This window comes from Parabacteroides sp. AF18-52 (assembly GCF_003479145.1).
Classification (GTDB): domain Bacteria; phylum Bacteroidota; class Bacteroidia; order Bacteroidales; family Tannerellaceae; genus Parabacteroides; species Parabacteroides faecis.
In genome coordinates this window covers 1-57,671 of the sequence record NZ_QUGR01000006.1, presented here as the reverse complement: position 1 = coordinate 57,671, position 57,671 = coordinate 1, and the positions used below count along the sequence as shown (strand labels likewise).

The 57,671-nt window shown below is 44.0% G+C and carries 43 protein-coding genes; 19 read left to right on the top strand and 24 right to left on the bottom strand.

Translation table 11 applies throughout. The features are described from left to right. Window positions 1–516 precede the first annotated feature (516 nt). Together DWX23_RS11900 and polA are read right to left on the bottom strand one after the other, a co-directional pair. On the bottom strand, window positions 517–1,680 hold the full coding sequence (locus DWX23_RS11900) for a 6-bladed beta-propeller (RefSeq protein WP_122374654.1): 1,164 nt from the start codon (window positions 1,678–1,680) through the stop codon (window positions 517–519). 35 nt (window positions 1,681–1,715) lie between these two features. Then, window positions 1,716–4,496: a DNA polymerase I gene (gene polA / locus DWX23_RS11895; protein WP_122374653.1), complete on the bottom strand. Its 2,781-nt coding sequence runs from the start codon at window positions 4,494–4,496 to the stop codon at window positions 1,716–1,718. Between the two features lie 99 nt (window positions 4,497–4,595). On the opposite strand from polA, the gene DWX23_RS11890 reads away from it, so the two are divergent. Beyond that, the gene (locus DWX23_RS11890) at window positions 4,596–5,570 is read left to right on the top strand and encodes a polyprenyl synthetase family protein (RefSeq protein ID WP_122374652.1); all 975 of its coding nucleotides are present in this window, start codon (window positions 4,596–4,598) and stop codon (window positions 5,568–5,570) included. 140 nt (window positions 5,571–5,710) lie between these two features. On the opposite strand, the gene deoC is transcribed toward DWX23_RS11890, so the two are convergent. From deoC to mnmG, 5 genes are all read right to left on the bottom strand, one after another. After that, a complete protein-coding gene (gene deoC, locus DWX23_RS11885) occupies window positions 5,711–6,649 on the bottom strand; it encodes a deoxyribose-phosphate aldolase (protein WP_122355314.1) in 939 nt (312 codons plus the stop codon). Next, window positions 6,646–6,984: a nucleotide pyrophosphohydrolase gene (locus DWX23_RS11880; RefSeq protein ID WP_122355317.1), complete on the bottom strand. Its 339-nt coding sequence runs from the start codon at window positions 6,982–6,984 to the stop codon at window positions 6,646–6,648. Before DWX23_RS11880 ends, deoC begins: the two co-directional genes overlap by 4 nt. Before the next feature lies 1 nt (window position 6,985). After that, window positions 6,986–7,438 carry a D-aminoacyl-tRNA deacylase gene (dtd, locus tag DWX23_RS11875; protein ID WP_122355319.1) on the bottom strand — a complete coding sequence of 151 codons (453 nt, stop codon included), beginning with the start codon at window positions 7,436–7,438 and terminating at the stop codon, window positions 6,986–6,988. 9 nt (window positions 7,439–7,447) lie between these two features. Then, window positions 7,448–9,256, bottom strand: coding sequence for an excinuclease ABC subunit UvrC (gene uvrC / locus DWX23_RS11870; protein WP_122374651.1), 1,809 nt, complete (start codon window positions 9,254–9,256; stop codon window positions 7,448–7,450). Between the two features lie 83 nt (window positions 9,257–9,339). Then, window positions 9,340–11,217: a tRNA uridine-5-carboxymethylaminomethyl(34) synthesis enzyme MnmG gene (mnmG, locus tag DWX23_RS11865; protein WP_122374770.1), complete on the bottom strand. Its 1,878-nt coding sequence runs from the start codon at window positions 11,215–11,217 to the stop codon at window positions 9,340–9,342. 264 nt (window positions 11,218–11,481) lie between these two features. Here mnmG and DWX23_RS11860 point away from each other — a divergent pair, with 264 nt between their 5' ends. Both DWX23_RS11860 and DWX23_RS11855 read left to right on the top strand, forming a co-directional pair. Continuing rightward, on the top strand, window positions 11,482–12,141 hold the full coding sequence (locus DWX23_RS11860; RefSeq protein WP_122374650.1) for a hypothetical protein: 660 nt from the start codon (window positions 11,482–11,484) through the stop codon (window positions 12,139–12,141). Window positions 12,142–12,153: 12 nt separating this feature from the next. Then, complete coding sequence (locus DWX23_RS11855; RefSeq protein WP_122374649.1) at window positions 12,154–12,576, top strand: hypothetical protein; 423 nt, start codon at window positions 12,154–12,156, stop codon at window positions 12,574–12,576. Window positions 12,577–12,595: 19 nt separating this feature from the next. Here DWX23_RS11855 and DWX23_RS11850 read toward each other — a convergent pair whose 3' ends face one another. Together DWX23_RS11850 and DWX23_RS11845 are read right to left on the bottom strand one after the other, a co-directional pair. Next, entirely contained in the window at window positions 12,596–13,351 is a 756-nt protein-coding gene (locus DWX23_RS11850; RefSeq protein WP_122374648.1) for a LytTR family DNA-binding domain-containing protein, read from the bottom strand. Between the two features lie 8 nt (window positions 13,352–13,359). Continuing rightward, window positions 13,360–15,969 (bottom strand): sensor histidine kinase, encoded by a 2,610-nt coding sequence (locus DWX23_RS11845; RefSeq protein ID WP_122374647.1) that lies wholly within the window; start codon window positions 15,967–15,969, stop codon window positions 13,360–13,362. Between the two features lie 193 nt (window positions 15,970–16,162). Here DWX23_RS11845 and DWX23_RS11840 point away from each other — a divergent pair, with 193 nt between their 5' ends. Continuing rightward, complete coding sequence (locus DWX23_RS11840) at window positions 16,163–17,221, top strand: YhcG family protein (RefSeq protein WP_122374646.1); 1,059 nt, start codon at window positions 16,163–16,165, stop codon at window positions 17,219–17,221. Window positions 17,222–17,394: 173 nt separating this feature from the next. Beyond that, window positions 17,395–18,021, top strand: coding sequence for a porin family protein (locus DWX23_RS11835; RefSeq protein WP_122374769.1), 627 nt, complete (start codon window positions 17,395–17,397; stop codon window positions 18,019–18,021). 1 nt (window position 18,022) lies between these two features. Here DWX23_RS11835 and DWX23_RS11830 read toward each other — a convergent pair whose 3' ends face one another. Continuing rightward, entirely contained in the window at window positions 18,023–18,787 is a 765-nt protein-coding gene (locus tag DWX23_RS11830) for a phosphatase PAP2 family protein (protein WP_122374645.1), read from the bottom strand. 193 nt (window positions 18,788–18,980) lie between these two features. Next, window positions 18,981–19,202 (bottom strand): hypothetical protein, encoded by a 222-nt coding sequence (locus DWX23_RS11825; RefSeq protein WP_122374644.1) that lies wholly within the window; start codon window positions 19,200–19,202, stop codon window positions 18,981–18,983. Window positions 19,203–19,722: 520 nt separating this feature from the next. Here DWX23_RS11825 and DWX23_RS11820 point away from each other — a divergent pair. Continuing rightward, window positions 19,723–20,016 carry a nucleotidyltransferase family protein gene (locus tag DWX23_RS11820; protein ID WP_122374643.1) on the top strand — a complete coding sequence of 98 codons (294 nt, stop codon included), beginning with the start codon at window positions 19,723–19,725 and terminating at the stop codon, window positions 20,014–20,016. After that, the gene (locus DWX23_RS11815) at window positions 20,009–20,383 is read left to right on the top strand and encodes a DUF86 domain-containing protein (RefSeq protein ID WP_122374768.1); all 375 of its coding nucleotides are present in this window, start codon (window positions 20,009–20,011) and stop codon (window positions 20,381–20,383) included. Before DWX23_RS11820 ends, DWX23_RS11815 begins: the two co-directional genes overlap by 8 nt. A gap of 24 nt (window positions 20,384–20,407) precedes the next feature. Here DWX23_RS11815 and ybeY read toward each other — a convergent pair whose 3' ends face one another. Beyond that, the gene (gene ybeY / locus DWX23_RS11810; protein WP_122355355.1) at window positions 20,408–20,842 is read right to left on the bottom strand and encodes an rRNA maturation RNase YbeY; all 435 of its coding nucleotides are present in this window, start codon (window positions 20,840–20,842) and stop codon (window positions 20,408–20,410) included. A gap of 138 nt (window positions 20,843–20,980) precedes the next feature. Continuing rightward, window positions 20,981–22,213 carry a nucleoside recognition domain-containing protein gene (locus tag DWX23_RS11805; RefSeq protein ID WP_122374642.1) on the bottom strand — a complete coding sequence of 411 codons (1,233 nt, stop codon included), beginning with the start codon at window positions 22,211–22,213 and terminating at the stop codon, window positions 20,981–20,983. An 84-nt stretch (window positions 22,214–22,297) separates the two neighbouring features. On the opposite strand from DWX23_RS11805, the gene DWX23_RS11800 reads away from it, so the two are divergent. From DWX23_RS11800 to DWX23_RS11790, 3 genes are read left to right on the top strand one after another with little or no spacing between them, the layout of a single operon-like run. Next, complete coding sequence (locus DWX23_RS11800; RefSeq protein ID WP_122374641.1) at window positions 22,298–23,260, top strand: 2-hydroxyacid dehydrogenase family protein; 963 nt, start codon at window positions 22,298–22,300, stop codon at window positions 23,258–23,260. Continuing rightward, on the top strand, window positions 23,257–23,958 hold the full coding sequence (locus DWX23_RS11795; protein ID WP_122374640.1) for a DNA alkylation repair protein: 702 nt from the start codon (window positions 23,257–23,259) through the stop codon (window positions 23,956–23,958). Before DWX23_RS11800 ends, DWX23_RS11795 begins: the two co-directional genes overlap by 4 nt. A gap of 3 nt (window positions 23,959–23,961) precedes the next feature. Next, window positions 23,962–24,714 (top strand): TIGR02757 family protein, encoded by a 753-nt coding sequence (locus DWX23_RS11790; protein WP_122374639.1) that lies wholly within the window; start codon window positions 23,962–23,964, stop codon window positions 24,712–24,714. An 80-nt stretch (window positions 24,715–24,794) separates the two neighbouring features. On the opposite strand, the gene DWX23_RS11785 is transcribed toward DWX23_RS11790, so the two are convergent. The 9 genes from DWX23_RS11785 to DWX23_RS11745 form a co-directional block, all read right to left on the bottom strand. Beyond that, window positions 24,795–26,003 (bottom strand): cyclically-permuted mutarotase family protein, encoded by a 1,209-nt coding sequence (locus DWX23_RS11785; RefSeq protein ID WP_122374638.1) that lies wholly within the window; start codon window positions 26,001–26,003, stop codon window positions 24,795–24,797. A 54-nt stretch (window positions 26,004–26,057) separates the two neighbouring features. Then, on the bottom strand, window positions 26,058–28,166 hold the full coding sequence (locus DWX23_RS11780; RefSeq protein WP_122374637.1) for a GDSL-type esterase/lipase family protein: 2,109 nt from the start codon (window positions 28,164–28,166) through the stop codon (window positions 26,058–26,060). A 15-nt stretch (window positions 28,167–28,181) separates the two neighbouring features. Continuing rightward, the gene (locus DWX23_RS11775) at window positions 28,182–30,191 is read right to left on the bottom strand and encodes a family 20 glycosylhydrolase (RefSeq protein WP_122374636.1); all 2,010 of its coding nucleotides are present in this window, start codon (window positions 30,189–30,191) and stop codon (window positions 28,182–28,184) included. Window positions 30,192–30,196: 5 nt separating this feature from the next. Further along, on the bottom strand, window positions 30,197–31,819 hold the full coding sequence (locus DWX23_RS11770) for a sialidase family protein (protein WP_122374635.1): 1,623 nt from the start codon (window positions 31,817–31,819) through the stop codon (window positions 30,197–30,199). Between the two features lie 99 nt (window positions 31,820–31,918). Continuing rightward, on the bottom strand, window positions 31,919–33,163 hold the full coding sequence (locus tag DWX23_RS11765) for an MFS transporter (protein ID WP_122374767.1): 1,245 nt from the start codon (window positions 33,161–33,163) through the stop codon (window positions 31,919–31,921). Between the two features lie 242 nt (window positions 33,164–33,405). Then, window positions 33,406–34,608, bottom strand: a complete 1,203-nt coding sequence (locus DWX23_RS11760) for an AGE family epimerase/isomerase (RefSeq protein ID WP_122374634.1) — start codon at window positions 34,606–34,608, stop codon at window positions 33,406–33,408. Window positions 34,609–34,613: 5 nt separating this feature from the next. Next, on the bottom strand, window positions 34,614–35,531 hold the full coding sequence (locus tag DWX23_RS11755; protein WP_122374633.1) for a dihydrodipicolinate synthase family protein: 918 nt from the start codon (window positions 35,529–35,531) through the stop codon (window positions 34,614–34,616). A 262-nt stretch (window positions 35,532–35,793) separates the two neighbouring features. Further along, window positions 35,794–37,362 (bottom strand): RagB/SusD family nutrient uptake outer membrane protein, encoded by a 1,569-nt coding sequence (locus tag DWX23_RS11750; RefSeq protein WP_122374632.1) that lies wholly within the window; start codon window positions 37,360–37,362, stop codon window positions 35,794–35,796. Window positions 37,363–37,391: 29 nt separating this feature from the next. Next, window positions 37,392–40,730 (bottom strand): TonB-dependent receptor, encoded by a 3,339-nt coding sequence (locus DWX23_RS11745; RefSeq protein ID WP_122374631.1) that lies wholly within the window; start codon window positions 40,728–40,730, stop codon window positions 37,392–37,394. Between the two features lie 498 nt (window positions 40,731–41,228). Here DWX23_RS11745 and DWX23_RS11740 point away from each other — a divergent pair, with 498 nt between their 5' ends. From DWX23_RS11740 to DWX23_RS11700, 9 genes are all read left to right on the top strand, one after another. Beyond that, window positions 41,229–42,440 (top strand): ROK family transcriptional regulator, encoded by a 1,212-nt coding sequence (locus DWX23_RS11740; protein WP_122355382.1) that lies wholly within the window; start codon window positions 41,229–41,231, stop codon window positions 42,438–42,440. Between the two features lie 700 nt (window positions 42,441–43,140). Beyond that, a complete protein-coding gene (locus DWX23_RS11735) occupies window positions 43,141–43,704 on the top strand; it encodes an RNA polymerase sigma-70 factor (RefSeq protein WP_122374630.1) in 564 nt (187 codons plus the stop codon). Window positions 43,705–43,760: 56 nt separating this feature from the next. Next, window positions 43,761–44,774 (top strand): FecR family protein, encoded by a 1,014-nt coding sequence (locus tag DWX23_RS11730; RefSeq protein ID WP_122374629.1) that lies wholly within the window; start codon window positions 43,761–43,763, stop codon window positions 44,772–44,774. Window positions 44,775–44,904: 130 nt separating this feature from the next. After that, complete coding sequence (locus tag DWX23_RS11725; RefSeq protein WP_122374628.1) at window positions 44,905–48,255, top strand: TonB-dependent receptor; 3,351 nt, start codon at window positions 44,905–44,907, stop codon at window positions 48,253–48,255. A 15-nt stretch (window positions 48,256–48,270) separates the two neighbouring features. Beyond that, window positions 48,271–49,893, top strand: coding sequence for a RagB/SusD family nutrient uptake outer membrane protein (locus tag DWX23_RS11720; protein WP_122353575.1), 1,623 nt, complete (start codon window positions 48,271–48,273; stop codon window positions 49,891–49,893). Window positions 49,894–49,925: 32 nt separating this feature from the next. Continuing rightward, window positions 49,926–51,053, top strand: coding sequence for a SusE domain-containing protein (locus tag DWX23_RS11715; RefSeq protein ID WP_122353574.1), 1,128 nt, complete (start codon window positions 49,926–49,928; stop codon window positions 51,051–51,053). 12 nt (window positions 51,054–51,065) lie between these two features. Beyond that, a complete protein-coding gene (locus DWX23_RS11710) occupies window positions 51,066–52,205 on the top strand; it encodes a SusE domain-containing protein (RefSeq protein WP_122374627.1) in 1,140 nt (379 codons plus the stop codon). A gap of 99 nt (window positions 52,206–52,304) precedes the next feature. Next, on the top strand, window positions 52,305–53,429 hold the full coding sequence (locus DWX23_RS11705) for a glycoside hydrolase family 76 protein (RefSeq protein ID WP_122374626.1): 1,125 nt from the start codon (window positions 52,305–52,307) through the stop codon (window positions 53,427–53,429). Between the two features lie 71 nt (window positions 53,430–53,500). After that, entirely contained in the window at window positions 53,501–55,651 is a 2,151-nt protein-coding gene (locus DWX23_RS11700) for a GH92 family glycosyl hydrolase (RefSeq protein WP_122374625.1), read from the top strand. 82 nt (window positions 55,652–55,733) lie between these two features. Here DWX23_RS11700 and DWX23_RS11695 read toward each other — a convergent pair whose 3' ends face one another. Both DWX23_RS11695 and DWX23_RS11690 read right to left on the bottom strand, forming a co-directional pair. Continuing rightward, the gene (locus DWX23_RS11695) at window positions 55,734–56,423 is read right to left on the bottom strand and encodes an ATP-binding cassette domain-containing protein (protein ID WP_122374624.1); all 690 of its coding nucleotides are present in this window, start codon (window positions 56,421–56,423) and stop codon (window positions 55,734–55,736) included. Further along, window positions 56,389–57,357 (bottom strand): hypothetical protein, encoded by a 969-nt coding sequence (locus tag DWX23_RS11690; protein WP_122374766.1) that lies wholly within the window; start codon window positions 57,355–57,357, stop codon window positions 56,389–56,391. The genes DWX23_RS11695 and DWX23_RS11690 overlap by 35 nt, the downstream gene beginning before the upstream one ends. Window positions 57,358–57,671: the final 314 nt, after the last annotated feature.

Here is a 57,671-nt window from a genome sequence, read left to right as displayed (position 1 = left end):
TCTATTTGCAATATTTCTTTGTAGAAGCTACCGCCCGGCAGCTTTTTCAGCTTGCAAAGATAACCAATCTTTCTTGTATATTATTCATGAACAGGGAATATACTGTCTTTTCTCGTAGGTACTGGTTTCAATAAATGTTTTGTAAAGTAACTATCATACTATCATATTCGTGTTTAACTGTTTGTAAAATAGATCTTTACTCTATGATAGTCGCTTGTAATAACTATCATATCAACTATCATACCTATCATCCGGGAGGTGTGGACTTATATCTTTTTTTTGAAAGTATATAGTTTAATATCAGAAAGATAACTTGTAATGTCCGCTGAGACCCGGGTGTCAGTACCCTTGACACCCGGGTGTGAGGATCGTTGAGATGGGGGTGTAAAAGGGGGTGAGACAGGCATCTCACCGGCTATTTACTATTGTTTTCAACAAATCAGATTGCTTGTTTCGGGTAAATATCTGTAAGGCTGCGTATAAACAGATACTATCGGGAGCTGTGGAACTCTAGTCTTACATCTTGAACTTCAGCAGCATCAGTACAGGATTATCTTCTTCGTTCAACTGGGATGCGATTGCTTTCAGCTTCTCGTCTGTGATCTGGTTCTTGCTGTAGGCTTCCACCAGGTCCATGGCATTCAGTTGAATTAAACCGTAACCGTAGGGGACAGAAGTTATATCAATATATTTAGGGTCCGTTTCACGATTGTTTATGGCCCGGTTACGATAGATTGGTTCGAACCATTCGTCGGCATGACGGTCATACATGTACAGCTTTTCCCTTTTCTCGCGGTTGGCGGCCATATCGCTCATTTTAACTGTTACCTGCCGGGGTATCCTGCTTACCCAGGCATACCGGTCGTTCATTCCCCGGAAAAACAGGAGGGGAGCTTCCTGGTCTGCGGTGGGAGCGTGGAGAGGTACCATGACCGGTTCGAGATGCTGGTCCGGATGCATTACGAAGATGGTGTCTAATGCGACGTCTGTTAACCAGATCTTGTCTGTGCAATTATATAATTGAGGTAAGATTCCGTAGGCACTGCTGGTGTGTCCGTCATCCCATAGGATTTTGCGGTTGCTGGCTATACAACGGGGAATTTCTATCGATAACGTATCTATTTTTCCGTCTTCTTTAGAGAGGAGAAAATAAGGGGCATACGGGTTTTCTTCCCCTTCTTTATAAATGCTGCATAAGAGGTAATCTGTGTTCAGGTCGATGATATTCAGGTCCATTATGCTTTGACGGCTCAGCGTGCGGAGATATTTTCCGGAGAAGTCATACACTTTCAGGCTGGTGAAGTCGGCAATAAATACCTCTTTCCGCTGCCAGTCGACAATGTTGAAAATAACTGCGGTGTATTCTTCCGGTCCTTCTCCTCTGCGGCATATACGGCCTTGCAGCTTTTGTCCTTGTTTGTCGAACAGTAGGATTTCTCCGATTTTTCCGCCTCTTATTGCTATTCCCTTATCTGATACGACGGAAGGTGTGGAGTTGACGAGCATTGAATCGGATGTTGCCAAAGGAATGTATTCTATATCCGCGATATCTTGCAGCCAGACTTCTTTGGGTTGATAGTCTTTTGCAACATCGACTGTGACCAGTTGTATATTTTTATCGTTCGCCTGCTTACATGAGCAAACGAACGATAAGGTTAGAGCAAGAATGAGGTATTTCATATCCTAGTGTGTTATAAAGGAACTTGTTTTTCTTGTCAATGTGCTTCCAGCCAGTTTACACCCTCGCCGCAATCGGCGATCAGCGGAACCTGTAGCTTGATGGCACCTTCCATTTCTTCCAGGACGATCTGTTTTACTTTTTCCAGCTCGTCATTGCAGACATTGAAGTTCAATTCATCGTGTACCTGGAGGATCATTTTGCTCTTCAAACCTTCTGCTTCGAAACGGTTGAAGATACGTACCATAGCTACCTTGATAATGTCGGCTGCACTTCCCTGGATAGGGGCGTTGATCGCATTTCGTTCGGCATAACCGCGGACGATGGCATTATGTGAATTGATATCCGGCAGGTAACGTTTGCGTTTGAAGATTGTTTCGACATATCCTTTTTCTTTGGCAATACGGATACTTTCGTCCATATAATCGCGGATACCCGGATAGCTTTTGAAATAACCTTCTATCAGTTCTTTGGATTCCGCCCGGGGAATGTTCAACCGTTCGGCAAGGCCGAATATAGAGATGCCGTAGATGATCCCGAAATTGGCTGTTTTTGCCTTACGCCGCATATCGCTGCTTACTTCCTCTACCGGAATGCCGTATATTTTTGCGGCTGTGGCAGCATGGATATCGGCTCCGCTGCGGAATGCTTCGATCATATGCTCATCGTTGCTGAGATGAGCCATGATACGTAATTCGATCTGCGAATAGTCGGCAGAGAAGAAGGTACAATCTGCGTTATCGGGAATGAACGCTTTACGGATTTCGCGTCCCAGTTCATCACGGATAGGGATATTCTGGAGGTTCGGATTGGTCGAACTCAGGCGTCCGGTGGCGGTCACCGTCTGGTTATAGGAAGTATGTACCTTGCCTGTTACCGGACTGATCAGTTCGGGCAGTGCATCGATATAGGTACTCAACAGTTTTTTCAGTCCCCGGTATTCGAGCAGTTTGTCTACGACCGGATGTTTCGATCGTAGTTTTTCCAGCACATCTTCGCTGGTACTGTAACTGCCTGTTTTTGTCTTTTTTGCTTTTTCCTCTATCTTCAGCCGTTCGAAAAGGATCTCGCCGACCTGCTTGCTGGAGTTGATGTTGAATTTGGTACCTGCCAGTTCATAGATCTCCTTTTCCAGTTTGAGTAATGCCTCGGTCAGTTCTTCCGATGACTGTTTCAAGGCGACCGTGTCGAGCTTGACACCTGTCAACTCCATTTCTGCCAATACATATATCAATGGCATCTCGATGTCGAAGAATAAAGATTCGATCCCTGTTTTCTTCAGTTCGGGCGCAAAGAAATGTTTGAGCTTTAATGTGACATCAGCATCTTCGGCGGCATACTCGGCTATTTTACTGAGCGGGACATCGCGCATGCATAGCTGGTTCTTTCCCTTCGGACCGATAAGCTCCGAGATGGGGACCGGTTTATATTTGAGATAGGTCTCCGCGAGGTAGTCCATCCCATGACGCAACTCGGGGTTGAGCAGGTAATGGGCGATCATGGTGTCGAACAACGGACCGGCTACCCGGACATCGTATTTGCGAAGGACCATTATATCGAATTTTATATTCTGTCCTATTTTTTGCGATTTCGGGTTTTGCAGGGCAGGGGAGAAGTGAGCAACAATTTTTGCCGCTTCTTCCTTATCGGCAGGAACCGGGACATACCATGCTTCGTTTTCCTTTACGGAGAACGACATTCCGACCAATCCGGCTGTCAATGGGTCGATGCCATCGGTTTCCGTGTCAAAAGCAAAAAAATCCTGATCCAGTAAAAATCGGCCTAATTTGGCTCTTTCTTCCTCAGAATCAACGGTTATGTAATTGTGAGGGGTCGTTTTTAAGCTCGCGAGAGTCGAATATTTTGGAACACTCGGAACCTCGGTCGCAAATAAGTCAAAGAGATTGCCTTGAACAGGCCCTTTTGTCACTTTGGGGGCAGGAGCGGGCTTTTTCTCCTCTGCAGTCATTTTGTTAATAAATGTTCTAAATTCTAATTCCGTGTAAATCTCGGTCAGACGAGCTTCGTTTGGTTTTTCCCGGACACATTTAACGGCATCGAACTGGATGGGAACATCTGTCTTGATCGTAGCCAGGAATTTTGAGAAACGAATCTGTTCGGCATTCTCCGATACCTTTTTCTGGAGGGAGCCTTTCAGCTTGTCGGTATTCTCCAGCAGGTTTTCGATAGAACCGAATTCATCGAGTAATTTCTGTGCTGTCTTTTCTCCGACACCCGGACAACCCGGAATGTTATCGGAGCTGTCGCCCATCAGTCCAAGAAGGTCGATCACCTGGTCGACCGAAGTCAGCGAATATTTATTCAATACTTCCTGTACGCCCATCACTTCGTAGTCGCCTCCGAATTTAGGACGGTACATAAATATATGTTCGGACACCAGTTGTCCGTAATCTTTGTCCGGTGTCATCATATAGACTTCGAACCCTTCTTTTTCCGCCTGCTTGGAAACGGTACCGATTACATCGTCGGCTTCGTAGCGGGGGACTTCCAGTATGGGGATATTGTATGCTTCGATAATATCCTTGATAATAGGGACGGACTGCCGGATCACTTCCGGGGTTTCTTCCCGCTGTGCCTTATATAATTCGTATGCTTCGTGACGGAATGTCGGGCCTTTCGGGTCGAAAGCAACGGCAATATGCGTTGGATTCTCACGTTTCAACACATCTTCCAGACTGTTGATAAACCCGAAAATGGCAGAAGTGTTCATGCCTTTCGAGTTGATCCGCGGATTTTTAAGAAATGCGTAGTACGACCGATAGATCAGTGCATACGCGTCTATAAGGAATAGCTTCATCTCTTTTAACACGTTTTAGGGTGACAATAGACGGTAAATGTACGAAAAAACTCGCTTACTCAATACTTTTTGTTACTTTTGCGAATCTTTGAATAGATTATGAAAGATAGAAAGAAAATAGAACAACCGGTTGCGGAAGAGTTTAAACGCTTTAATGATGAGTTTGCGGATTCGCTTCGTAGCGAGACGCATAGACTGCAAGCGGCTATCGACCAGATCTTGCATGCCAGCGGTAAACATGTTCGTCCGTTATTGGTATTGCTTACGGCAAAAGCTTGTGGAAAGGTAACAGATCATACGATCAATTCGGCTGTTTTTCTCGAATTGTTGCATACTGCCACCCTGATACACGACGATGTAATAGATGAGACGAAAGAACGCCGGGGAGTTCCCTCCCTGAATGCTGTTTTCGATAATCGTATTTCCGTACTGGTGGGAGATTATGTCCTTTCTACTGCATTGATCCGTTCGATTCAGACCGGTAATCTGCAAATCATAAATATCGTATCTAACCTGGGGCGCGACTTGTCGGAAGGTGAGATCAAGCAGTTGGAGACGGCCGAGAAAGCTATTCTCGACGAGGCTTGTTACATGCAGGTGATCAAGAAAAAGACGGCTACGCTGCTTTCTTCCTGTACGGAGATCGGGGCTATATCGGCAGATGCTTCGCCGGAACTGGTGCGTAAATGCCGGCAGTTCGGTGAATACCTGGGGTATTGTTTCCAGATCAAGGATGATATCTTCGACTATTTTAAAGAAATGAATATCGGTAAACCTACCGGAAATGATATACGTGAGGGAAAGGTAACATTACCCTTGTTGCATGCCCTTGAAAGCGGTAGGAGAGAAGAGGTGGAATCTTTCCTGAAAGTGATCAATGAAAAGGACTTCTCTGCCGGTAATATCGATGCTTTGATCGAGTTTGCCAAAGCGAACGGGGGAATCGAATATGCCGAATTACGGATGAAGGAATATCACGATAAGGCTGTTGAAGTGCTTATGCAACTGCCGGAATCGGAAGCCCGCGAGGGATTGCTTGCTTTGGCTGATTATATTATGGAACGACAGAAATAACAAGATACTGTTATTCTACATTTAGAAAAGGAACGCAGATTGCGCAGACGGACGCAGATAGAAATTATTCAAAAATCTGCGTCCGTCTGCGTTTTCTGCGTCGTCTGCGTCCCCTTTTTTAGGTTATAGCTCCTTTACCTTTATTTACCCAGCCGGTGTTCGATATCTTCCACCAGGCTGCTGGCTCCGATACGGAACAAATCTTTATTCAGCCATTCGCTGCCCAGCACCTCCTTGACGATCGTGTAGTATTTAACGGCGTCTTCTGCGGTACGAACACCACCGGATACTTTAATACCGATCTGTTTTCCTGTGATGGAATGGTACTTTTTGAGTACTTTGCACATTGTGTAGACGGCTTCCGGGGTTGCGCCGGGATAACCCTTTCCTGTCGATGTCTTGATGAAATCTGCACCGGAATAGAGGGCTAAAACGGCCGCTTTCTGAATATTTTCCGGAGTGAGCAAGGCGCCGGTTTCCAGAATGACTTTTAATTTGCCTTCGCGGCAACTGTCTTTGATCTCCTGTATCTCTTCGGTCAGCTCTTCATAGTTCTCTTCCATAAAATATCCGAGGTTCATTACCACATCTATTTCGTCGGCTCCCGACATGATAGCCATGGCTGTTTCCGCGATTTTTACTTCTGTAAATGTCTGCGAAGAGGGGAAGCCTCCGGCTACCGAAGCGATCTTTACCTCCTGTGCCGCCAGTGCCTGTTTAACCGTTTCCACAAAGAGGGGATAGGTGCAGATTGCAGCGACATTCGGTACGTCGGGGCGGGTTCCTTCAAAATCGTTTACCCGGTCCACCAGCTTCCATATACTTTCCTTTGTATCGATGCTGGTCAGAGAGGTCAGGTCGATGAATCCGTGGATTTGTTTCAGTACTTCGGGGGTGAAGTTCTCTTTTTCATGTTTGTCCAGGATTGAAACGACGTGTTTCCCTACTATCTCTTCCGTTCCGGCCGGATCGAATTTACTGAACGCTTCATGGTATTTATCCATGTGCTCGTGTTCATGGTCGTGATGGTGTTCATGATCATGGTCGTGACCGCAACTGCAATTGTGTTCGTGTGTCATACATCTAATTTTTTATTGTTTATATGTCTTTCTTTATCCCGGCTTGTCTTCTTCTGCAGGTTCTTTTCGAATGCAGCGGTCAGGTCTACGCCGGTCTGATTTGCCAGGCAGATCAGTACCCATAGTACATCTGCCATTTCATCGCCCAGATCGCGGTTTTTATCGCTTTCCTTGAACGATTGTTCACCGTAGGTACGTGCCATGATCCGGGCCAGTTCGCCTACTTCCTCGGTCAGGATCGTCATATTGGTAAGCTCGTTGAAATAGCGGACACCGTATGTCTTGATCCATTGGTCCACTTTTTCTTGGGCTTCCTGCAGGGTAATATCTGCCATCTTATTCTTTGTTTTGCGAGTCGATCAGGATGGTGACCGGCCCATCGTTCAACAATTCTATTTTCATATCAGCCCCAAATTCTCCGGTGGAAACGGGCTTACCGATCTGCAACCCCATCTCGGCACAGAACGATTCGTACATCGGGATGGCAAACTCCGGTTTGGAAGCCTTGATGTAAGAGGGGCGGTTTCCTTTCTTTGTAGAGGCATGGAGGGTAAACTGGCTAACCACCATTACCTCGCCTCCCGATTCGATCACAGAACGGTTCATAACGCCGTTTTCATCGTCGAAAATACGCAGATTGGCAATCTTCTTGCATAACCATTCGATGTCTTCCTGTGTATCGCGGTCTTCAATACCGACCAATACCAGCATTCCGTTCCCTATCCGTGACCTGAGTTCTCCGTCGATCGTTACGGAACAATGCTGTACACGCTGTATAACTGTTCTCATTCTATATGTTTACTTTAAACCATTTATTAATGCTTTTGTTTTTGCTTCACCGATCAATTCTTTCAATTCATCGAAGCTGGCTTCGCGGATTCTTTTTACGCTCTTGTAATGACGCAGAAGCAGTACTTTTGTTTTCTCGCCGATCCCTTTGATGGTGTCCAGTTCGGAGCGTGTCTGGCTTTTGCTTCGCTTGTCCTTATGGAACGTGATGGCAAAGCGGTGCACCTCGTCCTGTATCTGGGTGAAGAACCGGAACATCTGGCTTTGTATCGGCATACCTACAGTTATGGGAGGGAAGCCGAAAAGCAATTCCGAAGTCCGGTGTTTTCCGTCTTTCGCCAGGCCGGCTATCGGTATGTCCAGGTGGAGTTCGTCCTGGATCACTTCGCGGACGACTTCCATTTGTCCCTTTCCACCGTCGGTAAGAATCAGGTCGGGCAGGGGAGAACCTTCGTTGATCGCACGCTGGTAACGGCGGCGTACCACCTCTTTCATGGAGGCATAATCATCGGGCCCGACAACTGTTTTAATGATGTATTTGCGATAGTCTTTCTTCGATGGCTTCGCCATTTTGAAGACGACGCAGGCTGCAACAGCATCGCTGCCTTGTATATTCGAGTTATCGAAACATTCGATATGGATAGGCAGTTTGGGGAGGTGCAAAGCGTCCTGTACTTCTTTCAGGATACGTGTGCTCCGTTGTTCCGGGTTGAGTTTTTCTGCCTGCTTCAAACGGTCTACCTTGAACTGCTTTACGTTCATTTCCGAAAGTTCCAGCAATTTCCTTTTATCCCCGCGCTGCGGAACGGTGAAGGAAACGTTTCCCAACTCCATCTCCACTTCAAAAGGGATGATGATCTCGCGTGCCGTACTTTTAAACCTGTCGCGCATTTCTACGATACCCAGGCTTAACAGTTCTTCTTTCGTTTCATCCAGGCGTTTCTTGTATTCAAACGTATAGGCCTGTACAATTGCCCCGTTTCCGATATGCATGAAATTAATGTAGGCGGACTTCTCGTTCTCTGCGAAAGAGAATACATCTATATTGTGAAGCATTGGCGTAACTACCGTCGACTTTGAACGGTAATTCTCGATCACTTCGTATTTCTCTTTTATCTTTTGAGCCTCTTCAAACTTTAGTTCGGCAGCCAGTGCCTGCATCTCCTCGTACAGATGTTTGCTGATCTGGGAAATATTTCCACGAAGTATTTCCTTTATTTCGGAAATATTCTTCTGGTACTCTTCGTGCGATTGCAGTCCGATGCAAGGTCCTTTGCAACGTTTGATGTGGTATTCCAGACAAACATCGTATTTCCCGGCAGCAATCGATTCGGGTGTCAACGGGTATTTACAGGTACGCAGCGGATAAAGTTCTTTCAACATCTGCAGCATGACTTTGGCTGTATATACAGATGGGTAGGGACCATAATATTGCGAACCGTCTTTGACGATATTCCGGGTCTGGAAGATGCGTGGAAAATATTCGTTTTTGACGGTAATGGAAGGATAAGTTTTATCATCCTTCAGCAAAACATTATAGCGTGGACGGTACTGTTTGATCAGATTGTTTTCGAGTAGGAGGGCGTCTTCTTCCGTATCTACAACAATGTATTTGATGTCGCGGATTTGCTTAACCAATACACGTGTCTTGTTGCTGTCGTGTTCCTTGTTGAAATAGGAGGATACACGGCGCTTCAGGTTCTTCGCCTTGCCTACATAAATGATGGTTCCTTTCTCGTCGAAGTACTGGTAGCAACCAGGCTTGTCCGGCAGGATCGAAAGGATCATTTTAATATGTTTCTCAGTTTCCGCACTCATTTTGTTTTACTCTTTCTGTCCTATTCCCAGTGTTTTACCTTCTTTTACCTGAAGTAAATGTTTCACGTGGAACAATTCGTGTTTTATCTTCCGAGCAGTACCAGCAGTATGTTGATGTCGCTCGGGGAAATGCCCGGGATACGGCTTGCCTGGGCAATCGTGTCCGGGTCTATCCGTGTTAGTTTTTGCCGCGCTTCCGTCGATAAAGACTGGATCGAATTGTAATCGAATTTGCCTTTGATATGAATATTTTCCAGGCGGTTTATCTTGTCTGCGATGATCTGTTCGCGGCGGATATAACCGCTGTATTTAATCAGGATTTCTGCCGCTTCGATGATCTCTTCTTTGCGGGCAACAGATACTTTGTCCAGCTCTGCACGGAATGCAGGAACAAGCTCGGCAATGTTCTCCAGTGTAACTTGCGGGCGAGGGATCAGGTCGATCAGTTTACAGCCGTGAGAGAGTGGGGTAGTTCCCAGATTCTCCAATCCCGAATTTATATATTGGGGCTTTACGGAATAGTTTTCTGCAAAGCTGATGATTGCATCCCGTTGCTCTCTTTTCTCCGTGAGCAGGTCGTAACGATCTTGTTTTGCCAATCCTATTTGATAGGACTTTTCTGTCAGTCGCATATCGGCATCGTCTTGCCGGAGCAGGATGCGGTATTCGGCACGGGAGGTAAACATACGGTAAGGTTCGTCCACCCCTTTTGTGACGAGGTCGTCGATCAATACACCGATGTAGGCCTCGTCCCGGCCCAGGATGAAAGGCTCGCCGCCGTGACAATTGATGTGGGCGTTGATACCAGCCATGAGTCCTTGTCCGCCTGCTTCTTCATATCCGGTAGTCCCGTTGATCTGTCCGGCAAAGAACAGGTTGCGGATTTGTTTTGTCTCCAGGTTATGATGTAACTGTGTCGGGTCGAAAAAGTCGTATTCGATAGCATATCCCGGACGATAAATACGGATATCCCTGAATGCCGGGATGGCTTGCAGGGCACGTAACTGGATATCGAGTGGGAGAGAAGAGGAGAAACCGTTCAGGTAATATTCCTGTGTCGTTTCACCTTCCGGTTCTAAGAATAGCTGATGCTGGTTCTTATCGGCAAAAGTGACGATCTTCGTTTCGATACTTGGACAGTAACGCGGTCCGATACTCTGAATTTGTCCGTTGTATAACGGAGAGTCGGGGAGGCCTTCGCGCAAAATCTCGTGACAGGCTTCGTTGGTGAAAGTGGTCCAGCAACTGAGTTGTTTTAACGGGCGTGGTTGGAAATCGAGATAGGAGAACTTATGGAAATCGTTCTCTCCCGGTTGTTCACCCATTTCATCGAAGTGTACGCTCCGTCCGTCGATACGAACCGGAGTTCCGGTTTTCATCCGTTCCGATTTGATGCCTAAAGAAACCAACTGTTCCGTCAATCCGGTAGCAGCCGGTTCGGAGATACGTCCGCCGCGTATTTGCGTCCGGCCGATATGCATCAAGCCGTTCAGGAAAGTACCGTTGGTCAGAACCACACTCTTCGCACGAAATTCTACATTCATATTGGTTTTAACACCGCAAACAGTGTCTCCGTCCAATATGATTTCCCGGACTGTATCCTGCCAGATATATAAATTCGGAAGATTTTCCAGTATTCCCCGCCAGCAATCGATGAAGCGGGCACGGTCGCTTTGCGAGCGCGGGCTCCACATGGCAGGACCTTTACTCCGGTTCAACATGCGGAACTGGATGGCTGTTTTGTCTGTAACAATACCCATATACCCTCCCAGCGCATCGATCTCACGAACAATCTGCCCTTTGGCGATACCGCCTACAGCCGGATTGCAACTCATCTGTGCAATCTTGTTCATGTCCATTGTGATAAGAAGCGTTTTTGAACCCAGGTTGGCGGCAGCTGCTGCGGCTTCACAGCCTGCATGACCGGCACCTACCACGATCACATCGTAATTGAAAGTCATTGTCGTAATTATCTTTGTTTCTTCTGCAAAGATAGTCATACTCCGCCTTTTAGTCATCATCCCAAAGGATATTTTGCTTATGCTTTGTTTCGTTAAAGATTAGGCTAACCCGGCAGGATAGATCTCGGCATCGGCAGTCTTTGGCTTTTATGATGACTCTAACCGGATTATCATGTTTTTTATATAAGATAAAACTCTTAGAAGGCTATGCAGCATTTGGCGGTTCAAATACATCTTATTTACTGTAAGTCTAAAAAAAACGTTATGAAAAAGTATGTACTTTTATTAGGGCTGTTGATACAGACTGTGTCGCTTTGTGCCCAGGAGGCGTCGATCGGAAAATCGATGTTTTCCATCCATGCAGGACCTTCCTGGTATCTGGGAAAAATGATCGGGATCACAAGCAATTCCGACACCTATCGTAATGATCTGAGGAATGGGGTAGCCTGGGATGTCAATTACTATTTTTTAGGAGATAAATATATCTTCAATTCGTTTAAACTCTCTCCGGGGCTCATTTATCAGGGTGGCCGGTATAAGGGAACTCATGACGAAGGTTCTGACAAGCTTCTGATGCATTATATCGCGCCTCAGATTGCTTTATTTATGGTGAAGCAAAAATATAATCTCTCTTTGTCGACCGGCGTGGGGTATCAGTATTATAAAGATAAAAGCTTCGTGTACGATAAGCCCCGGGATGTGTCTATGAATAAGTTGGCATATAATCTTTCAGCCGGTGGTGAATATCTTCTCTCATCGCATGTGGGTATTTCTGCAAAACTGAACTGGATTGTCACGTCCTCCGAAAGTTATTCCGTCAAATATCACGGTCAGAAATGGCAGGTCGAATCGCCTGAATTGAATGGAGGCGGGGGCTGCTTCTCCCAATTATCCTTGTTGTTCGGTATGAATTTTCACTTTTAATCAGAGACTGTTATGAGACATATATTATTTATCTGTTTGTTGTTTTTTTGCGTAGCCTGTGAAGAAAATAAATCGGTCGATCCGACGCTCATGCCCGAGACGACTACGACCGGGGAGAATACGTTAGGCTGCCTGATAGATGGCTGGGTGTATGTCAGTGGCCGGTGGAGTTTGCCGGCTGCCGAATATGCAAAACTGCAAGATAGTACCAGTATGACGATTTCGGCACAGGTCGGTTTCGACTCGTTTCTCCGTTTTACGATAGCCAACCCCAAACAGGGTGAAACACTTCCGTATACAAATGTGTCTTTTGATAATCAAAATATAGAGGATGGGAAAGTACACATTACCCGTATGTCTGACGGAATATTTAGCGGTACTTTCGAAGGCGGGCGTATGACAAAGGGGCGTTTCGACCTGAAATATAAGGAGTGAATGAATTTGGGCGAGGGGGTTATAGCTGTTTTAAAACTTCCATCACATAGTTGCGCCGTTGCCGTGAAATGCTGATGGACGAACCGTCTTTCATACGGATATATCCTCCGTCGCTTTTGATGAAGCTTTTGATCTCATCCAGGTTGATCAGATGCGATTGGTGCACGCGCAGAAAATGATAGGGCGTCAGCAATTCGTCGAAGTCTTTCAATGTTTTGGAGACAATCAGTTTCTCTCCTGTCTTTAAATAGAAGGTCGTATAATTGCTTTCCGATTCGCAGCGGATGATGGAGCCGATCTCTACGAATTCTATTTTGTCGGCGACCGACAGCGCTATTTTCTTTTGTTTATCTATTGCCCGCGTGTTTTGAAGAAGGTTCTGCATCCGTTTGTTTTCCTGTTTTCGTAAGACGACCAGGACTGCTTTGTCTACGGCATGTGTCAGTTCTTCCGGGTCGATAGGCTTCAGTAAATAGTCGAGTGCACTGAAACGGATTGCCTGGATCGCATAGCTGTCGTAAGCGGTTACAAAAATCACCTCGAAAGGAATATCCGGAAGATTTTCGAGGAGGGAAAAACCGGTATCGTCACCCAGCCGGATATCCAGAAAAAGGATATCCGGTTTTACTTCGGGTAGGACGGTACGAGCTTCCGTAACGGAACTGCAGATGGCCGATATACTGATCTGCGGGCAATAAGTCCCGATCATGCGGAGCAGGTTCTCGCGGTTCCCCTGCTCGTCATCTACAATTGCTGCGGTTATTTTCGTATCCATATTTTGTCTTATAAAGGAATGGATAACCGGACATGGCAACCGGAAACAGCTTCTTTCTCTTGTCTGTTTTCGATCGTAACACCGATTTCCGTGTTGTATAATGTTTTCAATATTTCAAATTCATTGGTGACGGCACGGATGCCGAAGCCTCCATTTGCCTCTGTATCCAGTCCGGGACCATCGTCAGTGATGTCGATTATCAATAACTGGTTTTGCAAAGATAATCTAATTATAATCTCTCCGGTACCGCGCGGAGCGATTCCGTGTTTAACTGCATTTTCGACGAAGGGTTGTATCAGCATTCCCGGTATTTCGATCGTATCCGGCTGGATATTTTCGTCTACCGTCAGGGAGTAGGAGAAGGGGAAACGCAGCTGTTCCAGTTTCAGATACAACTGTAGTTGTTCGATCTCGTCGGAGAGGGTAACCAGTTTCTTTTCGGACGTAGCCAGTACCTTTCGCAGTAAGCGGGAGAAGTCGATCAGATATTTATTCGCCTCCTGATTGGCTGAACGATTGATCAGATTCTGGATCGAACTGAGTGCATTAAAGATGAAATGCGGGTTCATCTGGGAACGGATCGCACGCAACTCGAGTTCGCGGATACGACGGCGGTTAAGCTCCTGCTTTTGTTTGTTTTTGGTTCGGAAATAGTAAATAAGACCGATGATCGCAGCGAGTAAAAGCGCACCTATAACACCTTCTTTGAATCCTTTTATGAAATCGTTGAAGGACTTATCTTCTCTGTTCAGGTCTTTTTTAACTAAATCGATGATTGTGTCTATGTCAAAATCCCAGAGTCTCCGATAGAGAATAGTTCCGTCTTCGCGCATCAGAATGGTGAGTGGGTAGATACCCTTAGACTTTAAATCTTGTACTTGCTGGCTGGGTATAACTTTGTATGGCTTTACCTTCTCAGCATTATGAGAGGAAAACTTTGAGTATAGTTCGAGTTGTATGGTGGAAGTTAGTCCTTCCGCTTCAATACGCTGTTTCAAGTCGAGTGCGTTTTGGAGATTATTGGCGGGAAGACCATCCCATGTCAATAGTTGTAACAGGATGTATTTTCGGTTGTTTCCTTTTGACAGGTGCAGGCTATCAGTTATAATCAGATCGGTTTCTTTAATATTCTTTCCGGCTTCAAAAGGTAACAGCTTATTGTATGTGTTTTTTAGATCGTTTGTCAGGCTGGTATCCGGGCAGGAACTGATAAAATCCTTGTAATCCGCTTCTAATTCGGATAGCATTTTTTCACCCATTAAAGCCTTTAGATTAACTTTGTTTACTTGATATTTTGGATAACCGGAAAGGATTTGTTTAGTTAATAGATAGTCTTCCTGTTGGGTTAATCCTTTCTGCTTGTTCAGATATAGATTATCCGATTTGAGTTCCTGTTTTTTATAAATAGTATAGACATACAAAAAATAATTATAATTTGCTGCACCCTGTTTTTTTAGACTATATGCATAATCGATGAGTGGACTAACAGATGTAAAGTAGGGAGCTTGCCAGTCGGGTAAGCCGCTTTTGCGCCAGACATCTTTGTCAGTGGTAAACATGCAACGCCGTAGGATTTCACTACCTTTAAAATACTCTTCCGAGAGTTCAAATACTCTTCGCCAATAGGGGTCCATCTTCTTGAAATCTTTCTCAAAGGCCGTTTGAAAAAGAGAATCGCGGGACTGAAATGCTTTTTTCTGATCGGCGGGAGAGGTACTGTAAAATTCAGAATTGTAGTAAGAGAATCGCATGAAGTTATATTGAAGGTTGTTTTGTTCATTTCCTCGTCCTTCGTAATGGAAGGTATGTGTATTGGCATAAACTTCTTTATCCTGGACAATGGAATCTCCCGGAGTGAGCAGTAAAGTCACTCGTTTTCCGACTTTGTATTCTGTCGGGTAGGGGATAAATATTTTTTTATGAATAGTCGAATCTCCGGATGCGTCGATATCGAAATCACAGCAGATAAATTCAGTATTCGGTGGAAGAGGGAAGGAGGCTTCGATAATCCGTGTATTCGGTACAGGGAAGTTAGGTACATCTTTTTTCCATCCGGTCAGGAGATCGTCGGCTGTTGGAATAACCAGCTTTTCCAGATCTAAAGAATCATGGACTGATACTTCTGTATAGGTAGATAATCCTTCCTGTCTTACTCCAAAAGGGATATATGCTTTTGAATAGGAGTAGAGTGAGTTCACTTTGTCGGATATGAGTGCTTTTCCACTTTTCCGATCATACGTAGCATGCAAAATCTGTTTACCTGACACACTATCTTTGAAGGCAAAATCTTGCTGGTAACGGCTGTCGAAATAATAAAAGCCTTGTTTCTTTTGGTCATTATGACAATCATACAGATTATCCAGCGTATAGTCAATAGAAATAGACTTATCCGTTCTGTCCGTCACTGTTGCCCGGATAATAACTCTTCGGATATTTTCCGCTCTCCAAGGAATCTCTTCTTGAATTCCCGGTGCCACATAAGGATAATAATTAACACATTCAAAAGTGAACCAATCCCCTTTTTTTAGAGAATCGCGACTGTAAGGAGTAAATGATTCCGCCCATCCGCTCCATGTCAGGCATAGGAATAGGAATAAAAATAAGAGTCTCGCTTTCATAACTGTAAATTTAAATGAAAAATCCGATTACAGTTCAAAAGTATAGGCGAAAGGCTTTCACCTGGTTGAAAAATGAGTGAATGGCGGGTTTGGGTGAGAATCTGTCACAAGGATATTTTGCTTATCCTTTGTTTCATTAGAGGTTTTGTTGTATGTTTGCAACATTGAAGTTTATTTTAACAATTCCGAGACTATGAACAATTTAATTAAGACAGACAAAGAGTATCAGCAATGGCTGATAGAACTCAAACAGCGTATCAGACAAAGCCAGATCAAAGCGGCTTTAAGAGTAAATACAGAACTTCTTGAATTGTATTGGAGCATTGGCTCTGATATTGTTCGTAAACAATCCATTTCCAATTGGGGTGATAGCGTTATTGAACAACTAAGCGCTGACTTGCGTATCGCTTTTCCTGAGATGAAAGGTTTTTCAGCTCGTAATCTGTGGTACATGAAAAAGTGGTTTTTATTTTATTCTGGTAATGAAATAAAACTGCACCAACTTGGTGCAGAATTTCAACAACAGAAACTGCCACAAGTTGTGGCAGAAATACCATGGAGACATCATACAGAGATAATCACAAAATGTAAATCTGTAGACGAAGCTTTATTCTATTTGAGAAAAACAAAGCAAGAAGGTTGGAGTCGTGCTATACTAATTCATTTTATAGAAATCGATTTATTTCATGCTCAAGGTAAATCTATTTCAAACTTTTCTTCAACTCTTCCTCCGTTACAAAGTGAGTTAGCTCAGGAGACACTAAAAGATCCTTACAACTTTGACTTCCTTATGCTGACGGATGGCTATAAAGAAAAAGAGTTGGAAAAAGCATTGACTGATAATCTCACTCGTTTTTTGTTGGAACTGGGAACAGGCTTTGCTTTTGCTGGGCATCAGGTTCCAATTCAGGTTGGAAAATCCACTTATTACATAGATATGTTATTTTATCATTTCAGGATGAAGTGCTTTATAGTGGTAGAACTTAAAACGGTTAAGTTCGAGCCGGAGTTTGCCGGTAAATTGAATTTTTATGTAACGGCTGTAGATCGTCAGCTGCGTAGACAGGATGATAATCCTACTATTGGCCTATTGATTTGTAAGGATAAAGAAGATGTCGTTGCCGAATATACGTTAGCTGACATACACAAACCTTTGGGGGTATCGGCTTACGATTTACGAAATATTCTACCCGAAGAATTTAAAAGTAGTTTGCCTACGATTGAAGAGATTGAAAGAAATATGAAAGATTAAAGAAAATGTAGGGATTAACTCTCCCGGCATTCCGATGGTACGGTATAATTTTTTCTTGTAGTAGCTTCTGAATGAGGATCAGTCTTGTCCTGCATACATTAAAAATTAAGTTCTTATGCAACATGTTGATAATATCTGGCATCTATATATTTAACAATGTTATTAAATATGTTATGAAAAAGTTAGTACTCCTTTTGTTTGTTGCCCTTATCTCTATTCAGATATCCGCACAAGAGTTTCATTTTATTCCCCGTATTGGGTTTAACCTGGCTAATACCTATCCGGAAAGCTTTGCTGATATGCGTCCGGGAGTCAATGTCGGAGTTGCCGGGGAAATTCGTTTTTCCAAATTGTTTGCACTGGAACCAGGTATTTATTATTCCATGCAAGGACATCGGTATAAATATAAAGGAGAAACATCTAAATTGAATGTTGATTATTTAAATATACCTCTTCATGTAAAGTTTTATTTGTATAAGGGATTTCATATGTTTGCCGGGCCACAACTGGGAATTAATGTAAAAGCTAAAGCTACGGATTTTCAATACGAATTGAATTATAAGCCTTCCGAGACAAGAACTTTTTCGGGAGATATAAAAGACGACGTTCGAAATTGTGATTTGTCTTTCTCCATGGGAGCCGGTTATGCTTTTGATATGGGATTGGTTCTTTCTGCAAATTACAATTTAGGATGTACTTATCTTTACCGTGACTCACAATGTGCTCCCGGTAGTGTCTGCCTGTTCAAAGGGAAAGAACATAATGGAGTTATCCAATTGAATGTCGGATGGCGTTTTTAGATTAAAACCGTATGGATAAAGCTGCTCCGAAAGCCTGGTTTTCGTGATCATAAAAAGGAGATGTTATTATCATTGTGCTCTCTTTTCTATTTAATCTGAATAGCCTTTTGTTGACAGGTAAGAGCCAATAGCCTATACGGGCACTCAGAATACCGATACCTGCCCCTGCCAGTACATCATTCAGCCAATGCCTATTGTTGTAAAGACGTAAAGCTGCCACGCTGCTGGCTATGAGGTACGCACTGATTCCATATCCCGGACCGTATTCTATACGGACCAATTCGGCACCCATAAAGGCTGTGGCGGTATGTCCCGAAGGAAAAGAATTTTCAGCAGAGGAATCCGGTCGTTTCTCGTCTATGGCTAGTTTTGTTCCGTTTACCATTATGCCCATTGCGAGATAAGATGTGGCTGTAATGATGAGTCTTTCTTTGAATGAATGTTTGGATTTTACACCAATCAAGCCCAGACCAGCATAAGATATAACTGGCAGGTATTGTATGTAATCGTCCGCATGAAAGAAACGGTTCTTTCGCAGGTCGGTCATCTGATCTTTTACTGAGTGGTTGACCGATTGTAGGAAACCATTACAAACACCCCATGATCCCACCAGTATAAGAGATGCCGGAAGTATAAGTTGCTGTGGGCGGAATTGTATCGTTTTGTCGTAATAAGTGTTTGAGATAGTATCTTTAACTTCCCCTCCATTGGCCCATAGAACACCCGGAACAAAGAGAAGAAGAAACAACAATAGGCTTGTTTTCATTCTTGTTTACACGTTCAGTTATTTTATACGAATATTCAACTGTAAATACCTTATTGGATAAAGCCGTAAAAGGAGTATTTTTTTAGTTAAATTTTATAGCGCAAAGATATGGACAAATGGATGTGTAGTTTGGTAAATAGGTGGTTCCAAATAGTTTACATATTTGTTTCATATATGGATACAGGGAGGGTGTTTAAGAAGTAAACAGGTCGGTTTTTACCGCCTCGGAAAGGTCCTGGAAGAAATTGTGTCCTAGAATGCAGGAGATGCGCCAAAGTTGGTAGGTATCGATACTTTCCTTGCTGAAAATTTTATATACATTCGGACGGGTACAACACAATTGTGTTGCAAACCAAGTAACTGTACGTCCCTGGTCATGAAGCTTAAGCTCAATAAGCCGTCCAACATGAATCATGGTAAATTCCTGGCTTGTACCCGACTCCCTTAGGTGGTTCGTTTCTGTAAAAGAAAGTCTATATACAAGAAGGCGTGGGAATCTTACCTTCGCCCGTCCCGTATTTCAGGGCCTTCGCATTGCCCACCTGTCGAGAACGAGCAACGCAGAAAGCCCACGCCGATATGTACTACAAACCATATATTTCTTGGGTAAGAAATACACAGATGCTTGTATAAACATATCAGGAGGACGTCTTTGTTGCTATTTATCATTTCGACAGGTCAAAAGTTGCGAAGTTCTGAAATACGAAAGACAAACGCTAATAAACGTCTTCTTTATAAATAAACCACTCTCCCCAGCACCCACCCTGGGGCTTTCTGCTGAGGAGTCCTTTACAAAGGTAGGAAAAAATGGAGAAACAAAAATTATAAAGAGGGAAAATTCATATAGGAGCTGCTCATTGATAGTTGAAGAAATGAGGAATTAGAGCCATTGTAGATATTGATTTTATTTCTAACTTTGTAGAAACGATATATTTATGAAATCTGTAGCAGAATATAAGGAGATATTATCCAAATTTAAAAAAGAGTTTGGACCGCAGTTCGGTATTAAAGAACTAGGTATTTTTGGTTCTGTAGCTAGAGGAGAACATACAGAAGAGAGTGATCTTGATATATTTGTTTCATTGGAGAAAGTTGAGCCATTTATCATTTTCGACCTTAAAGAGTTATTGGAAGCTTTATGTAAATGTAAGGTCGATTTGGTGCGGCTAAGGGACTCATTGCGTCCGGCATTAAAGAATAATATCCTGAAAGATGGCATTTATGTTTGATAAAAGAAGAGTACTGGATCGTTGCGATCAGATTGTTGAGTCTATTGATCTGATAATGCAATGGAGCAAACCGATTCTATCTCCGGATGACTTTTTGCTTTCCCCGGAACATGTTTTGATTTTTGATGGTTGCGTGATGCGTCTCCAAATCATTGGTGAAAATATTAAGAAGATAGACGAATGTACCAATGGAGAACTCTTCTCAGAATATCCTGAAATACCTTGGCGAAAGGTAATAGCCCTTAGAAATATCATATCCCATGAATATGCGAATGTTGATGAAGAGATTATTTTTGCTGTTATCAGACAGAGCCTACCTCCTTTGAGGACTGTAGTATTAAAAATAAGTAATATGCTTCAAATATAATTTTTTGCCAGAGGAATGCCGGGATTAACTCTCCCGGCATTCCTCTGGTAAAATAGCCAACGCTTTATTTTCATTCTCTTCCATGATCTCCCTCTCCCCCGGTCCTTTATCGTTGATGCCGCATAGATGAAGAATTCCGTGGATGATTGTGCGATGCAGTTCTTCGTTGTAAGGTGTTTCGAACTTTTCCGAATTTGTTTTTACTGTATCCAGGCTGATAAAAAGGTCGCCCGATATTTTGTTGCCGCTGGTATAATCGAACGTGATGATATCGGTGTAATAATCGTGTTGCAGATACTGGCGGTTTACCTCCAGAATCTTTTCGTCGGAACAAAAGATATAGGTGATATCCCCTGTCTTTTTCCCGTATGTTTCTGTCACCGCTTTGATCCAGTTGCTGACAGCCTCTTTTTTGATAGCCGGAAGTTCGATGTCTTCCGCGTGAAATGATATTGTCATAATGCTATTATTTATCTTGTTTATCTATCAGAATAATACGTTAAAAAATATTACTCGCAGTACTAATTTCAATTACCCGCCATATTAATCCGATTTACCCGGTATGGTAATGACATTTTGATAATCCGATCTGATCTCTCAGGCAAAGAAGATGTATGTCAGAGTAATCGCGGCAATTGCCCCTACCAGGTCTGCCAGCAGAGAACATTGAATAGTATAACGTGTATTGCGTATGCCTATGCTGCCGTAGTAAAGTGCGACTACGTAGAATGTCGTATCCGTCGAACCCTGTACGATGGATGCCAATCGTCCGACGAACGAATCGGCTCCGTATGTGTTCATCGCATCCAACATCATCCCCCGTGCACCGCTTCCGCTTAACGGTTTCATTAAAATAGTCGGCAGGCCACCCACAAAATCTGTATTTATGCCTAAAGCACCTACCCCCATTCGGATACCTTCAATGATAAAATCCATTGCCCCTGAAGCCCGGAATACGCCTATTCCGACCAAAATGGCAACCAGGTACGGTATGATCGTGACCGCCGTCTTGAACCCCTCTTTAGCCCCTTCGATGAATGTGTCGTATACATTGATCTTTTTGCGGATACCGCTGACGATGAATCCGCAGATGATCGTAAACAATAAAGTGTTTGCAAATAAAGTCGAATAAAGGGAAACCTGTTCCTGTTCCAATGAGTTGAACAGCCAGACCAGTCCGCCGATAAAAGCTGCTAATCCGCCGAAGAACAGAACCAGATTTTTTTGGAGCAGATTGATCCGCTGTTTGATGCAGACAGCCAGTATGGCTACTAATGTGGATGAAAATGTCGCCAGCATGATCGGCAGGAATACATCCGACGGATTAGCCGCCCCCAGTTGTGCCCGGTACATCATAATGGTGATCGGGATAAGTGTCAATCCCGAAGCATTGATACAAAGGAACATGATCATCGGATTGCTGGCCGATTCTTTTTCGGTATTCAGTTCCTGCAATTGTTGCATGGCTTTCAGTCCCATCGGTGTGGCCGCATTGTCGAGTCCCAGCAGGTTGGCCGAAATATTCATAAAGATCGAACCCGTTACCGGATGGTCTTTCGGTATTCCCGGGAATAACTTACTGAAAACCGGAGCAGCGAATCGGGCAAACGATTGGATCACCCCTCCTTTCTCCCCGATCTTCATGATACCGAGCCAAAGTGATAGAATCCCCGTTAGTCCGAGTGAAATCTCAAAGCCGGTTTTGGCAGATGCGAAAGACGAATTGATGATCTCGGTAAATACGGCAGTATCACCTGCAAAGATCAGTTTACCCAGTGCGACAACGAATGCGATAAGAAAGAATGCAATCCAAATGTAGTTTAGAACCATATTGTTTTCATATTATGCTCACAAAAATAGGAATTTATTAACGATAGATTTGTATTTTTGCCCGAATAATAATCGTAATGACTTATGACAAAGATATTAGTAACCTACGACATGTTCCGCGAGGGCTTCACGGAGCTGGAAAGCAAGTATGATGTGACTTTTCCCGACGGAAGAGATTTTACTTATGAGGAAGTATTCGAAATGATCCCGGAGTATGATGTATTGTGCTCCATGTTCGATTTCCCGGTGAATAAAGAACTGATCGACCATGCACCGGATTTAAAGATGGTAGCCAATTATGCGGTAGGTTACAATAATATCGATGTGGCTTATTGCCTGGAAAAAGGTATTACCGTGGCCAATACTCCGGACCCGGTGACTGCTCCTACGGCAAATCTGGCACTCGGTCTGATGATCGATACCGCCCGCCGCATTACCGAATGCGACCGTAAATTGCGCACTTTAGGCAAGGAAATGAAAATAGGCGTACTCGAAAATCTGGGTGTGAATATTACCGGACAGACGTTGGGGATTATCGGTATGGGACGTATCGGAAAAGCACTTGCCAAACGTGCGAATGCCTGTGGCATGGAAGTGATCTATCATAACCGCCGCCAATTGTACGTAGATGAAGAAACGAAACTGAATGTAACGTATGCCTCTATGGAGGAGTTGTTGGCAAAGTCCGATTTTGTCTCCCTGAATGCACCTTATACGCCTGACACCTATCATATCATCGGCGAGGAAGAATTGAAGCAAATGAAACCGTCTGCTATCCTGATCAATACGGCCCGTGGTCCGCTGGTGGACGAACAGGCACTCGTGAAGGCTTTGCAGGACGGAACGATTCATGGAGCCGGTCTGGATGTATTTGAATTCGGCGATTATCCGCTGCCGGAATTACTGGAGATGGATAATGTCGTACTGACTCCCCATATCGGAACACAGACGCTGGATGTGCGTATCGTCATGGCCCGTACGGTTTGTAATAACGTCATCGGATTTTTGGAAGGCGACCGTCCTGTATCACGTGTCATGCGTCCATGACGGCAGAGTTTATATTGAGCGAACTTCTCTCGATGGCGAATCCGGAGAAGGCTGCTTTCCTGCAACGTTTCTTTAAAACGGGGCCGGGACAGTATGCTGAAGGCGATGTATTCCTGGGACTGGTCGCTCCCCTCACCCGCAGTATCGCAAAGGCGAACAAACAAACTCCTTTACCCGAATTGCAGAAACTGATGGATAGTGAATATCACGAAGCACGTCTTTGTGCCCTGCTGATCGCCGTCGAGCAATTCAAAAAGGTTTCGGAAGCCGACCGAAAGAAGCTGTACGATTTCTATCTGGGCAATGCCCGCCGTATCAATAACTGGGATCTGGTGGACGTTACCTGTCCGCATCTCGTGGGGCTTTACCTGCTGGATAAAGACCGCTCCCGGTTGTATGAACTGGCGGAAAGCGATTGCCTGTGGGAACAACGCATCGCGATGGTTTCGACGGTGACGTTTATCCGTAACCGTGAATATACCGATACGCTGGCTCTGGCAGAAAAACTGATGTCGCATAAACATGACCTGATGCACAAGGCTGTGGGTTGGATGCTCCGTGAAGTCGGAAAGAAAGACCGGGAGACTTTGTCTGCGTTCCTGGAGGAATATGCCACCCGTCTCCCCCGTACGGCACTCCGGTATGCCATTGAACATTATCCGGAGGATCAGCGTCAATATTTCCTGAAGAAGAAATAACAGATGGACGAACAGATAAAAGAAAAGCTCCGCCAGTGGGCAAAAGAATATAATGTAGATGCATTTATCCCGGACGATCCGGTACAGTTCCCGCACCGGTACACCGAGAAGAAAGATATAGAAATATCCGCCTTCCTTACCTCCTGGATTTCTTACGGACGCCGGGAGCTGATCTTGCGAAAAGCGAACGAATTGCATGCCGCAATGGGCCCCAGTCCGTATCGCTGGATCATGGATGAAGGATATAAGGAATTGTCGGGAAACACGGTGGAATCGGGTAAAAGGGATACTTTTTACCGTTTCTACACCTACTCCCATCTGCGGCAGTTGTGCGAACGGATGAGAAGTATCTACGGCAAATATGATTCGCTGGAGGATGCTTTGGCTGCCAGTCCGTATTCCAATCCGGTCACAAAGATACAGGATGTGTTCCGGGATATCGAAGGGATTCCGGTGCTGACGGGTACTTCCGCCTGCAAACGCCTGGCCATGTTCCTTCGCTGGATGGTCCGGAAAGACGGTATTGTCGATTTCGGCATTTGGGGAACATCGATACGGCCGCATGAACTGATCATTCCTTTGGATACGCATGTCCATCAAATCTCTCTGGAACTGGGACTGACCAACCAAAAGAATGCCACCCTGAAAACAGCTGTCGAGATAACCGAAGCCTTGAAAGAAGTTTTTCCCGACGATCCCTGCCTGGGCGATTTTGCTTTATTTGGCTATGATATAAATAGGAAAACGACGTTGTAGGTCGTTTTTTGTCATGCCTTTATCCATTGAATGCCTGTGTATGACAAATAACAAATACTTTTCTGTTTATGTAGAAGCGTTTATTCTATAATAGCCAGGTTGACGTGGGGAGTGCGGATGCCCGGTTTCAATTCACCGTTGACGATGATAAGGCTGTCGCCTTTCAGTATGGCACCTGCTCCGGCACGGGCCAGTTGTTCGTATTCACCGAGGTTGGTCCATTCTTTGGTGAAGGTATTGTATTGCAACAAAGCAGTATTGAATTTGTACCATTCCACCGGATGAAACATGTAAGATTTCCCCTCTTCCTGTAATGTGCCGACCAGAGCAGTGTCGCCGTCTGCTTCGGCTTTTTCGATCAGCTTCGGGCGGTTGACGGCTGCCAGGAAACGGTCGTAATTGACGCCGCCCATGAATAAGATCGAACTGTCTTTATAGGCAACAGCACAACCGCCGGTGAAGGTCCGCCGTGCTCCGTTGTCAAATAAGGGCAATTCCGTCTCTGTAATCCACTCTTTTGTGCCCGGATGGAATGAGAGCATATCTGATGGTACAATAGCATCCTTATCCCCGGAAAGAGGCTGAAAACCGCCTGCCAGGTAGATGCGTATTCCGTCTGCAGACTTTTGAGCGGCTAAGACAGGCTGGACACGAGCCGGACAGGGGATGTCAGGTAGCTTTTCCCAATCCCCATCCAGGTTCTTATCTAGTTTCATGGCAAAGAAGCTATTCCCCGGCCTTTTATTTTCATTGCCTCCGGCTACATAAACCGTATGGTCGGCATAGGTGGCTGAGAGGTTATCCATCGGGACAGGAAGGGATGCCAATCGGCAGATATGCACGCTTCCATCGTTGTCCGAAGTGGACAGCAGGTGGACATCTGTAAAGAAATCGGTGCTGTTGTTGCCCCCGATACAAACGACGCCTTCCGGTGTCGTGACGGAGGCTCCGTAAGCAACCGGTAAAGGAAGATTGCCTGCTTTTTCCCATTGGGCGTTTTTATCTGAAAGGTCGAGGGTGAATATATCGCTGTAATATTTCTTAGCTCCCCCTTCGGTGACGGGTTTATCAGGAAAGTTGCAACCGCCGGCAACCACCAGTTTGCCGTTGCTGATACCGGCAAAGGGGGCCGATACTCCCAGTGATGCCGTATCTGCCATTCCGGGCAGATCGGGTAATTTGCTCCAATTAATCATGATATTGTTCGGTTTAGAGGTAGGACGATTGCATCCTGTCAGCAATATGACCAGCAGGATCAACCATCCGTTTACTATTGATTTGTTATACATAATGTTGTTGTACTTTCACGCTATATGACGAATAATTCATATACCTGTGCTTTATTATTCCTTTGACCTGAATGTGGATGCCGGAAGTTCATCCCCGTTTACCAGGTTTGCACGGGTGAATGGCTGCCAGCCGTAACGGACCAGTTGAGGATGGGTGATCTTTTCATTCCAGATTTTGACCTTTCCATCGATAATTTTTGCTTGTGCCGGAACAAATAGACCGTTGTGTTCTGCTATCTCGAAGGTACGTAACGGCTCTCCGTCGGAAGTATGCAAACCATCTGCATACTCAAAAGAGAGATAGGCGGCACCATCTTTGAATTCAACCGAACTGAAAAGCGGGCCGGACGGTGTGATCCGATGTCCGTATGTCTGGTTTAAAGCCCAGCGGGCCAGGCGCTCCCCTATTTCACGCTTGTATCTTGGATGCACATTCAACGAATCTCCCCGGTCGCTGCTTACAGCCATGCCGCAGTTCGGGATTTCTTTCATCATCCGGCGTTGGCTGTTACGGAACCACGTCCAGCTCGGACGGTCGATACTGGATAACTGCACGTAGTAGAACGGGAACTCTTCTCCCCAGTTTTTTCGCCAGCTGTTTACTAATAAAGGGAACAGACGCTCATGTGTCTCTATATTCTGTGCATTCGATTCTCCTTGATACCAGATCACTCCTTTGATCGGATATTGCTGTAACGGCCTGATGCCAGTTTCATACAGGTAACAAGGTTCATACGGGTGTCGTTGTAGCTTGTTCGTCGATTTTTTTATGTTGAGGGCTGCACGTCCGCGTACCCAATCCTGGATGAAGTCGTTTTGCATCCAGTCGTACAGGATGTCGGTAAAGTCGAACTCCAATGTTTTCCGGTCTATCCAGGCTTCTGTACCGGAACCTCCGACGGCATTCAATATGAGTCCGACCGGAACTTGCAGACTATCCGAAAGTATCTGTCCGAAGGAGAAGGCTACGGCCGAGAATTTATCGGCTGTCTGTTCGTTGCATGCCGTCCATTGTGCGTCATGGTAATATTGCAGTCGGTTGAGTGAATCCATTACCGCTTCATCCCATTCCTCTGCATTCGTGAACCAGCGGGGTACCATATTGAAGAGCCGGATTTGCGGTTCTTTTTTCGCATACGCTGTCAGTTCTTTATGCTGTGAGTCCGCTAGTTCATTTACGCGAAAGGCCATGTTAGACTGGCCGGAACAGAGCCATACTTCACCAATCAATACATTCCGGTAAACGATCTTTTGAGAATCGGCTGTTTTCTTTTTCCCCTTTTTGTCGGTTTTTCCGGAAACAGCCTCTACTGTCAGCTCGTAAGGGCCTCCTGCCTGAAGCGGCTCGAGGGTGACGGACCATTTTCCGTTCGGAGCCGTAACGGTTTCCTTTTTCTGACCGGCAATCTGTACGGTTATCTTTTGACCGGCATTGGCGATACCTGTTATAGGTAACGGCTTTTCACGCTGTAAAACCATATTGTCCGAGTAAGTGACCGGCATTTGCAGTCCACCGTAATTACCCGTCAGCTCCTGACAGATTGTTTTTGCCAGGATACCTGCCCCCTCCGTATTCGGGTGAAGAGCATCGGGCAAGAGATCCGGGCGGTTGTAGAGTCCGGCTTGCAGGTCGATCAATCCCGTATTGCCCAATTGTGCGATTTCTTCGATGGTAGCCTGTTCCTGCCAGTACCAGTCGCGTGTACCCGATTTGAAACGAGGATGGCGATGGGCAATCGGTGTCATCCGGCAAATCCATATTTTACATTCCGGATTTACTTTCCGGAAAGATTCGATCAGGGAGAGATAGTCCGAGACGAAGTTATCCCGATAGTTCGGCCAGTTGCGCGGATCGGTGTCGTTGAGTCCGAGATGGATAACAACCAGGTCGCCTGCAAAATCGAGAGCTGCCCGGTATTCCTCCTGTTCGCTGTACGGACGGTGTCCTTTGTTCAGTAAAGTGGCGCCGCTTTTCCCAAAATTCATTACTTCGTAATCCTCTCCCAGCATCCGCTGCAGCTGTGCCGGATACGAATTTACTTCCCGGTTTTTTATGCCTGCACCATAGGTTACACTGTTACCTACACAGGCCACCTTGATCTTTTTCTGAGCATAGGCAGTCGTGCAGAGTAACAAGCATAGTAATAAAAGCGTTTTTTTCATTGTATGATGATCTGTTTATCTTTTCTTATCCGGCGAGTAGATCAGTCCGTCTACCGCCTTTTCACCGTCGGGTGTAACAAATACGAATGTGAACATCCATTTGACAAGCCGTACTTCCGGCAGACGGAACTTGCCGACCGGCAGTTTCATGAATACCTTGTTCCATCCTTTCTGCAAATGGACTTTTGTCGGTTCACGTCCCACGCAATTTTCATTTCCCAGCAGGACTTCATTCGATTTTTCCTTGTGCGTGGCTGTCCATACAGGAGGCAGTATTTCCTCGTCGTTCAGCCATACACGGCTTCCTTTATAATCCCATTGTCCCTGTGGCGGTGCAAGGTCCATTTCCGACCGGCCGTAGTTCTGGAATTCGATCCAGGCTCCGACTTCCTGATCTTTGGGTGAATGAACCCAGGTCCAGGCATAAGCGGTATGATCTTCCTGCGGGTCCTTATAGAAACAGGGAATAGTATTTCCCCATACGTGGCGTAAATAGATTCCGGCTCCTTCACTATCGTTCGTTCCGTATGTTTTTCCTTCGTATGTGTAACTGTCTTGCAGCTCGGTTTCCGGAGGAAATACGCTGCCCATATCTCCGTTATTCGGGAATGCATCGGTGATACGCCATTTGATGTCTGTCTGTTTTACATAAGGGAAAGGATATCCCCGGAAATTATGTTCCTTATGCCAGAGCAGACGTTGTTCGAACTCTGTAAATGCTTTATATTCCTCACTGTTCCGGGGAGGCATATTCGTTCCGTATTTATCGAAATACTCATATCCTCCTCCCCGCCAGGAACGTTCGGCGATAGTCAGCATGTTCGGATAAAAGATATTCTCGTTGATGATCTTTTCTTCCGGTTGCACCCAACGGTCGTTCCAGATAGCGAGGATGACACCCGCCATATCGTTGCTGCCTTCGGTATGGCGGTAGATATTACTCATAAATAATCCGCGCAGATCGGCAAAGGTATCGAAATGGTTCAGGTAGTGGAAACGCGAATCTATTGTAGGTATTCCTTCCTGAAGTTTTCCCCGGTAACTCCACATATGTATCATGTCGATCTCTCCCGGCTGATAATGCCATCCCGGATTCCAGGAAATTACTTTTTTACCTTTTGATCGTACAAAAGCGACCATTTCGGGCACAAATTGCGGGTTGGTGAACTGTACCTCGTCCGTTCCGATGTGAAGGTACGGCACATCGAATGTCTCACATACTTCCTCGATCAGCAGTTTCAGTATTTTCATACCTTCCGGACTTTGCATATCGTGGCGGAATGTACTTACGAAGGCGGCACTGTGTCCCGGCATATCGAATTCCGGGATCAGCAATACCTGGTGCTGTTTACAAAATTCAACCAGTTCTTTGGCCTCTTCCAATGTATAATATTTACCCGGCATACGGGTTGTATGGATGCTGTCGTTGAGCATTGGGAAGATCTTGCTCTCCAGTCGCCAGGATTGGTTTTCCGTGAGGTGCCAGTGAAATACGTTGATCTTGTATTGTGCCAGTTTGGCTATTTCCCGTTTCAGTTCTTCCATCGGGATGTAGGTACGTCCTACATCCTGCATAAATCCACGGATACGGAAAGCAGGCCAGTCGATTATTTTACATCCGGTGACGAAGGATCTGCCGCCTTTCTTTTCCGTCAACTGGCGGAGGGTTTGTATGGCCCGATAAACGCCCTGTTCTGTGGTTGCCTCGATAGCGATCCCTTGCGATGATACCTGTAGTTTGTAGGCTTCGTCCTGATTTATTGTTGCTTCCGGCAGGTTTTCGACAAGCGTTACCCGGAAAACTTTTTTACTGGCAGGATTTATGTTGATATTGCTTTCCTGCAGCCAGCCGGTAACCATTTGTCCGGTATTTCCAGCCAGTGAAAGTGAAATATCTTTGCCTGAGAACGTCTGCTTCGTCCAGTCCACTTGCTGTGGCCAGGGAAGTAAGTTCAGGTTACCGGCAGCATATGCCACCGGTAGCCATAAACATAGTATAAGTGTTACGAACAGTTTTTGCTTCATCCGTTTTATTTAATAAGGTCAGCTATTTTGATAGCCTGGAAAGTCATGTGCGCTACGCTTGACTCATAGAAGATTCCAACGGTTTCCTTGTCGATCATAGACAGGCAACTGTATCCCCATCCCTCTGCTTCGTCCAGTAATACCTGATGTTCGGCAGGCCATGTCAGACCGCCGTCGAGACTGGCTTTGATCGTGATATGGTTACGTCCTTTAGTTGTATTCGGGTTGGAGAACAGTAACAGTTTCTTTCCGGTGATGTTGTCTTTTGCATCTACTTTGATGAGGCTTGCCATACATACCGGTTCCTGGAGTGTACTCCGGCTGGAAGGATGTTCCGTCCAGGTTTTACCCAGGTCTTTGGTCGTTGCAACTGCCCGGCTACCGCCACGGTTGTCACGCATGTTCAGCATCAGTACCCCCGGTTCGACTTCTGCCACCTGTGCTTCGGTCGTATTGGTACGTGCCAGATTATGCAGATGCCATGTTTTACCACGGTCTTTGCTGTACATAACACCCGCATTCGGAACACGTGTAGCGTCGATGAACTGAATAGGGAACACCAGTGTACCATCCTGCATCGTGATGCCGCGCCCCGGGCCTTGCAACAGGAAATACCAGGAAGGATCTTTTACCTGTGAAGTGATATTGATCGGTTCGCTCCAGGTCTTACCGTCGTCTTCGCTTTTTACCAACATCAATTGGGCCGTTTCGTCGGGAGTCATTCCCGGCATGGAGTTCCACCATGCACGTCCGTTCCCCATACCGTGTGTCCAGGCGGCAACGATCCAGATCGTATTTGTCTTCTCATCGACCAGAATGGACGGGTCGCCCACACCGTTCTGTGCATGAGGCAAACCACCGGTTTCACCGAATGTCATGGCTACACGCATCGGTTCCCAGGTCTGCCCTTTGTCGGTACTGCGGCTGACACCTATGTCGACCATTTCCTGTAAGTCTACGCTACTGTTGTAACGGATATCATAAACCCCCAGAAGAGTTCCGTTATTCGTTGTCACAAGCCCCGGGATACGGAATGCGGCGGAGCCGTCGTCTCCGGCCTGGCGTACGCCTACCCCTACACGGCGGGGAGATTCCGCTTTACCGCTCCAGGTGATTTCCATCGGTTTGTTATTGATGACTGCTTCCGGTATGGTAAAGGAAACTCTCGATAGCAGAGATGTTTCCGGTTTCATTTCAATACTGACCCAGTAATAATTCGGACCTTTTACCATCGGCTGTTTGGAGGTCAGTGTAATGGTGTTTCCCGGAGTTGTTATTTCATCCTGTTTAACAGAGTAGGAAAGGTTGGCTGTACGTGTTTTTCCCGGAGTGAAACTTGTTACATAAGTCACCGGATTAAAATGAGTTCCTTCCCTTGCGGGGGCTTCCGTCCCACTATAGAACAACCGGACAGCCTTTATATCGGATACATTTGTTTCATTGCCGAATTGAAGAGTCAGTTTATTTAATACATCCCCTTTCTGTGCAGGAATACGCATTTCCAGCAGCACATTGTCCGTACGATCGATCAGAATCGGGATTTGCTGCTCCCTGATGTACAGGCTGTCTGCAGCAATAGCGGTTTGCACGATGAATAGAAGACAGAGATAAAAGATGCTTTTTTTCATGATAATTGTTCTATGAATTAGTAAATGTAGTTTCCAAAGGTAACGATTTCATGGTATGCCTGCCGTTACCTCTGGAACTTTTTATTGATATTCTTATTGTTAATCCGTCATATTTGCCACTTTCGGACGAAGGAAGCATATCTGTATCAGCAGGGCGATGGCAACAAGGCCTGCCAGCATGGCAAAGTCATGTCCCAGGTTTCCGGCATCTGTCGATCTTCCCAGCAGGTCTGTGATGGCAGCTCCGGCAAATACCCCTGTCATATTCATAATGCCATAAGCGGTTGCACGGTAACGAGGTGAGATAAACTGGCAAAGGATCGGCATATTGTTTGCATCGAAGATACCGAAACCGATACCGAAACAAAGTCCGCCTCCTACGATCATCAGGAAGTTATGACCGAAACCAAGCAAAAGTAACGATGGAATGGTCAATGCCAATCCGATAGCGCCGGTATAGACACGGCCGCGTACGTTTGTCTGTATCCATCTGTCCGACATGATCCCGCCGGCAATTACACCGATAAACGAAGATAAGGCGATCGTGATCGTCGATAACGGTCCGGCTTCCGACATATCTATGGACAGATTTTCGGAGAATAGCGTAGGAAGCCAGTTTTTCGTTGCCCAGCCGGGTAAGCTCGGGGTGGCAAAATAAAGCAGGATGATCCAGAAGGAAATGTTGGTAAACAACATTCCCATTCCCTTGAGGGCTCCTTTGACCGGATTCTCGACAGCGGCGCCTACTTCTTTTATCTTATGAATGATATGATCTTTTTTATCTTTCAGGAACAGGATCAGAACAACGCTGTATGCAATACCGACAATCCCGAACCAGTGGAAAGTCGTTTCCCAGGTGAAAGCGCTTGCTACTGTTGCTCCGAAACCTCCCAGAGCCTGTCCGGTGTAAAGTCCGGTCATGTGAATACCAACTGCCAGTGAACGGGTTTTCCCCTGGTGATAGTCGGTGATCAGAGATAATCCTGCCGGGATATATAAGGCTTCACTTACCCCCATCAGGGCACGCAGGAAATAAATCTGGTTGAACGTGGTGCAATAGCCCATCATAAGTGTGACAAACGACCAGACGAACAGACTGCCGACGATCAGCCATTTGCGGTTTACCCTGTCGGCTATCATTCCTGCTACGGGACTCATGAATCCGTATATCCAGAGGAATACGGCCATCAGTCGGCCGAAATTGGCTGCCGATTCCAGTTCGGTGATGTCGATCATCATCGCATCTTTCATGGTAGAGAGCATCTGCCGGTCCATATAGTTCAACAGGGCTACTCCCCATAACAGACCGACAACTACCCAGGGGTATATCTTTTTATTATTCATTTCGTTATATTTTAGAGGCGAAAACAAAGTTTGGTGAAGATAAGCCATCTGAAGTTCATTTGCCGTCTGCTTTAGCTGACGGAGCAGTAAATGATCTATTTCTTTGGACTTTAGTCCCATTTTAAACAATCTCCTTTTGTTAAGAGAAATGTGGCTAAAGCCTAAAGAGGAAAACAACTTGTAAACCGTCAGCTAAAGCAGACGGCAAATGAACTTTTGACAGCATTTTCTTTCTGTTTATGTTATTTTGAAAGGATTTCTTTGCAAAGCAGATTGCATTTCAGAAGCATCCGGGGGATGTGGAACGGGCCTTTGTACATATTTCCTTTGGCCGGCTGTGATAATGTACCGTCATAGTGGAAATAACCGTACCATTCGCCATATTCCCTGTCCGGGAAACGGGCATATGTATATTCATTGATCATCCGGTGCATTTCCAGATATTTTGCATCACCGGTGGCCTCATAGGCATAGAGTGTGGCAATGATGGCTTCACATTGGGGCCACCAGAATTTCATATCATGCCAGTATTCCTGTTGAGGAAGGTTTTTGCAGTCTTTGAAATAGCTGATTCCACCGTATGTTTTGTCCCAGCCCCATTCCCAGGCCCAGTCGAGAATGGTTAATCCCATTTCTTTCAGTTCGGGATCCCAGTTCCGGTATTTGGCCTCTTCCAGAATGAACCAGGCTGTTTCGATGGAATGGCCCGGATTGATCGTACGGCCCGGTATCGAGTCGATGAATTCGCCGTTTGGACCGACTGTTTCGAGAATCGTTTTGAATTCCGGCTTCATAAAGTCACGACGTAATTCGGCGATGGATTCGTCTATTTGCTTTGTAAGGATCTCGTCGTTGATGGCTTCACGGATACGGGCTGCCGTATCGATCAGGATCATACAGAAAGAATGTCCCTTCGCAACGAATCCTTCACGGAATTTCGGTTCCAGTAATCCCGGTGTATTTTTATAATGAAGGATCTGCTTGAATAGTTTTACCGCTTTATCGGCATAGCTTTTATCTCCGGATGCAATAGAATATTGCGCCATGGCAATGGCTGCAAAAGTTTCGGAGAAAACATATCTTCTTTTGCGCACAGGGATACCGGTTGCCGTCACTTCATAAAACATACGTCCATCCGTATCGAAGCAATATTTCTCGATGAAATCGATACCGTTCTTACAGGCTTCCAGCCATTCGGGCTTTTTCTCGATATTGTTGTAAGCATAAGCCAGGATGAAGGCGAACCGCCCCTGGAACCATACGGATTTATTGGAATCCATTAAGGAACCATCCCTGTTCAAGCAGGTGAAATAGCCGCCGTTCTCTTTGTCGATGCCGTATTTCAACCAGAATGGCATGACATCGTTCAGGAAGTCGCTTTTGTAAATGTCGCCCCAGTAACCGATATATTCGGCCGGCTGGGCAATATTTGTTTTTGCATCCATAATGATTAGAATTTGTTACATCTTTCAAAGAAATTGATAGCTTCGAGTTCAGCTTTCATAGCTGCTTCTTCCGCATCGGTCATATTCTGGAACGGTGTGCGGTTCTTTCCGAGATCCAGGCCGATCAGTTTCATGATACGCTTGCCTCCTACGATGTTTCCACGATAATGGCAGATCACGTTGATCACTTCCTGTGAGAAGTTTTGCTTTTCGCGGGCTGTTTCCAGGTCGCCGGCTTTCCATGCTTCAATGATGCCGACCAGTTCTTTTCCGTTATAATTGGTTGTTCCGCCGATTCCACCTTGTGCACCGCCCATTGCGAGACAAGGCAAAATCGTTTCGTCCTGCCCGTGAAGCATGTCGAATTTTCCGTCTTTGTATAACCGGCATTGATTATATTCGTAAAGACTTTCGTATGTATATTTGATCCCGGCGAAATTAGGAATGCGGCCGTCTACGGTTTTCAGGAAATCTACCATCGGGAGGAAAGCACCGTTGAATGCAGGGATATGATAATAATAGAAAGGCAGTTCCGGTGCCCCGCAAGCAATCTCTTCGCAGTATTTCACCAATTCTTCGATGCGGTTTACTTTCGGAAACGGAGAGGCCATGGCTCCGATACCCCATGCTCCGATCTTTTGTGCATGAGCTGCCAGGTTACGACTGGTCTTTACGCAAGTACTACCCACATGTACGATGACTTTGAATCCTTCGGGTGCTGCTTCCATCCACCGTTCAGCGAGTTTGATACGCTCTTCTTCCGTAAGCATGTAACCTTCACCGGATGAACCGTTGATGAAAACACCTTTTAATCCGTTGTTGACAAGAAGTTTGGCATAAGCTTCAATGGGTTCGTAATTCACTTCTCCATTTTCATAAAACGGAGTAAACGGGGCATCGATAAGTCCTTTAATTCTTTCCATGGTGTATAGTGTTTATTCTTTATGTGTGTTGCTGTTTAAAAACTTGACAAATATAAATAAAATATTTTATTAATTAGGGTGTGAATTGAGAATTATTTTCTTAATTCTTTGTTTTTGTGTGATATTAGTGCCTCTTATTACCCAGGATTTGTCTTTAGACTTAGGTAAGAAGAATTCCAAAGGAGGCTATATTTATATTGAATATAGCGACCTTTGGAATAGGAGTCAGTTAAATATTAACTATCAATTATGTTGAAAAATATCAGTAACCCGGAGTTTGTTCCAATGTATCGTCTGCGTTCAATGTGGTTACATCGATCGGCCAAAGGAGTTTATGGCTTTCGCTTTCTTTTAGAACGGCTCCGTTTCCTTTATAGCCTGATTCAGTGCAAAATGCCAATGCTTTTCCATTCTTTCCGTCTTTCATGCGACAGATATCAAACCAGCGTTTGCCTTCATTTACAAACTCTTTGTCTTTTTCTGCGAGGATAGCCAGTTCGTTTGTCTTGAAGTCTGAATTGGTATAGCCGTATTTTGCTTCATTCCAGTTGGAACCGTAGGCACGCTTACGAACCTGGTTCAGGTAAAAGGCTACATCCCCATCTTCCATATTGGCAACTTCCGCCATTAGCAGGAGGGCATCTGCATAGCGATAGATTGCCTCGTCACCGCAGAAAACGCGGGTGTTATTTGAATTGACATAACCCAGGTTCTTTTTCAGAACCGTACCCATTAAAGAGCCGTCTGCCAGATAATATTCCAGGAATGTAGCATCACGGCGGGTATCTTCCGCGTCAAAAATGCGCCATAAGCCCAGTTCGTATTCGTTTCTCTGCCAACCGCTGCCTTTTAGTTCGAGTGTATCTCCTGTAATAAGGTTTCCGTCGCGTCCGTAGACCGTATTTACGAAGTTAGGTTGCGCATAAACAAATTCGCTTGCCTGGTTGGTCGCTTCACCGTCTGCGAACCGGGCTACCATGATCATCTCTTTGTTACCTTTATTGGTTACATCCCAGATCTCCTTGAAGTTATCGCACAAGCCGAAACGGGAGTCGTTCAGGATCGTGTTCAGATAGCCTTTGGCTTTCGATAAGTCGTCGGAGGCGGGAGTCTGATCATCCAATGATACTTTTGCACTCCACAGGTAGACCTCTGCCGCCAACATGGTTGTAGCTGCTTTCGACCAATAAGCTTTATTGCTTTTGATGGTTTCGTCCGACCCGAAATATTCCAACGACTTTGCCAGGTCCGATTTGATAAAATCCATAATCGTTTTAGCCGATGAACGTGGTGTGTAAAGTGTTTCGACGTCTACTTGTCCGTCCAGAACTTTCACTCGTTCGATCAATGGAACGCCGCCAAAGGTTCTGTAAAGTGTGAAGTAATGTAATGCACGGATCCCATAAGCTTGTGCCAGCAGATAATTGATAGTAGAAGCATTCTCTTCCTGCAAGGCAGTTCCTTCCACTTCCTGTATCAGCAGGTTGCAATCGAAGATATAGCCGTATGTCCCGTTCCAGTTTGAAATACCTGTATTATCTGCATCCAGGTTGTTCTCTTTGATACGGTCGTAGTTGATTGAGGTGATCAATGAAGAAGTACCGGATTTGTTTGTCCCTCCGCGTGCTTCGCCCAGCAAGAACTGTCTGTTGAAATTACTAGCCCGCAGGTCGACATGTATCCCGTTCATATAAGATTCCACCTGGGATACGGTTTTCCAGTAACTCCCACTTCCGTAGTAATCGAGAGGAACCAGGTCCAGATCACATGATGTATAAAGTACTGCGCTGGCAGCTATACATGTATTTATAATTGTTTTCTTTAAGTTCATAATTAACCGAATTTAGACTGTTTAATTGTTTATAAAGTAACGCTGATCCCGAATAAAAGGGTACGTGGTAAAGCATATCCGGAACCGGCTATACCTGCCATCGTTTCAGGAGTTGCCACCAACGCACATTGCGTGATGTATCCTAAATTCTGTCCGGTAACAGATACTTCTACATTTTGTAACATCACTTTCTGTACCCAGTTCTTTGGTAATGTGTATGCCAGGGAGATTTCACGGATAGCCAGATAACTACCGTCATAGCAGAACATAGTTGATCTTCTGTAATAGTTGGATTTACCTAGCTGATCTGCCCAGTAATATTTAGGTAACGTTCCGTTCGGATTTGTCTCCGACCAGGTGTTTTTCACATCTGTGGTCATGTTGTATGATCCCTGCATACATCCCAGGAACCAGTTACTTGTCTGATCATAGATTTTGTAATCCAACCCAAAGTCGAATGCTGCATAAAGGCGTAGGTTCTTCCAGCTGAGATTTGTATTGAAACCTCCTGTATAACGTGGTTTCGTGTTGCCTACTTTTACCATATCGTATTGATCGATCACGCCATCGCCGTTTACATCTTTCCATTTCACATCACCCGGTTGGATCGGTAATTTTTTCACTTTGGAAGCCCCTTCTTCGCCGGTCCCTTTATCACTGTCGGGCAGTTCATCCCATGATTTTTTACCATAAAGTACGCAGGCGGAAGCTCCACCTCCTCTGTCTTCTAGGTAATCAGGGATTTCATCCCAATTTTTATAGATACCGTCTGCCTGGAATGCATACATCATACCTGGTTCCTGACCTTCCTGGTAACCGCCTACCCATATTTTCTCATCGCCGTTTCCGGAGTATACCTGAAAGGCATCCTGACGATTCTTGTCCAGTCCGTTGTTGGGTAATGAAACGATGATATTTTTGTTGTAAGCAATGTTTGCTCCTACTGTCCAGTTCCAGTCCTTGGTCTGGATGATCTTGGCATTCAGGTCTATTTCAATACCTTTATTCCGGATTTTTCCGTTATTAGTCAGAACGGAACTGATACCGGAAGAAGAAGGCAGACTAATATTTGCATATTTGTCGGAAGTCAGACGGTTATAGTAAGTAAAGTTCGCATTTAAGCGGTTTTCCAGGAAACTCAGGTCTAAACCAGCTTCAATGGTTCTTGATTTTTCCCATCTCAATCCGGGGTTCGGTATGCTTCCGATCACATAACTTGTATTCCCGTCGTATTTGGAAGACGTGCTGTAAGAACCTTGCAAGGTATAATATCCGATCTGGTTTGTGTCGACCTTGCCGTTCAAACCGAAACTCGCACGCAGTTTACCAAAAGAAAGGATATCGGAATATTTCTGCATGAATTTTTCTTTGGAGAATACCCATCCTGCGGATACTCCGGGGAAAACGCCCCAGCGATTGTCTACCAGGCGTGAATATCCGTCGGAACGCATTACCAGGGAAAGGAGATATTTGCTCCGGAAATCGTAGTTGGCACGACCGAAGTAAGACATGATTCTTTCTTTGTTATGATATGTATCGATGTTACGTTTGTTCTCTCCTTTATCTGTCAGTTCCAGATCCCCGAAGTCGTCGGTTGCGGCACCGGAACCGGATGCGCTCAAATAACGGGTGTAAGAATCATAATATTCGGTACCGATCATGGCGTCCAGATAATGATCCTGAGTGATCTGGTTGCTGTAGTTCAATACGGCGTTGTATGTCTGGTCGAATTTACGTCTCCAGTTAGAAGAAGTAGAACGTGTTGTATTAATCACGGTCGGAGTCTGGTAGAAATCTTTATTGAACGATTCGGCAAGCTGTTCTTCGTAGTACCAGTTACCCGAAACTTTTAAAGAAAGTCCTTTCATAAAATCGATATTGAAACTTTGGTTCATTGTGAATTTATCACTCTGGTTGTCACGAATGAATTTCTCCGGCTGATATTGTTGATTACCGTCCTGATAGTGCTGTCCCAATAGGAGGTTCCCTTCTTCGTCTTCATAGCGAACCGTAGGAGGCGTCGATAAGATACGTCCGAAATAATTATATTCGGAAACAGCGGAACCCGGAAGATTTTCCCAGTTAGCCCGCGTGAAGTTTAAACTGGAATAGGAGGTTAACCACGGTTTGATCTTATAATCTCCGTTGAAGACAAAAGAATATCTTTCATAGAATGTGTTGATAGGAAGTCCTTCGGAATAGTTATATCCCAGACCTGCATAATAATGTCCCCTGTCGTTACCACCCGACATATTGATATTGTAATCCTGAGTCAGGGCAGGTGTGTTGAAATTGTAATCTCTGACATTTGTATCTTTAAAGATCAGCTCTTTGCCGGTAACAGGATCGATCATGCTGTTCCAGCCTTTACCCAGCAGGAACCTGTTGGTATCATCCAGGTACATCGTGCTATAAACGGCTGCCATATCATTTGTCAGAGGAGTAACACCGTCTGCTGCAAAATATTTGTTTCCTGTTCCGTGGGGCGAAGCAGATCCCAATGTAGCGGATGATACATAACCAACTCCGCTGCCATCAGCTCTCTGCCACATGTTTGAAGAGCGGGAATATGCAGTACGCATCCAATAAATATAATCTTCGGCATTACAGAATTCATACGGATTGTTCAGGAAGTTCAAGCCGAGTTTCGCTTTGAAATTGATTTCGGATTTCCCCGATTTTCCCTTTTTCGTCGTAACCAGGATAACCCCGTCGTTTGCACGGGCACCGTAGATAGCAGTGGCACCCGCATCTTTCATGACCTGCAGGTCTTCAATATCTTCCGGATTGATATCGCTTAAACTACCACGTACCTGTCCGTCGACGATGATTAGCGGTGAACCTGTACCATCGAGATTGGTACCACCACGGAGAATGATTGTCGGAGTAGCGGCCGGACTTCCTGATGCCTGGATGACACGTAATCCGGAAACGGCTCCCGACAGGGCCTGTGCCGGGTTGGTGTAAGAACCGGTCGTCAGTTTTTCGTTGGCTACTTTGGCAATCGAGTTAGTCGATTTCGATCGGAGCTGTTTCCCCGAATAACCTGTGATAACGACCTCGTCGAGAGTTTGTGCATCTTCTTTCAGGGTAATTTTTAATGGCTGTGTGTTTGTTACCCTGACTTCCTGGGTCTTGTATCCGATATAGGAGATTTCAAGTGTAGCTCCTCTGGTAACCTGTATAGTGAATTTCCCGTCAATATCAGTGACGGTTCCATTGGTTGTGCCTTTTTCAATAACGGATGCACCCGGAATGGTTGTATTCAGATCGTCGTAAACGACTCCCTGGATACTCATTTTCTCCTGTGCCCATGCAATTGCCGGTAATAAGAAAATGAGCATAAAAATGAAGGTTTTTTTCTTCATGATACTTGTTTTATTAATTGGACATTTAGATATGGATCTACCATATAATAATCAGTTTGTTTACGTTTAATTTGATTTCCCGGTATGTTGAAAAGTCATACCTGGTGCAGACCGGCATATAGTGTGCCGTGAGAACGTTGCATCTTTTTGTGTGATCTTGTTTTACTTGTGATTCATGAAATTTTCATTCGCATAGATTTTATTAGGTGATACAATAATGTTATAATGTTCCGGCTGTTGACAGGAAGCCGGAGAGTCCTGATTTTTAATTGTTGAAATCCTTCTTTTTTTCGTATCTGAGTTCTTAGAAGACTATGATATTTTGAACTTTTTTTAGAAAAGGGAAAGCTTGTTTTTGAATGGGAGGGTTCTTGTGGACGACCGATGTAAGTTTCACAGAAGGAGTTGTTTCGGATTTTTTTTATTTACTCAGAACTATATTTGAAAAATATTTATCTACTTTTGTTTGTTCAAAATATCGCAGTAAAAAATAATACCATGAATACAAAATTCCTTATTACAGCAGATAGCAATCGTAGTGCCCTTCTTAAAAAGAAGATTATACATTATTATATAGCCAATGGTGATGCCACAATCGCGGAGTTGTGCAAGGAAATGGATTTGAGTATTCCTACTGTAACCAAACTGGTCGGGGAATTATTGGATGATGGTTATATTCTGGACTTTGGAAAACAGGAGACAAGCGGAGGGCGTAAACCGAATATTTATGGTCTGAACCCTACTTCCGGTTATTTTGTCGGAGTCGATGTGTACCGGAGTAAGATCAATATTGCAGCTGTCGATTTCAAAGGAGAAAAATTGCGTGTTGAAGAGAGTATTCCCTATACCCTGGAAAATACTCCGGAAGCCCTGGAGAGTTTGTGTTATCTGATCAATGATTTTATCGATCGGTTGAGTGTATCGCGTGACAAAGTACTGGCGGTAGGAGTAAATATTTCAGGACGTGTAAATCCGGTTTCCGGATATAGTTATAGCATTTTCTATTTTGAAGAAAAACCCTTATCCCAAATCCTGGAAGAGCGGATCAAGATTAAAATATATATCGAAAATGATACCCGGGCCATGATCTATGGCGAATACATGCAAGGCGTGGTTAAGGGTGAAAAAAATATATTATTTATTAATATGGGATGGGGTCTAGGACTTTCTATCTTCATAAACGGCGAGCTTTACTATGGAAAATCCGGTTTCTCCGGTGAGTTCGGACATTTCTGCTTTTTTGATAACGAAATCCTTTGTCATTGCGGTAAAAAGGGATGCATTGAGACTGAAGCATCCGGATCTGCCTTGCATCGCAAGCTGTTAGAGCGTTATCGTGAAGGTAGTAGTACTATTTTAGCAGGAAAAATAGAGAAGAAAGAAAAGATAACCATGGCCGATATGATTGAAGCGATCCAGAAAGAAGATGTGTTATGCATTGAAATACTGGAGGAAATGGGAGAGAAGTTGGGACGTGGAATAGCCGGTCTTATGAATATCTTTAATCCTGAATTAGTTGTACTCGGAGGTACTTTGTCGCTTACAAGTGAATATATCAGTCTGCCCATAAAGAGTGCTATACGGAAATATTCTCTTAATTTGGTATCTCAGGATACAGAAATTAAAGTCTCCCGATTAGGGGAACGTGCTGGTGCCCTGGGGGCATGCCTGCTTTCAAGAAGTAAAGTGTTGGGGATGATTCATTATTAATCAATATTTTTATTAACAATACGGTGTTTGTAAATCTTGTCGATATAAGATTTATGGACCTTTATTTTATTTATTACCAAAAGGTAATTTTGTAAATCAAAGGGAGTAATTATTCATTACTCCCTTTGATTTTTTATATACTCCTCTTGTAGAAAAACAATCTAAGCAGAATAGTTTTATTTTTAACAAAACAAATATTGATAAATTTGATTTGATATACTTTTATTATTAAATATATTTATTTATATTTGCGCTGTAATTAAATATTGAAGTTAAATATATAAAAAAAGAAAGGTGGACAATAATAAATTAGGAAAAGGCTTTGGGCTATATCTTTCAGTTATGTAAAATTAAAGACTGATTATAGTAGTTTTTAATGAATGGATTTGGTTGCTAAGCTTATTTTTCAGGAGACATTTCTACCTTTTTGATACTTTGTATGACTTCTATGCTGTATGCTGACGAATATAGATAGATCTGAATATTATGCCATAGTCTTCTAAGGACTCTGTTATTTATCTTTGAAAATACTCCTTCCCTGTTATAAAAACATAACATTTCCCCAATTATTTTTTATATTTGGGGAAATAGATTGGATTTTGCAAAGATGAATTGTTCAAAGCAGAAAATACTACTTATTATAAAAACAAATTGCCAATGTTCGTTTTGATTTAAATATTAGCTTCGTATATTTGCCGTTATGCTAACAAAATCTATCAACGAGGAACTATTAGTGAAGGAACTGGTCCAGGGAAGCCAAGATGCTTTTCAGGTGATATTCATGCGCTATTATCCTAAAGTCCGCAATTTTGTATACGGCCTGGTTAAATCGCAACAAGACGCAGAAGATATTACCCAGGAAGTTTTTTCAAAAGTGTGGATAAACAGGAATATGTTTGCCGATGTCAGGAATTTTGGAGCATATCTGTTTATTCTATCTAAGAATACTACTTTCAATTTTTTGGAATCTCAGCAAATACGTATAGAAAGGTTGAATGAAAAACCTTTTGAGGAAGAAACTTATGATTCACCGGATGAAGATCTGATTGCTAAAGATCTGCAACTCCTGATAGATATGGTGGTTGAGAATATGCCTCCCCAGCGTAAACTGATCTATCAGTTGAGCCGTGAAGCGGGATTATCGAATGCAGAGATTGCGGAGAAATTGGAATTGAGTAAGAAGACGGTAGAGAATCATTTGAATCTAGCGTTAAAAGAGTTGAGAAAAATTTTATTATACCTATTGATACTTTATTTGTGTTAAAAAATTAGGGGTGGATAGCCTAAAAGCAGTCTATATAATATAATCGTAGAAATAGAATGAGTTATATAAAAAAAATAGTTGATTATTTCTTTCATCACGACCTCTCGGAAGAGATGACCTGGAAAGTACATCGACGGCTGATTAAAAAAGAGGATAGACCGGAAGTAGATAGTGCGTTACAGTCGGTTTGGGATACTATAGGATTTCCGGAAATGGATGAGACTTATCCCAAACAGGCCTTTTCACAGTTGAGCAGAAATTTAGGTTTTACAGATCGAAAGGAACCGGTAGGTAAAGCTGTGCGGATCATGCCTTTTTGGGTAAAACTGGCGGCTATATGGCTTTTACCATTAATCATGCTTTCCACATCTCTATATCTTTATTGGGAAGCGACCCATGTGAAAGATGCCTTGGCGAATGTTTCACTGATAGAACATTTTGTACCTGCAGGGAAACGTGAGCAGGTTGTTCTTCCCGACAGTAGCCGTGTTTGGCTGAATTCCGGTAGTGTATTGATATATCCTTCTACTTTTGTGGGAGAGAGACGTGAGGTTTATCTGTCGGGTGAAGGTTATTTCGAGGTAGAGAAGAATGTGGAACAGCCTTTTATTGTTAAAGCCCGGACACTGAATGTCGAAGTGTTGGGTACCCGGTTCAATCTTTTTGCTTATCCGGAAATCGGCCGGATAGCAACTACTCTTGAAGAAGGATCTGTACAGGTGTGTTTACAGGATGAAAAAGAAAAAACATATCATCTGGTGCCTGATGAACAACTCTTATATTATATTGAATCCGGAGATGTAGATGTGAAAAAGGTTGTTTCTGCCGATTATTCCGATTGGCGTGAAGGAGGTCTGCTGTTTGACAACTATTCTTTTAAGGATATTATCCGTATCCTGCAACGTACATACGGGTTGAATATACATTTGCAGACATCGGCTTATAATGAGAATCTGCTGACGGTTCATTTTAATAAGAATGAGTCTGTCGAAAATATATTTATGCTTCTGAAAGAGCTTATCCCGGGCTTGGAGTATAAAATTGACGGGAAAAATATTTATCTGAGATAAGTTCATTAAAAAAAATCACATGTAATTTGAAAAAGTTTTACGATTGATTGGGTGCAACGTTTTTTTCATCTGTCATTATAGATGAGTTCGCACTCAAATCGGTGCAATTGTTTAACTATTTTAATTACATATGAAGAACAAACACAAATCCAGACGAATTGGAACCTATTGTCTGAGTTTTTTGATTGCAGGTTGCCTGCAAATCAATGCGCAGAAGGTGTCCTTTAATGAAGGTACTGTTTCTTTAAAAGAAGCATTCCAGAAGATTGAAGCTTCATCCAAGTACAAAATTGCCTATAACGGCACCCAGTTGGATGTAAACAAAAAAGTCGAGCTTAATCAAAACAATGTGGAAGTATTGGATGTATTGAGCCAGGTGTTGGCTGGTACAGGCTATACTTATTCGGTAAAAGGTGACTATCTGGTCATAACCTCTCCTTCACAAAATTCAGTTAATCAGAAAGTAAAGAATGTAAAAGGGGTTGTAGTCGATGAAACGGGCGAACCTGTTATCGGCGCAAACGTCGTTGTTGCAGGAACAACAAATGGTACGGTTACTGATTTTAACGGTAATTTCACATTGGAAGTTCCTGAAAACGGCACACTGGATATTTCTTTCATCGGTTATCTGACTCAATCGATATCCCTGAAAGGGAAAAGTGATTTCCGCATTACGTTGAAAGAAGATACCCAGAAACTGGATGAGGTGGTAGTTGTCGGTTATGGTACCCGTTCCCGTAAAAGTATCACCGGTTCTGTAGACCAGGTAAACAGCGAGATCTTTGAGAATCGTCCTGTAACCAATGCTACCCAGGCTTTGCAGGGTGCTTCTGCTAACCTTATCATTCAGAGCAAGAATGCGAATCCGAACGACAACAGTATGAACATCAACATCCGTGGTGTCAGTACGATGGGTAACAATGACCCGCTGATCGTTATCGACGGATTGGTATCGAGCTCATCGACTCTGAACAACCTGAACCCGAACGATATCGATAACGTATCCGTCCTGAAAGATGCAGGTAGTGCAGCTATCTATGGTTCCCGTTCTGCAAATGGCGTTATCCTGGTAACGACTAAAAAAGGCTCCAAAGGCAGCAAACCCGTTGTCGCGTTTAATGGACAGGTCGGCATTCAGGACCCGCATATTTTATTCTCTCCGGTCGAAGGCTGGCAGAATGCCATGTTGAGAAACCAGGCAAATATGAATGTGGGCAGTGCACCTCAGTTCACACCTACCCAGATCCGTGATCTGTATGATCATCGTAATGAAGAAGAATGGCTATATGACCAAATCGTTAAATCCGGCCTTCAGCAAAACTATAACATCAATGTATCCGGAGGTAGTGAGAATACCACTTACATGGTATCAGCCAGCTACTATAACCAGGAGAGTAACTTCCAGGGTAGCTTCGGAATGGAACGTTATAACTTCCGTAGTAACCTGAGTACCGAGTATGGCCGTTTTAAACTGACGTCATTGATGGCTTACAACCGCCGTAAAGACAGAACGGTAGCCGGTGGTACAGGAAATACGATCATCAACTCGTCTCGTGTCCCTTCTTACTATTACTATAAGTTTATGGAAGGTGACAAATATCTGGTTAATGATATAGTCGGCGACGATAACCCACTGGCATTGCTGCAGGACGGTGGTTATGAAAAGAAAGACGAAGACAACTTCATCGGAAGTATGAACCTTGACTTCAAGATCATCGACGGCTTGAAAGCTACCGGTTTGGTTGGTCTGGACCTGACTCAGCATCATCGTTATCGCCGTGACAAGAAAGTGCCGTTGTATTCTTCTGCCGATCTGGAAAATCCGGTACTGTATATGCACTCCAATACAATGACTGAAGATTATAACGAAAAACGTTATACGTTAAGTACACAGTTCTTATTGGATTTCAACCGTACATTTAACAGTGTTCATAATGTAAACGCCTTGTTCGGTGTATCAAACGAATCTTATACAAAACAGGCAAGTCGCATCGCCTGGGAATATACGGATGAAGACCTGGGTTTACCGACAACAGACGAATCCGTTCAGAATAAAGATAACAAGAACTCGAATAACGATACGGACCAGACAAGTATTACTTCCATATTCGGTCGTGTAGGTTATAATTATATGGATAAATATTACGGAGATGTATCTTTCCGTTATGACGGTTCTTCAAAATTTGCCAAAGATCAGCGTTGGGGTTTCTTCCCTTCATTCTCTGCCGGTTGGCGTCTTTCCGAAGAAGCCTTTATGGATACTTATAAGAGTAATATCGGTGATTTGAAACTGAGAGCATCTTATGGTGTGCTGGGTAATCAGAATGTAGACAATTATTCTTACCAGACTGTTTACCAGATGAACAACAACGGTTATGTATTCAATGGCATATCTGTTCCGGGAACCAGCTATACAGACGGTAATGCATTCCTGACATGGGAAAAATCGGCCAACTTCAATATTGGTGCCGATGCAACTTTCCTGAATGGTAATTTATTCTTATCTGTAGATTATTTTGATAAGAAAACCTCTAATATATTGTTAACTCCTGAAGTATCCTCTATCTATGGCGGTTCTGCTGCTAAAGAGAATGCCGGAGAAATGAAGAACAGAGGTTGGGAAGTAACGATCAATTATAAATTGAATTCAGGCGATTTCCATCATAACTTCAATTTTAACATTTCCGACTCAAAGAATAAAGTAACAGATTTCGGTGGAAAAGAACGTATCGACCAGAATGACCAGTTGTATAAACTGATCCGTGAAGGCGAGCCTTTAGGTTCATATTTCGGTTACAAAACAGATGGATTGTTCCAGAGTTATGACGAGATTGCAAATAGCTCACTGCCGGTAGGAGCTTCCGTACAACCTGGTGATGTGAAATACGTTGACCAGAATGAAGATGGCGTTATCGACGAAAAAGACCGTGTAATATTGGGTAATGCATTCCCTCGTTATACATTCGGTTTTACTTACAACATGACATGGAAGGGATTCGACCTGAACGTGATGCTGCAAGGTGTGGGTAAACGTTCTATGTATTTGCGCGGTGAGTTGATAGAACCATTCCATTCAAACTATTCATATTGTATTTACGAACATCAGTTGGACTTCTGGACTCCGACAAATCCGGATGCTCGATGGCCTCGTCTGGTTGCCCCGGGTTCTTCCTCTTCTACGAACAACTGGGGTATGGCCGGTTCTGATATTTATTTGTTGAATGCTGCCTACTTACGTGTAAAGAACATCCAGATCGGATATACTTTACCGAAGGCATTGACTCAGAAGTTTGGTGTGCAGAAATTACGTGTCAGTGTAAATACTGAAAATCCGCTGACATTTACCAAGAACTCATTCATCGATCCGGAATCTTCTGAATTCGGTAGCGATATGGGTGGTATCGGCGGTATCGGAGCGAACAGCGGACGTAACTACCCGACACTGACTTATTATGGATTTGGTTTGGATATAGAATTTTAAGACATAGACTTTGTTATGAAAATGAATATTTTAAAATATTGGCCAAGTATGGCATGCGCCATACTTGCATCATTTGTATCTTGTAATGATTTGGATCTGGCTCCTACCAATAAGTTTACGGATTTGAACTATTGGACTTCCGAAGCAAAGGCTTCTTCGGTGCTGAGCATGGCTTACAGCCAAATGATGAGTTCCGGTTATTTCTTTGCAGATGAACGTTTATCGGATAACTTATACGAAGGACGTGGTAGCACGGATGAAAAACTGATCACTTCCGGCCAGGCAAATGCCGCTTTGGGACGTTTCTCTGAGGACTGGAAAAAATGTTATGAAGGTATCAAAACTTGCCATACATTCCTGGAGAACGTAGACCGTGTCCCTAACATGGATGAGACATTGAAAAACAGAATGAAGGCAGAATCGCGTTTTATTCGTGCGATGTTGTTCTTCCGTCTGGCCAATAACTATGGCGATGTTCCCCTGTTCGACTATACATTGACGATCGAGGAGGCCAATACGATCGCCCGTTCGCCGAAAGCGGATGTTATCAAGTTTGTCCGTGACGAACTGAATGACATTGTCGGCACATTACCGACAAAGCAGGAATATGCTGCAAACGATAATGGCCGTATCACTAAAGGCGCTGCTATGACTTTACTGGCACGTACCTATTTATATGAAAACGACTGGCAAAATGTATCGTCTATTTGTGAGAAAATAATAAATGGCGAATACGGTGAATATGCTTTATTCTCAAGCTATGGAGGTTTATTCCTGCCGGAAAACGAATATAACAGCGAGGTGATTCTGGATATGGGTTATCTGTTGAATCTGAGAACCTGGAGCGAAATGTACGATGGGATTCCCCTGTCGGTGGGCGGACGTGTAAACGGTTTCGCACCGACTCAGGAGCTGGTTGACGATTATATCATGAAAAATGGACGGTCGATCAATGAAAGTGGTTCCGGTTATAAAGAAGACGATCCCTATACAAACCGGGATCCGAGATTACAGGCTACTATCGTTTACCATGGCTACCAATGGACGGATGGTAACGGCAAAACGTCTACGATTTATATCAAACCGGGTTCTTCTGAAGATGCGGGAGCTGCTAACCTGGATGAATATATCGGTCCGGGACAGAACTCGACAGCAACAGGCTATTATCTTCGTAAATGGTTCGATCCGACAGCTCCGGCTGGTTTGGCTTCCGGTTTAAACCTGATCCTGATGCGTTATGCGGACGTTCTATTGATGTATGCTGAAGCAAAAACAGAACTGGGTGAAATGAATGAAACTGTTTGGAACAAGACGATCCGTCCGATTCGCGAACGTGCCGGTTTCACAGATGCTTCTGCTTTGAATTACCCGGCTTCGGGCGATATGCAGACTATTGTACGCCGCGAACGTCGTTGTGAATTGGCTATCGAGGGTACGAGACTATACGATATCCGTCGTTGGAAAACGATCGAAACCGCACTGAACGGTAATCCTCACGGAGCTAAATTTGCAGCAGGCAATACACAGTATATCCAGTTGGATAAGAGATCTTTCAATAAAGATAGAGATTATCTGTTCGCTATTCCGCAGTCACAACGGGATATCAACAAGAATCTGACTCAGAATCCCGGATATTGATCAAAAGTTTTAATTCCAAAAAATCTAGAGATATGAAAATTGTATCTATCAAATATATTATGCTGTTCGCTTTTGCTCTGGTCTTTGCGGCATGTAGCAGTGACGGGGAAGTGAGGCATTTGGGCGTGACTGCCGTTAAAGCGTTATATGAACCGGATAATGGGAAAGCCGTTGTCCTGCAAGCATCAGCTTCGGCTTCATTGTATTTTGAATGGGAACCGTCGTTGGCGGAAGATGGTGGTGCCGTGTTGTATGAAGTTGTTTTCGATAAGGCGGATGGTGATTTTTCCGATCCCGTGTCTATAGTTACAGCTGATAACAATGGCGGAACTAATCATGCAACGATTACACATAAACAGTTGAACCAGATCGCTGCTTCGGCAGGGATCGGATCGGCTGAAGAAGGAACTCTGAAATGGACGGTATATGCCTCCAAAGGTATTAATCCGGTCAAGGCAGAAGAAGAACGTACGCTGACGCTTACCCGTTTGGCAGGATTCGCAGAAGTCCCGAGCCAGTTGTATATCACCGGTGAAGCAACAGAAGTAGGGGCTGACCTGGAGAATGCCATGATAATGAAAAAGGTGGCTGACGGCGAGTTTGAGATTTTCATGAAACTAACGGAAGGCAAGTCCTTTAAGTTTGTCAGTGCCAATACCGGTACTCCGGCTGAATACTCGCTGAATGGTGAAAAACTGGTAGAAGGCGGTAGTACAACAGCAACCAAGACCGGTATCTATAAATATTATATTGATTTTAATGCCGGATCGTTTACTTCGAAAGAAGTGACTAAAGTGAAATGGTTCCTGAACTGGTCACAGAAAGAGATAGAACTGGATTACCAGGGTCTGGGTGTCTGGGCTATCAGTAACTATACAGTAACAGGCCTGACGGATAGCGATAATTCGGACGACCGTTATAAGTTCAGAATGGAAAGCTCCGAAGGAGAAACCGAATGGAGAGCTGCCATCAACAATGATAGTAAGCCGACCGGTAACGATGAGTATTACTACATGGCTGAAAAGACGAATGTAGAACAGTGGACAAACAACGAAGTCTGGAAGAGTCCGGCTACCGATGGTTGGAGTGATAAGGCGTATGATGTTACATTCTCTTTGAATACGCAAGGTGAATATACTCATAATTTAGTAATAAAATAAAAAGGAAGAATTATGAAAGCGATATTTATAAAACTGATGTTCGTTACCTCTGCGGTGCTGGCCTTTATGGGATGTAATGATAATATGGGGGAGACGGATAACCGTTTGGCAAGTGTAAGCACATTGCTTGAACCGGCAGATGGAAAATCCGTTGTTTTGGAACCCTCCGCATCAGCCAGTGTTTATTTTGAATGGCAGACACCGAGTGTGGAAGAAACAGGTACTGCTCTTTATCAGATTGCTTTTGATAAGGCAGACGGTGATTTTTCACAACCGGTATATGTGATGTATTCCAATAATAACGGATTTGGCAATTATGTTTCCGTTACGCATAAGCAATTGAACCAGATTGCGGGCAAGGTCGGTATAAAACCGTCCGATACGGGTACATTCAAGTGGACCGTACTTTCTTCAAAAGGTTTGCAGAGCATGAAAGCCGGAGTTGAAAATAAGATCACGGTGACCCGCCTGGCCGGTTTCGAAGATGTTCCGATCGATGTATATGTGACCGGAGAGGCCTCTGAAGGTGGCGCTGACCTGGCAAAAGCACATAAAATGAAAGCAATTTCCGGTGGTGAATTTGAAGTGTATACAAAACTGACAGCAGGTAAACCTTTCTATTTCACAGACGCAAAGACCGGTACTCCGAGAAAGTTCTATACGGTTGACGGAATGGTGAAAGAGAACGGTACGGCAACGGTTGCCAAAGACGGTATTTACCGTATTACATTAGACTTTAATACCGGTGCCTGCACTTATACACTGGTAAACAAAGTCAGCTTCTATTTCTGCCCGGATGGTGAATCTCTGTTCGAACTGCCTTACGTAGGCTATGGTGTATTCCAGGCCAAGGAAACAGTTACTTTCAAAGAAGAAAGCTGGGGTAAGGACGAACGTTATAAGTTCAGAATGACTATCCAGGAAAATGGCGGAGCCGATGCGGAGAAAGAAGTCGAATGGGGTACATTGAACCAGACAGACGCTCGTCCGACGGCAAGCAGTCCGGAGTCTTATTATTACCTGCAATTGTTTACCGAAGTATCCCAGTGGGATAACAAATGGAAGTTGATGGGAGACTTTGATGGTGTTCCGGCTACTTATACACTGTATCTGACAGCCGATCAGCCTTATACGCATACGATTGTTAAATAGTTTACTATAAGATTTGGTAAGAAGAACCCGGAATTGTATATTTCGGAAAATTTGACCTGATTCCGGGTTCTTCTTTTTTTAACAGCTAAAAATAATGTCATGAAGAATATATTCCTTTTCCTGTTACTCCCTTTTTTACTTGGAGCTTGTGGCGATGATGATAATACTCCGAACGTACCGGATGAAAATGATAGTATTAATTGGTATGCCGCCGCCGATAGCAGTACGACGGCATTGATAAATTCATTCTGGAATGCGGGAGAGAAGTATTTTAATACCGATAACAATGGAAATACGACATTCCAGTATTGGCCCCAGGCACATGCACTGGATGTGCTGACAGACGCCTATTTGCGTACGGAAGATGCGAAATATAAAACCTATTTCGACCAATGGTTTGAAGGCGTGAAGATCAAGAACGGTAATTCATTTAAAAATGATTTCTACGATGATATGGAGTGGAATGCACTGGCTATTCTTCGTGCATACCAGGCTACCAAAGAACAAAAATATAAAGAAGCCGCATTGCAGATCTGGGATTATATCAAAGTAGGTTGGAATGAGAATGCAGGTGGAGGTATCAGTTGGGTAAAAGGGCAGGAGTATAGTAAAAATGCCTGTTCAAACGGTCCGGCTTGCATCCTGGCAGCCCGCCTGTACCGTGAATTCGGGGATGAAACGTATAAGGAATGGGCACTCAAGATATATAACTGGGAAAAAAGTACATTATTCAACAGCAATAACGGGATGGTGTACGATAATATAAACAGCAATACCGGAGAAATAAAGAAAGATTGGATATTTACTTACAATGAAGGAACATTTATCGGATCGGCTGTTGAATTATATAAGATATTGGGAGAAAAAGCCTATCTGAACGATGCCGTTTTGGCTGCTGATTATACGATCAGTACACTGGTGAGCAATTCTATTCTGAAAGATGAAGGAACAGGTGACGGAGGATTGTTCAAAGGTATTTTTATTCGTTATTTCACAGATCTTATCCAGCAGGACCGCCTGGATGCAGGTGCTAAACGGCGTTATGTACAATTCCTGAAAACAAATGCAGAAACATTATGGACGCAGGGGACCAATAAATCAAATGTATTGTTCGGTACTTACTGGCGGACTGCCCCGGGAGCGTCTACAGGATTAACCGAGCAACTGAGTGGTTGTATGTTGATCGAAGCGGCTGCGTTACTGGAGGATCTGGATATATTATAAGTGTTTTTTAATCTCAGACAGATATAGTTTTTAATTCTTGATCATTATCATATTCTAATAATTAATTTAGTATGAAAAACTCTTTTTTTGCAGGCTTATTATCATTGACTTTGATGATAAGTTGCCAACCGGGTAAGCAGCAGCTCACGAATTATGTGAATCCTTTTTTAGGGACAGCAACGTTGTGGGAAACGAAAGATCTGGGGTATGAACGTCATTTGAAGACAAGGACCTGGGGGGCTGAAGTATTTCCCGGTTCTTCTGTTCCGAATGCGATGGTCCAGTTGAGTCCGGTGACCCAATTCCGGAGCGGAGCCGGTTACCAGTATGAAGATACGGTTATTTACGGCTTCTCGCATACCAATAAAGGACATTGGAATTTGCTGCATCTTCCTATCCTTCCGGTAACAGGGAATGTATCTTCCGATGATTATGCCTCAAAATACAGCCATACGAACGAATCGGCTCATCCGGGCTATTACCAGGTATTCCTGGAAAGATACGGGGTCAATGCCGAGCTGACTTCCACACTTCGTTGTGCTTATCATAAATATACTTTCCGACCGGACGACGATAAGAAAGTCTTGGTGGATATCACGCGGACAAACAATGGAGTAAGAGACTGGAGCATTCAGAAGGTCGACGATCATACTTTTTCCGGTAATCAGGATGCCGAGGGTAATATACGTTTCTATGCTGTTTCCAATTATAAGATCCAGGATATCAAACAGGTGAAAGACGGTGAACATGAAGTTTCGGTTGTTAGTTTTGCCGATAGTAAAGGAAGCGAACCGCTGGAGTTGAAGATCGGTTTTTCTTTCGTAAGTATCGACAACGCAAAGATGAACCTGGAACAGGAAATGAAAGAGAAAAGCTTTGCACAGGTTCGGAAGGAAGCAGACAAGACCTGGGAGAATTTGTTATCCAAAATAGAAGTGACCGGCGGAACGGAACGTGAGAAAGGCATTTTCTATTCCTGTCTGTATCGTTCGTTCTTATGGCCCGTTTTGCGAAGCGACGTGAACGGGGAATATACGGATGCTAAAGGGAATGTGGTAAATAATGGTTTCCGTTATTATACCGATCCGTCATTCTGGGATGATTATCGTAATAAATTGATTTTATTGGGAATGATCTCCCCGGATGTAACGACAGACGTGATCAAATCCATTACAGATAAAGGTGAAAAGCGGAATGGCTATATGCCGACCTTTTTCCACGGCGACCATGCCTCTGTATTTGTTGCCGGTAGCTATTTACGCGGATTGAAGGATTTCGATCTGAACCGGGCCTATAAACTGTTGGTGAATAACGCAACTGTTCCGGGAAAGGGCGGCAGGCCGTATCTGGATGAATACATCGAACAGGGATGGATTGCAGAAAAGGATACGACGAATGTTCCGACCTGGGATGAATATAAAGCAGCGGTAACAAAGACTGTCGAATATGCATACGATGATTATGCGACTGCTTTGTTGGCTAAGGAGTTGGGAGATGAAAGTACTTATAAAACGTTGATGGAACGCTCCGGTAATTATAAGAACCTGTTCGATCCGGGTACAGGTTTCTGGCGCGGAAAGATTGCCGATGGCAGCTGGATCAAGGATTTCGATCCTTATTATCCTTATTATGCTTATATGTATCGTGAAGCCAATGCCTGGCAGTCACTGTTTTTTGCTCCCCACGATCCGAAAGGTATGATTGCCCTTTATCCCAGTGAAAAAGCTGTCGAACAGAAACTGGATTCACTGTTTACAGAACCGTGGAGAAATTATGAAGCCCACAATTTAACCGGTTTCATCGGAAATTATTGCCACGGCAACCAACCCGGACACAGCATCCCTTATACTTATTATTTCATCGATAAACAGGAAAAGGCACAGTGTATGCTGGATAGTATCATGAATCATTATTATGATATGGGTAAGGACAAACTGGCTTATTCCGGAATGGATGATGCTGGTGAGATGTCTTCCTGGTATGTATTCAATGCCATTGGCTTATATACCTATTCTCCGGCTGACCCGGAATATATCGTGACCGTACCTTTGTTCGACCAGGTAAAATTCACCTTAGGCGATAATACTCAGTTCACGATCGTAAAGAAAGGAAACGGGCGGAAGATTACGGATATTTCTTATGACGGTCAGAAAATCGATGGCTGGTTTATCCCGCATGCCCTGTTGAAACAGGGGAAACAATTGACGGTCACTACTGAATAATAAAAGATCAAGTGTTTTCTGTTGCGATCGGCCCGGGTTTACTTAAATCCGGGCTGATTTGTATCAGTACGTGAATAAAGGATCAGATAAGCTTCTTTATTTGATCGGAAGCCTGGTCCTCTATAGTTGAATAGAGGAGTTTTTGGAGCATTCCGAACTGTTCTCTGGAGTAACTGTGGCCGATTATCCCGTGATCGATATGATGGATCTGATCGCAACTGGATGTCAATGTCTCGAAAACATGTGAAGTAACCAATACCGTTTTACCTCCTTCCCGGAGTTGTTGCAGGATAAGGGTGAGGATATGGGCACTTTCCAGATCCAGGCCGTTGAACGGTTCATCCAGGACTACGATCGGTTTATCTGGCTTAAGAACGCCCAGCAAGGCTAGTTTCTTTCTCATCCCGGTCGAATAGTTTTCCGTAATATCGTCTAACGGAAGATGAAAAAGTTGTTGCCAGCTATCTGTTTCAAAACCGTTCTTTCCTGCCGGGAAAAGATTCAGGTATTCCCGTCCTGTCATATAAGGGTAAAAGTAATTCTCGGCTTCCAGGTAGGCAATATCCCGTCTTTTCAGAGTTCTTTCATTGTAGCAGATCGAACCTTCGGAAGGGCGGATGAAAGCATACAGCGTATTCAGCAAGGTTGTCTTCCCGGCGCCGTTCAGACCGACCAGGCCGTGTATTTTCCCCGATTCCATCGATAGGTCGATCCCTTTCAGTATGGGAGATTCTTTTTTATATTCTACTTGCAGATTCCGGATTGTAAGCATATAGATAAATTGTTAGATTCCGGCAGGCAGCCAGATAGTATTTGATCAGAAAAAACAGAACTACCGGCGAAAAAACCGGAAAGAAAATGCTTATTACAGCTGTTGTGATGGGAACTTGCCCTCCCGTAATCTTTGTATTCGGCAGATAATGGGCATATTTGTTTACAATGAATAACGCTATATTCAGGGATACTCCTACCAGAAAGGTAAGGATAAGCCACCAATGCTGTGGATATAAAAGCATGTATATCGCACAAACCGGAATTATCGCGTATATGGATAATTTCAGATAGAGGAGTAGTTTCTTGTGCAGAAACTTGTTGGCAGGTCGTTCCTGCGCGCAAAGTATCTGTACCGGCTCTGAGAATCTGAAAATATCGGACAATACGACCGTGAAGAACCAGAGTGATGCCAGAGAGGCAAAAGGCAGTAACAGGCCGATCCAGGCACTCAGATAGAGAATCAGTAATAAGCCGCCGTATTGCCGGATCCCGGCCCGTAATTCGAAGGCTTCTGCCGGTATCCATCCGGGAGCTTCCATTCCCTTTTTTGTCCGGTGAAAAGGCTGTTTTATGAAACTGATTCCTATGCATCCGGCTATGATTGCCAGCGATATATACCAGAATGAATTTACCAGCAGGATAATAAAGATCGGTAAGGATAATAAGAAATAATCCATGCTGAATACTTTCCAGCCATTCTCTTCCGTAAGAAAGATGAATCTATAGTCTTTCCTTCGCAGCTGGAGTAAAGACAGAAGTGCCAGCAGGATGGCTGCTATGATCAGGCTCCCTTTTAAATCCTTCGTAAATTGATACAGTGCAATTCCGGGTATAAGCAAGAGTCCTACCATCACGACCAGATAGATAACCGGAATTTCACGAATAAACTTTCCCGACTGCCGGAGACGGAAACGTAGGAATGCGCTGTTCATAAATGTTCAATTAACGTTCCCGGCAAATGTAGGGAATTTTATTCATTGATTGTTGTATTCCCCAGGCATTATCCCTATCTTTCGCTCACCAAAAGATCCCTTTTATTATCAATACTTATTCCTTTCTTTTCTATTAAACATACGGTAAATTTTAGCGGCCGATAATTATCAGCCGTATGGTTCATAATTATCAGCCGAACGGTTGACAATTGTCGGCCAATCGGTTGATGGTTATCAACCACTGATTTCCCGCCGGTGTCCTGTCCTGAAATAAGTTGACAAAACACCACGGTAAACTTATGTCAGAATCGAAA

Bases quoted from the DNA above. Each gene is read 5' to 3' on its own strand.
- DWX23_RS11900 (WP_122374654.1), bottom strand. From the start codon at position 1,680: ATGAAATACCTCATTCTTGCTCTAACCTTATCGTTCGTTTGCTCATGT.
- polA (WP_122374653.1), bottom strand. From the start codon at position 4,496: ATGAAGCTATTCCTTATAGACGCGTATGCACTGATCTATCGGTCGTAC.
- DWX23_RS11890 (WP_122374652.1), top strand. From the start codon at position 4,596: ATGAAAGATAGAAAGAAAATAGAACAACCGGTTGCGGAAGAGTTTAAA.
- deoC (WP_122355314.1), bottom strand. From the start codon at position 6,649: ATGACACACGAACACAATTGCAGTTGCGGTCACGACCATGATCATGAA.
- DWX23_RS11880 (WP_122355317.1), bottom strand. From the start codon at position 6,984: ATGGCAGATATTACCCTGCAGGAAGCCCAAGAAAAAGTGGACCAATGG.
- dtd (WP_122355319.1), bottom strand. From the start codon at position 7,438: ATGAGAACAGTTATACAGCGTGTACAGCATTGTTCCGTAACGATCGAC.
- uvrC (WP_122374651.1), bottom strand. From the start codon at position 9,256: ATGAGTGCGGAAACTGAGAAACATATTAAAATGATCCTTTCGATCCTG.
- mnmG (WP_122374770.1), bottom strand. From the start codon at position 11,217: ATGACTTTCAATTACGATGTGATCGTGGTAGGTGCCGGTCATGCAGGC.
- DWX23_RS11860 (WP_122374650.1), top strand. From the start codon at position 11,482: ATGAAAAAGTATGTACTTTTATTAGGGCTGTTGATACAGACTGTGTCG.
- DWX23_RS11855 (WP_122374649.1), top strand. From the start codon at position 12,154: ATGAGACATATATTATTTATCTGTTTGTTGTTTTTTTGCGTAGCCTGT.
- DWX23_RS11850 (WP_122374648.1), bottom strand. From the start codon at position 13,351: ATGGATACGAAAATAACCGCAGCAATTGTAGATGACGAGCAGGGGAAC.
- DWX23_RS11845 (WP_122374647.1), bottom strand. From the start codon at position 15,969: ATGAAAGCGAGACTCTTATTTTTATTCCTATTCCTATGCCTGACATGG.
- DWX23_RS11840 (WP_122374646.1), top strand. From the start codon at position 16,163: ATGAACAATTTAATTAAGACAGACAAAGAGTATCAGCAATGGCTGATA.
- DWX23_RS11835 (WP_122374769.1), top strand. From the start codon at position 17,395: ATGAAAAAGTTAGTACTCCTTTTGTTTGTTGCCCTTATCTCTATTCAG.
- DWX23_RS11830 (WP_122374645.1), bottom strand. From the start codon at position 18,787: ATGAAAACAAGCCTATTGTTGTTTCTTCTTCTCTTTGTTCCGGGTGTT.
- DWX23_RS11825 (WP_122374644.1), bottom strand. From the start codon at position 19,202: ATGATTCATGTTGGACGGCTTATTGAGCTTAAGCTTCATGACCAGGGA.
- DWX23_RS11820 (WP_122374643.1), top strand. From the start codon at position 19,723: ATGAAATCTGTAGCAGAATATAAGGAGATATTATCCAAATTTAAAAAA.
- DWX23_RS11815 (WP_122374768.1), top strand. From the start codon at position 20,009: ATGTTTGATAAAAGAAGAGTACTGGATCGTTGCGATCAGATTGTTGAG.
- ybeY (WP_122355355.1), bottom strand. From the start codon at position 20,842: ATGACAATATCATTTCACGCGGAAGACATCGAACTTCCGGCTATCAAA.
- DWX23_RS11805 (WP_122374642.1), bottom strand. From the start codon at position 22,213: ATGGTTCTAAACTACATTTGGATTGCATTCTTTCTTATCGCATTCGTT.
- DWX23_RS11800 (WP_122374641.1), top strand. From the start codon at position 22,298: ATGACAAAGATATTAGTAACCTACGACATGTTCCGCGAGGGCTTCACG.
- DWX23_RS11795 (WP_122374640.1), top strand. From the start codon at position 23,257: ATGACGGCAGAGTTTATATTGAGCGAACTTCTCTCGATGGCGAATCCG.
- DWX23_RS11790 (WP_122374639.1), top strand. From the start codon at position 23,962: ATGGACGAACAGATAAAAGAAAAGCTCCGCCAGTGGGCAAAAGAATAT.
- DWX23_RS11785 (WP_122374638.1), bottom strand. From the start codon at position 26,003: ATGTATAACAAATCAATAGTAAACGGATGGTTGATCCTGCTGGTCATA.
- DWX23_RS11780 (WP_122374637.1), bottom strand. From the start codon at position 28,166: ATGAAAAAAACGCTTTTATTACTATGCTTGTTACTCTGCACGACTGCC.
- DWX23_RS11775 (WP_122374636.1), bottom strand. From the start codon at position 30,191: ATGAAGCAAAAACTGTTCGTAACACTTATACTATGTTTATGGCTACCG.
- DWX23_RS11770 (WP_122374635.1), bottom strand. From the start codon at position 31,819: ATGAAAAAAAGCATCTTTTATCTCTGTCTTCTATTCATCGTGCAAACC.
- DWX23_RS11765 (WP_122374767.1), bottom strand. From the start codon at position 33,163: ATGAATAATAAAAAGATATACCCCTGGGTAGTTGTCGGTCTGTTATGG.
- DWX23_RS11760 (WP_122374634.1), bottom strand. From the start codon at position 34,608: ATGGATGCAAAAACAAATATTGCCCAGCCGGCCGAATATATCGGTTAC.
- DWX23_RS11755 (WP_122374633.1), bottom strand. From the start codon at position 35,531: ATGGAAAGAATTAAAGGACTTATCGATGCCCCGTTTACTCCGTTTTAT.
- DWX23_RS11750 (WP_122374632.1), bottom strand. From the start codon at position 37,362: ATGAACTTAAAGAAAACAATTATAAATACATGTATAGCTGCCAGCGCA.
- DWX23_RS11745 (WP_122374631.1), bottom strand. From the start codon at position 40,730: ATGAAGAAAAAAACCTTCATTTTTATGCTCATTTTCTTATTACCGGCA.
- DWX23_RS11740 (WP_122355382.1), top strand. From the start codon at position 41,229: ATGAATACAAAATTCCTTATTACAGCAGATAGCAATCGTAGTGCCCTT.
- DWX23_RS11735 (WP_122374630.1), top strand. From the start codon at position 43,141: ATGCTAACAAAATCTATCAACGAGGAACTATTAGTGAAGGAACTGGTC.
- DWX23_RS11730 (WP_122374629.1), top strand. From the start codon at position 43,761: ATGAGTTATATAAAAAAAATAGTTGATTATTTCTTTCATCACGACCTC.
- DWX23_RS11725 (WP_122374628.1), top strand. From the start codon at position 44,905: ATGAAGAACAAACACAAATCCAGACGAATTGGAACCTATTGTCTGAGT.
- DWX23_RS11720 (WP_122353575.1), top strand. From the start codon at position 48,271: ATGAAAATGAATATTTTAAAATATTGGCCAAGTATGGCATGCGCCATA.
- DWX23_RS11715 (WP_122353574.1), top strand. From the start codon at position 49,926: ATGAAAATTGTATCTATCAAATATATTATGCTGTTCGCTTTTGCTCTG.
- DWX23_RS11710 (WP_122374627.1), top strand. From the start codon at position 51,066: ATGAAAGCGATATTTATAAAACTGATGTTCGTTACCTCTGCGGTGCTG.
- DWX23_RS11705 (WP_122374626.1), top strand. From the start codon at position 52,305: ATGAAGAATATATTCCTTTTCCTGTTACTCCCTTTTTTACTTGGAGCT.
- DWX23_RS11700 (WP_122374625.1), top strand. From the start codon at position 53,501: ATGAAAAACTCTTTTTTTGCAGGCTTATTATCATTGACTTTGATGATA.
- DWX23_RS11695 (WP_122374624.1), bottom strand. From the start codon at position 56,423: ATGCTTACAATCCGGAATCTGCAAGTAGAATATAAAAAAGAATCTCCC.
- DWX23_RS11690 (WP_122374766.1), bottom strand. From the start codon at position 57,357: ATGAACAGCGCATTCCTACGTTTCCGTCTCCGGCAGTCGGGAAAGTTT.